The sequence below is a fragment of the Haloferax sp. Atlit-6N genome (assembly GCF_003383195.1).
Lineage (GTDB): Archaea > Halobacteriota > Halobacteria > Halobacteriales > Haloferacaceae > Haloferax > Haloferax gibbonsii.
In genome coordinates this window covers 937487-992370 of record NZ_QEQJ01000001.1, presented here as the reverse complement: position 1 = coordinate 992370, position 54884 = coordinate 937487, and the positions used below count along the sequence as shown (strand labels likewise).

57 protein-coding genes (2 of these 57 running past the window's edge) are annotated in these 54884 nt (G+C 69.8%); 36 read left to right on the top strand and 21 right to left on the bottom strand.

Features of this window, described 5'->3' with window-relative positions; translation table 11 throughout:
* Positions 1 to 965, bottom strand: the 5' portion of a protein-coding gene (gene polX, locus DEQ92_RS05075; RefSeq protein WP_115820492.1) for a DNA polymerase/3'-5' exonuclease PolX. The gene continues 784 nt to the left of window position 1, outside the view; only the first 965 of its 1749 coding nucleotides appear in the window; it begins with the start codon at positions 963 to 965; the stop codon falls past the left edge of the window.
* The gene (locus DEQ92_RS05070) at positions 962 to 1402 is read right to left on the bottom strand and encodes a DUF5788 family protein (RefSeq protein WP_004972771.1); all 441 of its coding nucleotides are present in this window, start codon (positions 1400 to 1402) and stop codon (positions 962 to 964) included. Before DEQ92_RS05070 ends, polX begins: the two co-directional genes overlap by 4 nt.
* Before the next feature lie 144 nt (positions 1403 to 1546).
* On the opposite strand from DEQ92_RS05070, the gene DEQ92_RS05065 reads away from it, so the two are divergent.
* Positions 1547 to 2398 carry a hypothetical protein gene (locus DEQ92_RS05065; RefSeq protein ID WP_115804611.1) on the top strand — a complete coding sequence of 284 codons (852 nt, stop codon included), beginning with the start codon at positions 1547 to 1549 and terminating at the stop codon, positions 2396 to 2398.
* A 207-nt stretch (positions 2399 to 2605) separates the two neighbouring features.
* A complete protein-coding gene (locus tag DEQ92_RS05060) occupies positions 2606 to 3955 on the top strand; it encodes an alkaline phosphatase family protein (RefSeq protein ID WP_050458731.1) in 1350 nt (449 codons plus the stop codon).
* A 57-nt stretch (positions 3956 to 4012) separates the two neighbouring features.
* Here the strand turns inward: DEQ92_RS05060 and DEQ92_RS05055 are convergent, their stop codons facing one another.
* The gene (locus DEQ92_RS05055) at positions 4013 to 5116 is read right to left on the bottom strand and encodes a glutamate-cysteine ligase family protein (RefSeq protein WP_115820491.1); all 1104 of its coding nucleotides are present in this window, start codon (positions 5114 to 5116) and stop codon (positions 4013 to 4015) included.
* Between the two features lie 207 nt (positions 5117 to 5323).
* Positions 5324 to 6406, bottom strand: a complete 1083-nt coding sequence (locus DEQ92_RS05050) for a tubulin/FtsZ family protein (RefSeq protein ID WP_004972763.1) — start codon at positions 6404 to 6406, stop codon at positions 5324 to 5326.
* Positions 6407 to 6520: 114 nt separating this feature from the next.
* Here DEQ92_RS05050 and DEQ92_RS05045 point away from each other — a divergent pair, with 114 nt between their 5' ends.
* From DEQ92_RS05045 to DEQ92_RS04990, 12 genes are all read left to right on the top strand, one after another.
* Entirely contained in the window at positions 6521 to 7087 is a 567-nt protein-coding gene (locus tag DEQ92_RS05045) for a hypothetical protein (RefSeq protein ID WP_004972761.1), read from the top strand.
* Positions 7084 to 7545, top strand: coding sequence for a hypothetical protein (locus DEQ92_RS05040; RefSeq protein ID WP_050458734.1), 462 nt, complete (start codon positions 7084 to 7086; stop codon positions 7543 to 7545). Before DEQ92_RS05045 ends, DEQ92_RS05040 begins: the two co-directional genes overlap by 4 nt.
* 32 nt (positions 7546 to 7577) lie before the next feature.
* Positions 7578 to 9560, top strand: coding sequence for a type II/IV secretion system ATPase subunit (locus DEQ92_RS05035; protein WP_115820490.1), 1983 nt, complete (start codon positions 7578 to 7580; stop codon positions 9558 to 9560).
* Positions 9554 to 11329 (top strand): pilus assembly protein, encoded by a 1776-nt coding sequence (locus DEQ92_RS05030; protein ID WP_115820489.1) that lies wholly within the window; start codon positions 9554 to 9556, stop codon positions 11327 to 11329. Before DEQ92_RS05035 ends, DEQ92_RS05030 begins: the two co-directional genes overlap by 7 nt.
* Positions 11330 to 11419: 90 nt before the next feature.
* Entirely contained in the window at positions 11420 to 11890 is a 471-nt protein-coding gene (locus tag DEQ92_RS05025) for a hypothetical protein (protein ID WP_115820488.1), read from the top strand.
* Positions 11868 to 12260: a hypothetical protein gene (locus DEQ92_RS05020; RefSeq protein WP_050458738.1), complete on the top strand. Its 393-nt coding sequence runs from the start codon at positions 11868 to 11870 to the stop codon at positions 12258 to 12260. Before DEQ92_RS05025 ends, DEQ92_RS05020 begins: the two co-directional genes overlap by 23 nt.
* Complete coding sequence (locus DEQ92_RS05015) at positions 12257 to 13144, top strand: hypothetical protein (protein WP_115820487.1); 888 nt, start codon at positions 12257 to 12259, stop codon at positions 13142 to 13144. Before DEQ92_RS05020 ends, DEQ92_RS05015 begins: the two co-directional genes overlap by 4 nt.
* Positions 13132 to 16197 carry a hypothetical protein gene (locus DEQ92_RS05010; protein WP_115820486.1) on the top strand — a complete coding sequence of 1022 codons (3066 nt, stop codon included), beginning with the start codon at positions 13132 to 13134 and terminating at the stop codon, positions 16195 to 16197. Before DEQ92_RS05015 ends, DEQ92_RS05010 begins: the two co-directional genes overlap by 13 nt.
* Positions 16198 to 16254: 57 nt before the next feature.
* Entirely contained in the window at positions 16255 to 16674 is a 420-nt protein-coding gene (locus tag DEQ92_RS05005; RefSeq protein ID WP_004972745.1) for a DUF5791 family protein, read from the top strand.
* Positions 16671 to 17567, top strand: coding sequence for an SDR family oxidoreductase (locus DEQ92_RS05000; RefSeq protein ID WP_115820485.1), 897 nt, complete (start codon positions 16671 to 16673; stop codon positions 17565 to 17567). The genes DEQ92_RS05005 and DEQ92_RS05000 overlap by 4 nt, the downstream gene beginning before the upstream one ends.
* A 101-nt stretch (positions 17568 to 17668) precedes the next feature.
* Entirely contained in the window at positions 17669 to 18853 is a 1185-nt protein-coding gene (locus DEQ92_RS04995; protein ID WP_004972741.1) for a bifunctional oligoribonuclease/PAP phosphatase NrnA, read from the top strand.
* Between the two features lie 66 nt (positions 18854 to 18919).
* Entirely contained in the window at positions 18920 to 20011 is a 1092-nt protein-coding gene (locus DEQ92_RS04990) for an aldo/keto reductase (protein WP_004972739.1), read from the top strand.
* A gap of 45 nt (positions 20012 to 20056) precedes the next feature.
* Here DEQ92_RS04990 and DEQ92_RS23760 read toward each other — a convergent pair whose 3' ends face one another.
* On the bottom strand, positions 20057 to 20227 hold the full coding sequence (locus tag DEQ92_RS23760; protein WP_004972738.1) for an HVO_0758 family zinc finger protein: 171 nt from the start codon (positions 20225 to 20227) through the stop codon (positions 20057 to 20059).
* 158 nt (positions 20228 to 20385) lie between these two features.
* On the opposite strand from DEQ92_RS23760, the gene DEQ92_RS04985 reads away from it, so the two are divergent.
* From DEQ92_RS04985 to DEQ92_RS04970, 4 genes are all read left to right on the top strand, one after another.
* On the top strand, positions 20386 to 21546 hold the full coding sequence (locus DEQ92_RS04985; RefSeq protein WP_004972735.1) for an MFS transporter: 1161 nt from the start codon (positions 20386 to 20388) through the stop codon (positions 21544 to 21546).
* 92 nt (positions 21547 to 21638) lie between these two features.
* Complete coding sequence (locus DEQ92_RS04980; RefSeq protein WP_004972730.1) at positions 21639 to 22745, top strand: hypothetical protein; 1107 nt, start codon at positions 21639 to 21641, stop codon at positions 22743 to 22745.
* Complete coding sequence (locus tag DEQ92_RS04975) at positions 22742 to 23230, top strand: hypothetical protein (protein ID WP_004972728.1); 489 nt, start codon at positions 22742 to 22744, stop codon at positions 23228 to 23230. The genes DEQ92_RS04980 and DEQ92_RS04975 overlap by 4 nt, the downstream gene beginning before the upstream one ends.
* A 29-nt stretch (positions 23231 to 23259) precedes the next feature.
* On the top strand, positions 23260 to 23856 hold the full coding sequence (locus DEQ92_RS04970) for a CoA pyrophosphatase (RefSeq protein WP_115820484.1): 597 nt from the start codon (positions 23260 to 23262) through the stop codon (positions 23854 to 23856).
* Positions 23857 to 23995: 139 nt separating this feature from the next.
* Here the strand turns inward: DEQ92_RS04970 and DEQ92_RS04965 are convergent, their stop codons facing one another.
* Positions 23996 to 24484 carry a DoxX family protein gene (locus DEQ92_RS04965; RefSeq protein ID WP_004972722.1) on the bottom strand — a complete coding sequence of 163 codons (489 nt, stop codon included), beginning with the start codon at positions 24482 to 24484 and terminating at the stop codon, positions 23996 to 23998.
* A 429-nt stretch (positions 24485 to 24913) separates the two neighbouring features.
* Here DEQ92_RS04965 and DEQ92_RS04960 point away from each other — a divergent pair, with 429 nt between their 5' ends.
* Complete coding sequence (locus DEQ92_RS04960; protein WP_115820483.1) at positions 24914 to 25696, top strand: luciferase; 783 nt, start codon at positions 24914 to 24916, stop codon at positions 25694 to 25696.
* 262 nt (positions 25697 to 25958) lie between these two features.
* A complete protein-coding gene (locus DEQ92_RS04955; protein WP_115820482.1) occupies positions 25959 to 27107 on the top strand; it encodes an FAD-binding oxidoreductase in 1149 nt (382 codons plus the stop codon).
* 48 nt (positions 27108 to 27155) lie between these two features.
* Here the strand turns inward: DEQ92_RS04955 and DEQ92_RS04950 are convergent, their stop codons facing one another.
* Together DEQ92_RS04950 and DEQ92_RS23755 are read right to left on the bottom strand one after the other, a co-directional pair.
* Positions 27156 to 27650 carry an Hsp20/alpha crystallin family protein gene (locus DEQ92_RS04950; RefSeq protein ID WP_004972716.1) on the bottom strand — a complete coding sequence of 165 codons (495 nt, stop codon included), beginning with the start codon at positions 27648 to 27650 and terminating at the stop codon, positions 27156 to 27158.
* A complete protein-coding gene (locus DEQ92_RS23755) occupies positions 27647 to 27805 on the bottom strand; it encodes a hypothetical protein (RefSeq protein WP_004972714.1) in 159 nt (52 codons plus the stop codon). The genes DEQ92_RS04950 and DEQ92_RS23755 overlap by 4 nt, the downstream gene beginning before the upstream one ends.
* A gap of 157 nt (positions 27806 to 27962) precedes the next feature.
* Here DEQ92_RS23755 and DEQ92_RS04945 point away from each other — a divergent pair, with 157 nt between their 5' ends.
* Positions 27963 to 29660, top strand: a complete 1698-nt coding sequence (locus DEQ92_RS04945; RefSeq protein ID WP_004972713.1) for a radical SAM protein — start codon at positions 27963 to 27965, stop codon at positions 29658 to 29660.
* 176 nt (positions 29661 to 29836) lie between these two features.
* Here the strand turns inward: DEQ92_RS04945 and DEQ92_RS04940 are convergent, their stop codons facing one another.
* From DEQ92_RS04940 to DEQ92_RS23750, 5 genes are all read right to left on the bottom strand, one after another.
* Positions 29837 to 30241 carry a TRAM domain-containing protein gene (locus tag DEQ92_RS04940; protein ID WP_004972711.1) on the bottom strand — a complete coding sequence of 135 codons (405 nt, stop codon included), beginning with the start codon at positions 30239 to 30241 and terminating at the stop codon, positions 29837 to 29839.
* Between the two features lie 65 nt (positions 30242 to 30306).
* Positions 30307 to 31035 carry a YkgJ family cysteine cluster protein gene (locus DEQ92_RS04935; protein ID WP_115804622.1) on the bottom strand — a complete coding sequence of 243 codons (729 nt, stop codon included), beginning with the start codon at positions 31033 to 31035 and terminating at the stop codon, positions 30307 to 30309.
* A gap of 96 nt (positions 31036 to 31131) precedes the next feature.
* Positions 31132 to 31914 (bottom strand): MBL fold metallo-hydrolase, encoded by a 783-nt coding sequence (locus DEQ92_RS04930; RefSeq protein WP_004972707.1) that lies wholly within the window; start codon positions 31912 to 31914, stop codon positions 31132 to 31134.
* Between the two features lie 193 nt (positions 31915 to 32107).
* On the bottom strand, positions 32108 to 32380 hold the full coding sequence (locus DEQ92_RS04925; RefSeq protein ID WP_004972706.1) for a winged helix-turn-helix domain-containing protein: 273 nt from the start codon (positions 32378 to 32380) through the stop codon (positions 32108 to 32110).
* A gap of 121 nt (positions 32381 to 32501) precedes the next feature.
* Positions 32502 to 32663 carry a hypothetical protein gene (locus DEQ92_RS23750; RefSeq protein WP_004972703.1) on the bottom strand — a complete coding sequence of 54 codons (162 nt, stop codon included), beginning with the start codon at positions 32661 to 32663 and terminating at the stop codon, positions 32502 to 32504.
* 114 nt (positions 32664 to 32777) lie between these two features.
* Between DEQ92_RS23750 and DEQ92_RS04920 the strand changes: the two genes are divergently transcribed.
* Positions 32778 to 33533, top strand: a complete 756-nt coding sequence (locus DEQ92_RS04920) for a class I SAM-dependent methyltransferase (protein ID WP_004972701.1) — start codon at positions 32778 to 32780, stop codon at positions 33531 to 33533.
* A gap of 70 nt (positions 33534 to 33603) precedes the next feature.
* A complete protein-coding gene (locus tag DEQ92_RS04915) occupies positions 33604 to 34506 on the top strand; it encodes a glycosyltransferase family 2 protein (protein WP_004972699.1) in 903 nt (300 codons plus the stop codon).
* A 6-nt stretch (positions 34507 to 34512) separates the two neighbouring features.
* On the opposite strand, the gene DEQ92_RS04910 is transcribed toward DEQ92_RS04915, so the two are convergent.
* The gene (locus DEQ92_RS04910) at positions 34513 to 35337 is read right to left on the bottom strand and encodes an amidohydrolase family protein (RefSeq protein ID WP_004972697.1); all 825 of its coding nucleotides are present in this window, start codon (positions 35335 to 35337) and stop codon (positions 34513 to 34515) included.
* Positions 35338 to 35511: 174 nt separating this feature from the next.
* Here DEQ92_RS04910 and DEQ92_RS04905 point away from each other — a divergent pair, with 174 nt between their 5' ends.
* From DEQ92_RS04905 to DEQ92_RS04890, 4 genes are all read left to right on the top strand, one after another.
* Positions 35512 to 36162 (top strand): helix-turn-helix domain-containing protein, encoded by a 651-nt coding sequence (locus DEQ92_RS04905; protein ID WP_115820481.1) that lies wholly within the window; start codon positions 35512 to 35514, stop codon positions 36160 to 36162.
* Between the two features lie 54 nt (positions 36163 to 36216).
* Positions 36217 to 36498 carry a HalOD1 output domain-containing protein gene (locus DEQ92_RS04900; RefSeq protein WP_004972693.1) on the top strand — a complete coding sequence of 94 codons (282 nt, stop codon included), beginning with the start codon at positions 36217 to 36219 and terminating at the stop codon, positions 36496 to 36498.
* A gap of 188 nt (positions 36499 to 36686) precedes the next feature.
* Positions 36687 to 38249 (top strand): thermosome subunit alpha, encoded by a 1563-nt coding sequence (gene thsA, locus DEQ92_RS04895; RefSeq protein WP_004972691.1) that lies wholly within the window; start codon positions 36687 to 36689, stop codon positions 38247 to 38249.
* A gap of 188 nt (positions 38250 to 38437) precedes the next feature.
* Positions 38438 to 39754 (top strand): APC family permease, encoded by a 1317-nt coding sequence (locus tag DEQ92_RS04890; protein WP_050458749.1) that lies wholly within the window; start codon positions 38438 to 38440, stop codon positions 39752 to 39754.
* A gap of 29 nt (positions 39755 to 39783) precedes the next feature.
* On the opposite strand, the gene DEQ92_RS04885 is transcribed toward DEQ92_RS04890, so the two are convergent.
* Genes DEQ92_RS04885 through DEQ92_RS04875 form a run of 3 tightly spaced genes read right to left on the bottom strand, consistent with a single transcriptional unit; the run spans position 39784 to position 41802 of the window.
* Positions 39784 to 40458 carry a trimeric intracellular cation channel family protein gene (locus DEQ92_RS04885; RefSeq protein ID WP_004972685.1) on the bottom strand — a complete coding sequence of 225 codons (675 nt, stop codon included), beginning with the start codon at positions 40456 to 40458 and terminating at the stop codon, positions 39784 to 39786.
* Positions 40458 to 41249: an S-adenosyl-l-methionine hydroxide adenosyltransferase family protein gene (locus DEQ92_RS04880; RefSeq protein WP_115804626.1), complete on the bottom strand. Its 792-nt coding sequence runs from the start codon at positions 41247 to 41249 to the stop codon at positions 40458 to 40460. Before DEQ92_RS04880 ends, DEQ92_RS04885 begins: the two co-directional genes overlap by 1 nt.
* A gap of 1 nt (position 41250) precedes the next feature.
* Positions 41251 to 41802, bottom strand: coding sequence for a nicotinamide-nucleotide adenylyltransferase (locus DEQ92_RS04875; RefSeq protein ID WP_004972681.1), 552 nt, complete (start codon positions 41800 to 41802; stop codon positions 41251 to 41253).
* 169 nt (positions 41803 to 41971) lie between these two features.
* Here DEQ92_RS04875 and lonB point away from each other — a divergent pair, with 169 nt between their 5' ends.
* The 3 genes from lonB (at position 41972) to DEQ92_RS04860 (ending at position 45538) form a co-directional block, all read left to right on the top strand.
* Positions 41972 to 44056, top strand: a complete 2085-nt coding sequence (gene lonB / locus DEQ92_RS04870) for an ATP-dependent protease LonB (RefSeq protein WP_004972677.1) — start codon at positions 41972 to 41974, stop codon at positions 44054 to 44056.
* A gap of 6 nt (positions 44057 to 44062) precedes the next feature.
* Entirely contained in the window at positions 44063 to 45103 is a 1041-nt protein-coding gene (locus DEQ92_RS04865) for a CPBP family intramembrane glutamic endopeptidase (protein ID WP_115804627.1), read from the top strand.
* Between the two features lie 96 nt (positions 45104 to 45199).
* Positions 45200 to 45538 (top strand): hypothetical protein, encoded by a 339-nt coding sequence (locus DEQ92_RS04860; protein ID WP_004972673.1) that lies wholly within the window; start codon positions 45200 to 45202, stop codon positions 45536 to 45538.
* 68 nt (positions 45539 to 45606) lie between these two features.
* On the opposite strand, the gene DEQ92_RS04855 is transcribed toward DEQ92_RS04860, so the two are convergent.
* Complete coding sequence (locus DEQ92_RS04855) at positions 45607 to 46062, bottom strand: MGMT family protein (protein ID WP_049905008.1); 456 nt, start codon at positions 46060 to 46062, stop codon at positions 45607 to 45609.
* A gap of 157 nt (positions 46063 to 46219) precedes the next feature.
* Between DEQ92_RS04855 and trpC the strand changes: the two genes are divergently transcribed.
* The 6 genes from trpC (at position 46220) to DEQ92_RS04825 (ending at position 52442) form a co-directional block, all read left to right on the top strand.
* On the top strand, positions 46220 to 47029 hold the full coding sequence (gene trpC / locus DEQ92_RS04850) for an indole-3-glycerol phosphate synthase (RefSeq protein WP_115804628.1): 810 nt from the start codon (positions 46220 to 46222) through the stop codon (positions 47027 to 47029).
* Positions 47026 to 48300, top strand: coding sequence for a tryptophan synthase subunit beta (gene trpB / locus DEQ92_RS04845; RefSeq protein WP_115820480.1), 1275 nt, complete (start codon positions 47026 to 47028; stop codon positions 48298 to 48300). Before trpC ends, trpB begins: the two co-directional genes overlap by 4 nt.
* Positions 48300 to 49133 (top strand): tryptophan synthase subunit alpha, encoded by an 834-nt coding sequence (gene trpA / locus DEQ92_RS04840; RefSeq protein ID WP_050458757.1) that lies wholly within the window; start codon positions 48300 to 48302, stop codon positions 49131 to 49133. Before trpB ends, trpA begins: the two co-directional genes overlap by 1 nt.
* Before the next feature lie 24 nt (positions 49134 to 49157).
* On the top strand, positions 49158 to 49958 hold the full coding sequence (locus DEQ92_RS04835; RefSeq protein ID WP_115820479.1) for a 2-amino-3,7-dideoxy-D-threo-hept-6-ulosonate synthase: 801 nt from the start codon (positions 49158 to 49160) through the stop codon (positions 49956 to 49958).
* 89 nt (positions 49959 to 50047) lie between these two features.
* Complete coding sequence (locus DEQ92_RS04830; RefSeq protein ID WP_004972659.1) at positions 50048 to 50458, top strand: methylated-DNA--[protein]-cysteine S-methyltransferase; 411 nt, start codon at positions 50048 to 50050, stop codon at positions 50456 to 50458.
* Between the two features lie 805 nt (positions 50459 to 51263).
* Positions 51264 to 52442: a 3-dehydroquinate synthase II gene (locus DEQ92_RS04825; RefSeq protein ID WP_004972657.1), complete on the top strand. Its 1179-nt coding sequence runs from the start codon at positions 51264 to 51266 to the stop codon at positions 52440 to 52442.
* Positions 52443 to 52487: 45 nt separating this feature from the next.
* Here DEQ92_RS04825 and DEQ92_RS04820 read toward each other — a convergent pair whose 3' ends face one another.
* From DEQ92_RS04820 to DEQ92_RS04810, 3 genes are all read right to left on the bottom strand, one after another.
* Positions 52488 to 52883, bottom strand: coding sequence for a hypothetical protein (locus tag DEQ92_RS04820; protein ID WP_004972655.1), 396 nt, complete (start codon positions 52881 to 52883; stop codon positions 52488 to 52490).
* A gap of 116 nt (positions 52884 to 52999) precedes the next feature.
* Entirely contained in the window at positions 53000 to 54094 is a 1095-nt protein-coding gene (locus DEQ92_RS04815; RefSeq protein ID WP_004972654.1) for a site-specific DNA-methyltransferase, read from the bottom strand.
* Positions 54095 to 54295: 201 nt separating this feature from the next.
* Positions 54296 to 54884, bottom strand: the 3' portion of a protein-coding gene (locus DEQ92_RS04810) for a transcription initiation factor IIB family protein (protein WP_004971221.1). The gene runs 419 nt beyond the window's last position; the window shows 589 of its 1008 coding nt (coding positions 420-1008); its start codon lies off the right edge, out of view; the stop codon is at positions 54296 to 54298.

Here is a 54884-nt window from a genome sequence, read left to right as displayed (position 1 = left end):
GGCGGGACGAGCGGGAGGTCGAGCGCGGCGTACATCGACTCCTCGGTGTCGCCGGCGACGCGGGTTCCGGCCCGCGGGCCGTCGTCGGGGTCGTCCACGTCGGAGACGTCGAACATCCCGTACTCGTTCATCTTGAGGCCGCGGTCGATGGCGATGTTGCGGAGGTGGACGTTGTGGTCCTTGCTCCCGGTGAAGTACTGGAGCGCCGCGCCGTACTCCGCGGGGGCGACGACCCGGAGGTCGACCCGCATCCCGTTCACCCGGACGCTCGCCTTCTGCTCGCCCGCCTCGATGGTGTCGCCGACGAGGTCCCACGCGAGGAAGCGGTCGATGACCGCCTCGGCGTCGGCGCTCTCGGCGAGCACGTCGATGTCGCCGACCGTCTCGCGCCACCGCCGCATCGACCCCGCGGGCTCGACCCTGCCGACGGCGTCGTGGTCGCCGAGGTACGAAAGCAGGTCGTCGGCGACGGGTCGCGCCTTCCCGAGCAGTTCGCGGCCGGTCGCCTCGCGGGCGAACTCGATGCCGTCGAGGATGTTCGCCTCCGTCTTCGCGCCGAACCCCTTGACCTCCTGTATCTCCCCGTCGCGGGCGGCCGCTTCGAGGTCGTCGAGGTCGGCGACGCCGAGCGCCTCGTACAGTTTGCCGACCGTCTTCGGGCCGACGCCCTCGACGCTCGTCAGCCCGGCCATGTCAACCGGGAGGTCCGCGCGGAGCTCCTCCAACTCCTCGATGCTGCCGGTCTCGACGTACTCGACGATTTTCGAGGCGATGGCGTCGCCGACGCGGTCTATCTCTTGGACCGCGTCTTCGCCCTCCGCGGCGAGTTCCTCGACGGGCTTCGGATGCTCGCGGACGTTCTCGGCGGCGCGGCGGTAGCTCGACGGCTTGTAGGCCACGTCCTTCGCCTCCAACAGGTCGGCGAACTCCTCCAGCAGGCTCGCTATCTCGTCGTTTCGGCTCATCGGCCGCCCCGTTTGCCCTTGCCGCCGTCGCGCCCCAGCGCCTTCTTCAGGAAGCTCATCCACCGCTTCTGGTCCGCGGCATTCTGGCGGTTTTCCTCCTGTTCGAGGTCGACCGCCCGAAGCTGTTCGAGGGCGTTCAGCGCCCGGTCGATGCCGACGATGTCCTCGGCCAGCCGCCGCCCCTCGTCGTAGCTCACCTCGTTGTCCTCGATTCGCTGGAGCCGTTCGAGGCGCTCGCGGCGGAGGTTCCGCTTCGCCTGGTCGACGCGCTCCCGCTCGCCCGAGGGGATGGTGTCGCGGCGCTTGATCTCGAAGACGAACTCCCTGAGGTCTATCTCCTCGCCTTGGACCTCGATGCGGTCGGGAATCTGCGTGCCGACGGTCGCACCCTCCCGATTGACGCGCTCCAAGAGCTGTTTACGCTCGAACTCCTTCACGTCCGGTCGTTGTCCCGCGCGGCACTTCGCTCCTTCGCCCGTTCCGACCCGACTCTCTCGACTCGCTGAGCGTCCGGCGGAGAAACAGGTCCGAAACCCCCGAATAACGGTTATTCTCTCGGCCGTCGTACTCTCTCCTGAACCATGTCCATTGATACCAATCAACATAGTAGTACCGACGCCCCGGACGCCGGCGACTCGTCGACCGCGTTCGGTCGGGCCCGGCTGTACGCGTTCTACCTGCTCGCGGTCGTGACGCTCGGGATGGCGGCGGTCTTCGTCAGCGAACTGCTCTCGTTCGCCGTCGTCGGCTGGGGCGCGGGCGGCGACGTGCTCGCCGAACACCGCCTGCACGTGATGGTCATCGCGGCGAACGTCTGGATAATCATCCTCGGCGTCGCGAGCCAACTGTACCGTCCGCTGAAGCGGGTCGCGCTCATGCAGGTGGCCTTCGCCGTGACGACGCTCGTCCTCGTCGGCACCGTCGTCGGCGGCGGGCCGGTCGAGGAGGTCGTCCCCTTCTTCGTGCTCACCGGACTGATGCTACTGTTCCATCCCGCGGGACGGGACGTCATCTCGGTCGGCGACGACTACAGCCCGGCGCTCCTCGGCCTCGTCGCGGTCGCGGCGCTCCCGGTGCTCGCGTTCGCGGTCAACCAGTTCGGTCTGCAGGCGACCGGCGACGTTCACGCCGTCGCCGGCCACTACATGGAGATGACGACGATGGCAATCGGACTGCTCTTGCTCGGTCTCGTCGCGGCCGCGGGCGCGCCCGGACACCGCTTCGTCGCGTGGCTGACCGGCGGCCTCGCCGTCTACTTCGGCGCGGTCTCGCTCGTCTTCCCGACCCAGGTGTCCAGCGTGGGGGCGATGTGGGCGGTCGCGCTCGTCGCGTGGGGGCTGGCGTTCGTCGTCGCGAGCGAACTTCGGGTCAGCGGTCGGACCGCCGTCGCTCAGGAGCGCCCGTTCTCGATGCCCGGGCAGCCGCGGGTCTAGGCTGCGCGGACGGTCCCGCACGCGGGCTGCCCGGCCGGTCGAGATAGCCTGATTCGCGTCTGACACGTCGTCGTCGGTGGTAGCGTCCCGCCCTCGTCCGGTGAGATTCGCCGCTTTCTCCGACAGCGGCCCCGTATCCGTCGTCTCTCGTCGCAAACTCCGGCGGAGAGACGAACCTTCTTATGGTTCTCTTGGATACCGTGAGGTATGGGTTTGTTCGACCGACTCCGCGGCAAAGACCACCCCCGCGTCGCCTTCATCGGCATCGACGGGGTTCCGTTCACTCTCCTCTCTGAGCATCCCGACGAGTTCCCCAACTTCGCGGCGCTGGCCGACGCGGGCTCGGCGGGCGACATCGACAGCATCGTCCCGCCCGAGTCCTCGGCGTGTTGGCCGGCGCTCACGACCGGCGTCAACCCCGGCGAGACCGGCGTCTACGGCTTCCAGGACCGTGAGGTCGGCTCCTACGACACCTACGTCCCGATGGGTCGGGACGTGCAGGCCACCCGCGTCTGGGACCGCGTCACCGACGCCGGCCGCAAGGCCACCGTGATGAACGTCCCCGTGACGTTCCCGCCCCAGCGCAACGTCCAGCGCATGGTCTCGGGCTTCCTCTCGCCCGGCGTCGACAAGGCCGCCTACCCCGACGACTTCCGCGACGCGCTCTCCGAGATGAACTACAAGATCGACGTGAACGCGAAGCTCGGTCACGACGAGGACAAGACCGCGTTCATGGAGGACGCCCGCAAGACGCTCGACCGGCGCTACGAGGCGTTCGAGCGCTACATCGACCAGGACGACTGGGACCTCTTTTTCGGCGTCTTCATGACGACCGACCGCGTCAACCACTTCCTGTTCAAGGACTACGAGCGCGACGGGAAGAACAAGGACGCCTTCATGGATTTCTACCGCACCGTCGACGACTACCTCGGCCGCATCCGCGACGCCCTCCCCGAGGACGTGACGCTCATCGTCGCGTCCGACCACGGCTTTACCTCCCTCGACTACGAGGTCCACTGCAACACGTGGCTCGAGGAGAACGGCTGGCTCTCCTACGAGGACGACGACCACGACTCGCTTTCGGACATCGACAAAGACTCGAAGGCGTACTCGCTCATCCCCGGCCGGTTCTTCATCAACCTCGAAGGGCGCGAGCCCCGCGGGTCGGTCCCGCAGTCGGAGTACGAGGACGTCCGCGACGAGCTCAAGGCCGAACTCGAAGCGCTCGAAGGCCCCGACGGCAACAAGGTCGCAGACCGCGTCGTCGTCAAGGAGGACGCCTTCCGCGGCGACCACGACGACATCGCCCCCGACCTCGTCGTCATCCCGAACCACGGCTTCGACCTGAAGTCCGGGTTCAAGGGCCACGACGACGTGTTCGGCGTCGGCCCCCGCAACGGCATGCACTCGTTCGACAACGCGACGCTCTACGTCGACGACCCCGGTGCGGTCATCGAGGACGCCGACCTCTACGACATCGCGCCGACCATCCTCGACCTCATGGACATCGAGTACAGTCGCACTGAACTCGACGGCGCGAGCCTCATCCAGCAGTAAGCGACCGCTTCGGCTTCCGGTTCCGTCTTTTCCCAGTCGCTCGCGGTGGTTTATCGCTTACTGCCGGACCGCGTTCCAGACGTCCCGTTCGAGACGGTCGGCGTGAGCCAGTCGCACCTCTCTCGCCTCGGCGGCCGTGACCGTCTCGCGGTCGGCTACCTCGTGCGACACAGGGCTGTACGCGTCCACGTCGAACCCCATCCGGTCGAGGTACGACCGCACCGCCTCGGAGTCGAGGCCGTCCTCGATGGCGGCGTCGACGTAGCCGAGAACCGCGTCGAACTCGGGGAGGACGACCCGGTCGTCCGTCACGCCGCCGGCCTCGCCCTCGATTGCGAGGGCCGCGTCGTCGAGGCGGTTCACCACGCCCGCGACGCTGTTCGCCAGCCTGAGCACGTCGCTCGGGAGCGCGCAGTCCGGCGAGCGCCACTCGACCGTGCCGAACTCGGCTCTGAGTTGCACCGGCGTCCAGACCGCGCTCTCGGGGTCGAAGTTCGCCTCGACGGTCGCCCGGTCGACGCCCGCCTCCTCGGCGCGCACGACGAACTCCTCGAACCGGCGTTCGAGGCGGCGCGACCACTCCCGCGTGTCGTCGGCGTAGCGCCACAGCCGGCCCTGGTGGGGCACGTCGTCGTAGGTCATCCGGCGGTACAGCTTCGACCGCGCGCCCGCCGCCAACCGCGTCCCGTCGTAGTACGGCGAGGAGTTCACCAGCGCCAGCGCGGGGTCCAGCGCCACGAGCGCGTTGTACTGGTCGATTTCGCGGCCGGGGCGCTGTTCGACGTGGACGTGCGTCCCCACGCAGTGCCGCGCGTACCGGAAGTCCGACCCGATGACGCGGTTCTGGATGCGGGTTCGGTCGCTCTGACGCTCCGTCACCGTCTCGGTACTAATCGGCGTGGCGAGCGGGACGAGCCGCTTTCCGACGTCCTCGGCCCGCGAGAGGACGTCGCCGAGCCGCTCGTACAGCTCCTCGCGCAACTCGGCCGCCGAGTCGCACGGCGTCGTCTTCACCTCCAACACCGGCTCGACGAACTCCCGCTCGGCCCCCGGCGAGGCGTCGACGAGTTCGCCCGGGTCGGTGAGCGACCCGTCGCCGTCGGTGACCCAGTACTCGACTTCGACGCTTCGCCGGAGCGGGTCGACCGCCGACTCAGACATGGTGACCCCGGCGTCGCGCCGAGACGGCTCCTACGCTCATCGTTTCGTTCCACCCACATCCAATCATTGGTAACACATAGCACGGATTGGGGGCATGACGGAAAAGTCATTCGCAGATTAGGGGAGAAGTCCGCCATTCGGTGGACGAACGTCTTGAAAAAGTGGAATTATGTGGTCGTTAGTCGCGCCAGTGTTGGCCGGTCGCCATCACAGCAGGTCGTCGAGGTCGTCGTTGTGCCACATCTCTTTGGGGTCCTCTCGCGTTTCGGTCTTCGCCTGGTCGATGGCCTCGCGGGCGCGTTCCATGAACGACTCGACCCGCTCGGAGCGCTCGACGCCGCCGAGGAGGACGAGCGACGCGAGACGGCCGCTCTCCAGCGGGAAGTCGCCGCCGCGGACCTGCAGGCTGCCGGTCTCCTCTTCGACCCAGCGGCGCGCTCGCTCGACGCCCTTCCGCGGGATGGTGTCGGGTTCGCCGGCGATGATGACGAGCGCAGAGTCCGCGTCGCTGGCGTCCGGCAGGCTCGTGCCCGTCAGCACGGCGCGACGGGTCGTGCTCATGACCGCGTTGATGTTGTCCTCGGCGTCGGGAGAGGCCTCGGCGCTCGCGTAACCGAGCGCGGCGATGCCCCCGGAACGGAGGGTGTTGATGACTTCGGAGGTGTCGACGACGCTCTCACCGACGCCCTCGGTCGCCTCGCCGGCCGCCAAGAGCAGACCGACCCGCCGGGCGATGGCGTCGTTGATGGCGTCGTAGCCCTCGCTCATCGACTCGCCGGACGAGCGGAAGGCGTCGTTGTCGACGAGGAGGACGGCGTCGGACTCGCGGGCGATGGTCTTGAGCGAGCGGCCGGCGTTCACCTGATACATCGCTCCTTCGTCTTGTCCGGGCAGGATTCCGAGGACGTACACCGGCACGTCGTAGACGCGGCGGAGCGCCTTCGCGAGGACGGGCGCGCCGCCGGACCCGGAGCCGCCGCCGAGCCCGGCGACGACGAAAATCGACTCCGCTTCGGCCGTGACGCGGCCGTCGAGGGCGGACATGACCTCGGTCTGGTCCGCCTCCATGACCTCGGCTCCGAGCTCGTTGTCGCCGCCGACGCCGTGACCGTTGACGCGGTCTTGGCCGATGAGCACGGTCTCGACCGGAAGCGGCTGGAGGTCCGCTTTCGCGGTGTTCACCGCGACGGCGTCGAGCACCGCGCCGAACCCCATCTGTCGGTCGAACGACTGGAGGGCGGTGGTGAGCTTCCCACCCGCTTGGCCCACACCAATCAGGACGGTTTTCATACCACAGTCCACTCCGTCGCTCGTCTTGAACGTTCCCCACGGGAGAACTGCTCGGCCGCTCGAGCCCCGTTCGGCCCCGGAGCTTTATCAGGGATAACGGGACCAGGCTGCCCCATGACAGCCGACCCAGTCCACTTCGACGCTGACGGTGACGCAGACGCCGGCACGCCCGCTTCCCGCGGACCGGTCGCGGCGGACCACACCGCCGACCGCACTGCCGACCTCGCCGCGCGGCTCGACGCGGTCGAGCGAACCATCACCGACGGCGACGCCGACTTCTCGTCGCTGGAGGACCTCGCGTCCGTCGAGCGTCGGGTCTCCGAGCTCGAATCGGCGGTCGAGTCGCTCACCGAGCGCCTCGACGAGGTGGACGCCGCGACGCAGGCGGTGCGCGGCTACCTCGGCGGCGTCCGCGCGGTCAACGAGGACGTCGAGCGCCGGGCGAACGCCGCGCTCGCCAAGGCCGAATCGCTCGAAGCCGACCTCGTCGACGAGACCGCGTCTCCCGCGCCGTCGCAGTCGGCCGACACGCTCGCCGCGGAGGCGGCGTCGCACGCCGAACGACCCGCCGACGGGCGCGGCGGTACTCCCAGGCGCGAACCTAGCACCCGAGCCACCGACTCCCGAGCCGCCGACTCCGCCGACCGCGGACTGGCCGCCCGCCTCCGCGACGCGCTGTGATTCGCGTCGTCCTCGCGTGCCTCCTCGCGGTCGCCATCGCCGGCGTCGTCTTCCCGGCGGCCGACGCGGCGAGAGCGGACGCGACGACCGTGAAAATCGGCTCGATGGCCGACGACGTCGCGCACGCCGCGACGGCGCTCGCGGCCGCGGAAGACCCGACACCCGCCGGTGTGGCGGGTGCGCGGCGTCACGTCGTCCTCGACGTTCCCGTCGGGTCGTGGCGGGCCGCCGGCGTCTCCGAACTCGCGGTTCGCGGCGGCGACGGCGTCGAACTCTCGGCGAGCGTCGCCGGCGGCCCGACCGTCGTCCGTCGCGTCGGCGGTCCTCGGATTCGCGTCGTCGGCGACCGACTCGTCCTCGGGCCGGGCGAACACCGACTCAGGCTGACGCTCGAAGCCGACGCGGGCGGTTCGGTCGTCGTCCTCGCCCCCGCGACGGCCGACCCGCCGGCGGCGTAGGTTCAAATACCCGGACGGGACCACGCCCCCGTATGCCCCTCGACTCCTCTTCCATCGGACCCCTCTCCGAAACCGTCGCCGCGGCGCTCCCGGACGCGCTCGGCGACCGCCTCGCCGACGCGACCGGCGTTCGGGTCGCACCCCGCGATTCTCCCGACGAGTGTGGCTGTGTGACCGCGTTCTCGACGCCCGCCGACCGCCCCGACGACGACAGCGTGACGCTCGCGGTCGACGCCGGGGACTGCCCGCACCGCGGGTCGCTCTCGACCGCGTCCGCCTGTCGAGCGACGGTCGTGGGCGCGCTCGAAACCCGCGACGCCGACCGGCTCGTCGTCCGCGCCGACGGACTGGAGCGCCGGTACGACGACGCCGCGACCGGCCTGCTCGTCGCCGCCGGCCGGTTCGCGGAGCGCGTCCGCTTCCGCGACGACCGCCTCGCCGACCGCGCCCGCGAAGACCCGCTCGGGGCCGCCCACGAGGCGACGGGTCGCGCGGGGCCGGTCCGCCGCGCGGCCATCGAGACCGGACTCGCAGCGGGTGCGTCTCGAAGCGCCGACTACGGCGACGCGCTCCGGGCGGTCGTCGGCCCGACGCTCGCGCGCTCCCGAGTCGACCCCCGTCCCCCGGCCGACGGGCGACTCGTCGGAGCGACCGACCTCGACACCGGCGCGGTCGCCCGCCGGTACGAGAGCGCTCGCGGCCCCGTTTACCACCTCACGCCGCCCGAATCGGCGCTCGACCAGCGCGCGGCGCGGACTCTCGAAGCCGCCCACGACAGACTCGCCAGCGGTGCCGTCGACGCCGGCCCGCGCGCACCGGGCCGCGCCGTCAGACTCGTCGCCGACCCGGACGACCCGGTCGAGACGCTCGCGGCGATACTGGCGAAGCACACCGCGGGCCACGGCGTCCTCGACGACCTGTTTTCCGACCCCGCGGTCACGGACGTGTACGTCTCGACGCCCGCCGACGAGAACCCGATTCGCGTCGTCGCCGACGGCGTCTCGATGCCGACGAACGTCCGCCTCGCCCCCGGCGGGGCGGAGTCGCTCGCCTCCCGCCTGCGTCGCGTGAGCGGCGCGTCGTTCTCCCGCGCCGACCCGACGCTCGACACCGTGGTCGAGGCCGGCGGCGCGACCGTTCGGGTCGCGGGCGTGACCGCGCCCGCTAGCGACGGCCTCGGCTTCGCGTTCCGCCGCCACGACGAGACGCCGCTGACGCTCCCCGCGCTCGTCGCCAACGGGACGCTCTCGGCCGAGGCCGCGGCGCTCTGCTCGCTCGCGGTCGAACGCGGTGCCTCGGTCCTCGTCGCCGGGTCGCGCGGGGCCGGCAAGACGACGTTCCTCGGCTCGCTCCTGTGGGAACTCCCGCGCGACGTTCGTACGGTGCTCATCGAGGACACGCCGGAGCTTCCGGCGTCGAACCTGCTGGACGCCGACCGCGACGTGCAGACGCTCCGAACCGACACGACCGGCGGCCCCGAACCGACGCCGCAGGAGGCGCTTCACGCGGCGCTCCGGTTGGGTGACGGCGCGCTCGCCCTCGGCGAAGTCCGGGGGGAGGAGGCCGCCGTCCTCTACGAGGCGATGCGCGTCGGGGCGAACGCCAACGCGGTCCTCGGAACGATTCACGGCGACGGGGCCGCCGACGTGCGCGAGCGCGTCGTCTCCGACCTCGGCGTCCCGGCGTCGTCGTTCGCCGCGACCGACCTCGTCGTCACCTGCGAGCGCGCGAACGCTCACCGGGTCGCACGCGTCGAGGAGGTCCGGCCCGTCGGCGACGACGCGACGTTCGAGACGCTGTTCGAACACGACGGACGCACCCTCGAACCGACGGGGTCGGTCGCGCGCGGCGACAGCCTCGCGGTCGAGTCCGTGGCCCGTCCCGACGAGTCGTACGCGGACGTACTCGACGCGCTCGACGCTCGCGCTGCGCGTCTCGAATCGCTGGCTGACACGGGACGAACGACGCCGGACGACATCGCCGCGGCCCGCGCGGAGCGTGGTTCGGGATGCTGAGTCCGGACACGGCCACGAGCACGGGAGCGGGAGCGGACTCCGCTTCGACTCGGATACTTCACTCGGCCGCGACGACGCTCGCGCGGCTCTCGCCCGACTCAATCGACGCCGAGCCGAGCGACGACCTTCGTCGGTCGCTCGCGTTTCTCGGCTCGAATCTCGCCCCCGAGACGGTCGTCGCCGCGGGCTACGGCTCGTCGCTTCCCGCCGGGCTACTCGGCGGACTGGTCGCCCATCTCGCTCGACTCCCGACCGTCACGGTCGTCTTCGTCGCGCTCGCGGCCGCGCTCGGTGCGGCCCACGCGATTCACACGCTCCCGGTCTGGCTGGCGACGCTCCGCCGGACGCGGGCGCTCGGGAACGCGCCGGAACTCGTCGGCCGTATCGCGCTCCGGATGCGCATCGAGCCTTCGGTCGAGCGGGCCAGCGCGTTCGCCGCGCACGGCGGCGACGACCCGCTTTCGGCCTCGCTCGCCGCACACGTCGACCGCGCCCGCGGGACGCCGACGGCGGGGCTCTCCGAGTTCGCCGACGCCTGGCGCACGTGGTTCCCGGCGCTCGACCGCTCGACCGCGCTCCTGCAGACCGCCGCCGACGTTCCCGCCGGCGAGCGCGACCGGGCGCTCGACCGGGCCCACGAGGTCGTCAGCGAGGGGACCCGCGACCGCCTCGCCGACTTCGTCGGCTCCGTCCGCGGGCCGGTGACGGCGGTCTACGCCTTCGGCGTCCTGCTCCCGCTCGCGCTGGTCGGCGCGCTCCCGGCCGCCCGCGTCGCCGGCGTCGGCGTCACCGCCGGGCACGTCGCCTTCGTCTACGACGTGGCGCTTCCCGCCTGTCTCCTCGCCGCGGTCGGATGGGTGCTCGTTCGGCGGCCGGTCGCGTTCGCGCCGCTCTCGGTCGACGCGTCTCACCCCGCGGTCGACGACCACCGCGCTCTCGGCGTCGCCGGTGGCGCAGTCGCCGGAATCACCGGCTTCGTCGCCGCCGACGCGCTCGTCGCGCCGTGGCTCGCGCCGCTCGCCGCCGTCGGCATCGGAACCGGAACCGCGCTGTTCGTCGCGGCCCGCCCGGTCGTGGCGCTCAGAGCCCGCGTCCGCGCGGTCGAAGACGGCCTCTCCGACGCGCTCTACCTCGTCGGTCGCGCCGTCGGCGAGGGCGAGGCCGTCGAATCCGCGCTCGCCCGCGCGGCCACCTCGGTCCCAGGCGAAACCGGCGACCTGCTCGAAGAGGCCGTCGGCGTCCAGCGTCGCCTCCGCGTGGGCGTCGTCGAGTCGTTCCGCGGCGAGTACGGCGTCCTCGAATCGACGCCGAGCCCCCGCGTCGCGGGCGTGGCGACGCTCCTCGGCCTCGCCGCCAGCGAGGGTCGACCCGCCGGTCGCGCAATCGTCTCGATGGCCGACCAACTCTCGGCGCTCTCCCGACTCGACGCCGAGGCCCGCCGCGAACTCGCCTCGGTCACGGAGACGCTGTCGAACACGGCCGCCGTCTTCGGGCCGCTCGTCGCCGGTGCGACCGTCGCGCTCGCCGACGGGATGGCCCCCGCGAAGACGCTCGACCAGACGGCCGTCGCGACGCCGCTTTCGACCGCCGACCTCGGGCTGGCCGTCGGCGCGTACGTCCTCCTCTCGGCGGTCATCCTGACGACGCTCTCGGTCGGCGTCGAACACGGTCTCGACCGTCACCTCGTGGCCTCCCGCGTCGGCCGCGCGCTCGTCTCGGCGACGACGACGTTCGCAGTCGCGTTCGCCGCCGCGGGGACGCTCGTCTGAGTCGCGGTCCTCGGGACGCTCGTCACCGGTTCCGTTTCCGTCGCCGTCCCGTGCTGAGGTTTATATACCCGGACGGGACCACCCCGGTCTATGCTCGACGCACCGCTCGATACGCTCTACACGTGGGCCGCACTCTCGGTGGCCGCGACCGTCCTCGTCGGGACGGTCGCCGGCCTCCCGACGGCGCCCGCGCCCGACGCCTCGGGAGTCGCCGACGCCGTCGACGCCGTGGCCGTCGCCGAGTACGACGCGACCGCCGAACACGAACTCGACGCCGACGCCGTCCGCATCGGCTCGCACCGAATCGGCCTCCGCAACGACGGCGGCGCGGCGCACGCCGCGTTCGCCTTCGGCCCGGTGACGCCGGCGACCCCCGACTCCCGGCTCGGGTCGGTCGCCGCCGGCGCGTCCCCGAGCGCCGTCTTCGACTCGCCCGCCGCGTTCGCCGCCGCGGCCGAGACCGCACGCGACCGGAACGCCTCGTGGCGGCCCGCCAGCGAACCGCTCGTCGTCCGCCACGTCACCTGGGAGGGAACCGATGTCACCGTCGTCTCGGCGTAGGGCGCAGACCTCGCCGGTCGCCGCGCTGACCGCGCTGTTCGTCGTCTGCGCGGCCATCTCGGGCTACGCGACGGTCCTCGACGACTCGCTACCGACGACCGACCGCGACCTCGCGCCGGCGACGCTGTCGAACGTCGAGTCCGCCCTCGCCGACGACTCCGGCGTGGTCGTCAGCTCCCGGCTCTCGGACGCGCTCGACGCCTGTCCGGACGGGTTTTCCTGCCGCGTCGTCGTCGCGGTCGACGGCGACCGCCGCGCCGTCGGCCCCGCCGCGCCTACCGACGCCGACGCCGATTCGACTCGGGTCAGCGTTCGCGTCGAACCCGGTCGCGTCGGCTTCGGGACGCTCCGCGTCGAGGTGTGGCGATGACCGACCTCGTCTTCGACGTGACCGTCTGCTTGCTGCTCGTGACCGCGAGCATCGGTCTCGTCGTCACCGCGGACGCCGGCGCAGACACCGGAGTCGGCCGTGACACCGCCGCTATCGACGCCGACGGGGTCGCCTCGTCGCTGGCGACGAGCACCGCGACGGTCACCTACTCGCTCGCCCCCGGCGTCGAGGCCGCGGACCCGTCGCTCCTCGATGCCGGCGGCGTCGACGCCCGCGAACTCGACCGAACCGCGCACGGCAGCCTCGCCGGCCTCCTCGCCCGCGCGACACTCGGGGCGGTGACCGTCGACGGCGTTCGCCTGACCAGCGCCCGCGACGACTTCCGGTCCCGGGCCGCCGCCCGCGTCGCGTCCGAACTCCCGACTCGCGGCGTCTCCGTCGCCGTCGCGTGGACGCCGTTCCCCGGTGCGCCGGTCCGCGCGACCGACGCCCTCGGACCCGAACCGCCGTCCTCGGAAACGGTTCACTCCGCGACGCTCGACGTGCCGAGCGGGTTCCCCGCGGCGCGCGAAGACGCTGTCGCCGCCAGCGACGACGGCTTCGACGCCGTCGCTCGCGTCACTGCGAACCGGACCGTCGCCGGGCTGTTCCCGCCCGCGCTCGCCCGCCTCGCGCTCCGCGGCGACGAGCCGGTTTCGACGCTGATGACCCACCGGTACGAACGAGCCGGCGCGCTGGTGAACGCCTCCGTCGCGCCCGAAGTCGCCCGCGAGGAGACCCGCGCCGCCAACGCCGACCTCGCGGCCGCGCTGGCTCCGCGCTTCGCCGACGCGATGCGCGCCCGGTACGACACCCCGCGCGCCGCCGCCGAAGCGGTCTCCGTCGGACGCGTCACTGTCGTCGTCAGGACGTGGTCGGCGTGAGGCTCGCCGACGACGACCGCGGTCGGGTGCCCTTCGCCCTGCTCGGCGTGTTACTCCTCGTCGGGAGCGCGACGTTCTCCGGCGCGCTCTCGGCTCACGACCCCGTTGCCGACCGCCGCGTCGACGACGCGATGGACCGCGCGACCGCACAGGCCGACGCCGCCGTCCGCGCGGCGGTCGGAGACGCGGCGCGCGAGGCCGCGGCGAACCCCGTCACCTCGCCCGCGAACACGACCGTCGGGCGACTGCTCTCCGAGGAGCGAACCTTCCGCGACTATCTCAGGCTCCGCATCGCGCTGGCCGCGACGGAGCGGCTTCGAGCCGTCTCCGTCGCCCGCGGCGACGTGAACGCGACCGCGACCCTGCCGCGACCGACGAACGAGTCGGCCCTCCGCGACGCGATGGACCGCGTCTCGATTTCGGGCCGCGAGAACGGGACCGTCCTCGTCGCGACCGTCGAGAACGTCTCGGTCGAGGTCGCTCGCGGCGGTCGCACGGTCGCCGCCGAGTCCGTCACCGCGACGGTCGGCGTCCGGACGCCCGTCCTCGCGCTCCACGACCGAACCGAGGCCTTCGAGCGCCGCCTCGACGCGAACGCGCTGGACGGCGGCACGCTCGACGCGACGGTGACGACCGCGCTGTGGGCCTCGGCGTGGTCCCGCGGCTGGAGCCAGTACGCCGGCGCGCCCGTGGACAACGTCGTCTCGAACGACCACGCGGCGCTGGCGACGAACGCCGGCGTCCTGCTCGCCGAACAGCAGGCGTTCGGAACCACCGACGCCGATGCTCGCGGGGCGACCGGGCGCGCCGCCGTCCACGCCGGTGCCCGGAGCCTGCTCTCGCAGACCGGCGTTCCGGCCGCGCCCGAACTGGCGAACGCGCTTCCCGCACCGAACCCATCCGCCGAGTCGGTCGCGAACGAGATTCCGACGAACCGGACCATCGACGCCTCCGTCGGCTCTGCGGCCGACCACGCGCTGGTCGGTCTCGTCGACGGCCACGGCGACGCGCCCGCCTCCGACGACGTGGTCGCGGACGCCCATCGCGCCACCGTCGCAATCGAATCCGACGCGACCGTCGTCGCCCACAGCGACGGCCCGCCGGTCGACCTCGGAACCGAGTGGGAACTCGTCGACACCGCGACCGAGACGGCGTCATCGGTCGAGACGGTGGCGACGCGAACGCCGGCGCTCGAAGCCGATACCGTCGTCGTCGACGCCGGCTCCCGCATCGTGACGACGAGCGAGACGACCACTCGGACGTGGCGTCGGGGCAACGAGACGTTCCACACCGAAGAAACGACGGAGACGAGGACGCGCGTCGACCTCGCGGCCGTCGTCGACCCGGCCGCCGTGTCCGCCCCGGAACGACCTCTCGACCCGGCGGTCGAACCCGGCGGCGCGCTCGACGGCGAGAACTTCGCCGCGGCCGCGGACGCGGCCGAAGACGCGGTTGCGACCCGCGGCGGCTTCGATGACCTCGCCCGCGACGTCGCCGACGGCGACGCGCCCGCCCGACAGCAGACGACCGCACCGATGGCTCCCGGCCTCGACCGCTGGATTCGCTCCGACCTCGTCGCGCTCGCCGACCGCGTCAAAAACCGCAGTGTGACGGTGTCGGCTCGGCGGGTCGCCGCGGGCGAGGTGAACCCCGCCGCGGAACTCGCCGCCGGACTCCGCGCCGACCGTCCCGAACTCGTCGGTGTCCCGGCCGCCTACGACGGCGTCTCCGACCGGGCGCGAGTCGCGGTTCGCGCCGCGTACCTCGACCGCGTGCTGGCGGCGCTCGACCGCCGGGCGAACCGGACCGCGGCGGCGACCGGCGCGGCCGACGACGCGAGTACGGACGCGAACCTCGGGTCGCTCTCGGAGGCGGTCCGCGCCGAGGAGGTCGCTCGCGCGACGCTCGGCGAGACGCGAGCGGACGGCGCGAACGGAACCGGCAACGAAACCGGCGTCCGATTCGTCCCCGACGCGGACCCGATGTACCTCTCGCTCGGCGGCCTCTCGGGGTCCGCGATGCCGACCGTCTCCCGCGGCGGCACCTACCACCCGCTCGTCGCCCGCAACACCAACCTGTTCACGCTCCCCTACGGCGACGCCGCCGACACCGTCCTCGAACCGGTGTTCGGCGCGAACCGCCGCGTCCCGCTCCGCGTCGCGGCCCGCGCTCTCCTCGCCGCCGACTCAACGCTCGCGGCGACGAACGGCACGAACGAGACGCTCGCCGACCGGCGCGACAGGCTCGAAATCGCGGTCGACCGGTCGACGGTTCCCGCCGAAGAGGCCGCCGAGGACGCGCTCCGCGCGCACACCGGCCGCTCGGTGACGGAGCGCCAGCGGATTCTGGAGCGCGCGCTCGGCGAGTGGGACGACCCGGCCCACCGGGCGCTGGCGGTGACGAACGGCTCCGCGGCCCGCGCAATCGCCGTCGAGGCCGCCGGCACGGGAACCGTCGAGGCCGACCTTCTCGAACGCCGCCTCGACGAGGCGTTCCGAACTGTCCGCCGGGACCGCTCGACGACGGTCCCACAGCGGCTCACGAACCGGACCGTCGAGACGACGCGGACCGCCCGTCAGCAGGCCGTCGCCGACACGGCGACCGACGCGGCGATGAGCGCCACCGAGAAGGCGGTCACCGACCGCGTGAACGACACGCTCGATTCCCGCTTCGACACGTCGTTCAAGCGCGTCCCCGCCGGGATGCCGGTCGCGCCCGTCCCGGGGTACTGGTACGCGACGGTCAACGTCTGGGACGTGGAAGTCGCCGGCGAGTTCGCGCAGTTCCGCGTCCACGCCCGCGGCGACGCCGAATCCCTCACGTACGCCCGCGACGGCTCGACCGTCGCTCTCGACTGGGACGGCGACGGCATCGCGGAGACGGTCGGCCACGGCGACCGCGTCACGTTCGACGTTGAGACGACAATCGTCGTCGCGGTGCCCCCGTCGGGCGTCGGCGTCGGCGACATCGACGGCGACGCGGACGAGCGCTCTGAGGGCTGGGCAGGCGGACCGGGATGCACCGTCGCGGGCGACTGCCATGCGGACGGGTAGCCGCCAATACGACCCGAGTGGCAACCGTTTTGCCGCCGGAACGCCGAATCGCGGTGTATGTTGCACGACGCCGCCGCGGAGCCCGGAACCCTCTCGGCAGACGAGTTGCGAGCCGCCTACGAGGACGAGATTCGCCGCGCAGTCGACGCCGCCGGGTCGGAGACGGCCGCCGAGGCCGCCGGCGTCTCGGAAGCCGCACTCTCGAACGGCGTGTTGGACCTCACGCTCGAACAGGCCGCCGCGGTCCTCGAACTCGCCGACGGCAACCCCGACGCCGACGCCATCGTCTGGGAGTTCCGCGACCACCTCCTCATGGGCATGACGAGCGGCATCCTCGACGTCGACACGCTCGCGGCCGAGGTCGACCTCGACCTCTCCGGACAGGAGATTCAACAGGCAATCGAGGGGCGCACGGCCGCCACGCTGAACGAACTGGCCGCCATCCACCACGTCATCGCCGTCCGAAACGAACGATGAGAGTCGCCATCCTCGGCTGCGGCTACGTCGGCCTCGAACTCGCACGCACGCTCGTCGCCGACGACCACGACGTGTGGGGCGTCCGCCGCTCCGACGACGGCCTCGCCGCCGTCGAAGCGACCGGCGCGGAAGCGGTCCGCGCCGACGTGACTGACGCCGACTCGCTGGCGTCGGTCCCCGACGTGGACCACGTCGTCTTCGCCGCGAGTTCCGGCGGCCGCGGGGCCGACGCCGCCCGGACCGTCTTCGTCGAGGGTCTCCGAACGGCAATCGACCAGTTCGCCGCCCGCGACTCGCCGCCAGAGCGCCTCGTCTACACGTCGAGCACGGGGGTCTACGGCGACCACGGCGGCGACTTCGTCGACGAGTCGACGCCGCTCGACCCGACGACCGACAAGACGCGCGTCCTCGCGGAGGCCGAGCGCGTCGCCCGCGAGCACGCCGCCGAGCGTGGAATCGAGGGAACGGTCACCCGGTTCGCCGGGCTCTACGGCCCCGACCGCTACCGGCTCGAACGCTACCTGAACGGCCCGGTCACCGCGGGCTACCTCAACATGGTCCACCGGGACGACGCCGCGGGCGTCGTCGCGTACCTCCTCGAAACCGACCGCGCCCGCGACGACACCGTCCTCGTCGTCGACGACGAACCCGTCTCGAAACACGAGTTCGCCGACTGGCTGGCCGACGAGTGCGGCGTGCCGCGTCCGGAGAAGCGCACGAAGGAAGAACGCCTCGACGTCGGCGACCTCTCGGAGGCCGCCCGTCGCCGCATCCTGACGAGCAAGCGCTGTTCGAACGACCGCCTCCGCGACCTCGGCTATTCGTTCGCGTATCCGACGTATCGCGAGGGTTACCGGGCGGCAATCGACGCCTACCGGGCCGGCGACGACTGAGCGTATTCGGGGGGCGACAGGTTCGAATCCCCGAAATTCTGTCACTCAGGACAACTCGATTAGGGGGAATATTCATACGGTAGGCCCCGGTCGTGTTGTGTATGTTCGGTCCGGTGGGGCAGTTCGACACGGGTGCTATCTTCGAGTCTATCGACTCGTTCGTGCGCGCGCACCCCGAAATCGCGGCGGCGCTCGTCGTCGCGCTCGGTGCCCTCTCGCTCGTCGTCTACGCCGCGATTCGCTTCAAGCGGCCGATGGGCACGCGCTTCGCCGAGGCGCTGGAGGACGTCGACGAGGTCGCCGTCCTCATGCACCCGAACCCGGACCCCGACGCCATGGCCGCGGCGATCGGCGTGGCCTGTCTCGCAGAACAGGTCGGTACCACACCGACCATCCAGTTCGCCGGCCAGATTCGACATCAGGAAAATCGCGCGTTTCGCACCGTTCTCGACCTCGACTTAGACCCTATCGACCACGTGAGCGACCTCGCCGCCGAGGCGGTCGTCCTCGTCGACCACAACGCGCCTCGCGGCTTCGCGGGGGCAGAGGGCGTTCTCCCCTACGCCGTCGTCGACCACCACCCCGGCGACGGGACCGGCGAGGTGTTCACCGACGTGCGCACCGACTACGGCGCGTGTTCGAGCATCATCGCCGAGTACTTCCGCGACGTGGGCGCGAAGCCCGTCCCGCCGGACATGCACGCCAGCGAGGTGAACGCCTCGTACACCGTCCCCTCGCAGGTCGCGACGGGCCTCGTCTACGGGATTCTCACGGACACCAAACACCTCACGGCGGGCTGTTCGGCCGCCGACTTCGACGCCGCCGGCTTCCTCTTTCCCGGCGTCAACGAGGACCACCTCGACCGCATCGCCAATCCCGAGGTCTCCCGCGAGGTGCTGGAGGCGAAGGCGCGGGCCATCGCCGGCCGCGACGTGCGCGGTCCCTTCGCCGTCGCCGACATCGGCACCATCTCGAACGTCGACGCCATCCCGCAGGCGGCCGACGAACTCATCCAACTCGAGGGCGTCACCGCGGCGGTCGTCTGCGGCGAGCGCGAGAGCAACGTCTACCTCTCGGGTCGCTCCCGCGACGACCGGGTTCACATGGGTCGGACGCTGGAGGCCGCCCTCGACCACTACCGCGGGGCGAGCGCCGGCGGCCACGCCCGGATGGGCGGCGGCCAGATAATCCGCCCCGACGCCGTCACCGACGGCGGCAACGGCGAGTCCATCGCCCGCGACGAACTCATCGAACACGTGTTCGAGGCGCTGTCGGGCGATATCTGACTCGCAGGCGGCCGCCTCCGAACCCGGACCGGTGGCCCTTAACCGTCGGCAGCCGTAGCCCCGCCCATGGCTACAGGACGGGCGACGTGGGCCTACCGCGACCGGTTCGGTGACAGTTTCGGCCGCACCTTCTACCGCCGGTTCGGCCCCGGCGTCGTCTCCAGTATCGGCATCGGGACCTACCTCGGCGAGCCGACCGACGCGGTCGACGACCGCTACCGCGAGTCGCTCGTCTCCGCGCTCGAACACGGCGTCAACCTCGTCGACACGGCGTCGAACTACCGTCACGGCCGCGCCGAGCGGGTCGTCGGCGACGCGGTCCGCGGGGCCGACGTCGACCGCGACGCCGTCGTCGTCGCCTCGAAGGCCGGGTTCGTCCCCTTCGACCGCGAGCGCCCCGACGACCCCGGCGCGTACGTCCGCGAGACGGTCCTCGACGCGGGCCTCGCCGACCCGGACGAACTCGCCCACGGCAGCCACACCATCGCACCCGCCTTCGTCGACGAGATGGTCGACCGGTCGCTCGACCTGACCGGACTGGACCACGTCGACTGCTACTACCTGCACAACCCCGAGACGCAACTGGCCGTCGCCGACCGCGAGACGGTGTACGACCGAATCGAGGCCGCCTTCGAGGTGCTCGAACGCCGGGTCGCCGCCGCCGACATCGGTCGCTACGGCGTCGCCACGTGGGAGGCGCTCCGGGTCGCGCCCGACCACGACGCGTACCTGTCGCTCCCCGAACTCGTCCGTCGGGCCGAGCGCGCGGCCGACACCGTCGGCAACGACGAGCACTCGCTCGAAGCGATTCAGCTCCCGTTCAACGTCGTGATGGCCGACGCGTTCACCGTCGAGGCCCACGACACCGACGCGGGCGAGGCGATGAGCGCGCTCTGGTACGCCCACGAGCACGGCCTGCACGCCTTCACGAGCGCCAGCCTCGCGCAGGGCGACCTCGCGACGGAGATTCCGGCGTCGGTGAACTCGGTGCTCGCCGGTGACACGGCGGCCCAGCGGGCGCTCAACTTCTCGCGGAGCGCGCCCGGCGTGACCGCGGCGCTCGTCGGCGCGTCGTCGGTAGCACACGTCGCGGAGAACATCGCGGCCGGCACGTTCGACCCCCTCGGGGCGCGGACGTTCGATTCGGTGTTCGAGTGAGCGGCCGCCGGTTCCCGTCGGGCGTCCGCTGTCGGTCGGTTCGTCTTATCTGAGTTCTTTCCACTCCCGCCCGCAGTCGGCGCAGATGCGGAGGGAAAACACCTCGTCCGGGTCGTTTTTCTTCTTCAGCGACTCGCCGCACTCGGAACAGGTCAGTCGTCCGTAGGTATCCTTCTCCAACTCCCCGTCTCGAAGCCCCTTCCGCGTTGTCTTCATAGGTGTCCGTTTGTGCAACGAACATAAAAACCCGACGACGAACCCCCGTTTTCGCCCGCACGACGCGCCGACGACCCCGCTCAGTCGAAAGTGTTGTGACCCCGCGGCGCGCGGTTCCGTCCGTGTCACGTGGCCGCCTCTTCGGAACGCTCTGCGGGATGGTGCTGCTCGTCAACCTCGCGCGGGTCGTCTTCGCACCCCTTCTCGGGGAGTTCATCACGTTCTTCGCGGTCGACCGCGCCACCGTCGGCATCGTCGCCACCCTCGTCTGGCTCGGGAGCGCCGTCCTCCGCGTGCCCACCGGCTGGCTGCTCACCCGCGTTCCGAGACACCGCGTGGTGCTCGGGACCGGCGTCGTCCTCGTCGTCGCCTCGGGCGTGACCGCCAGCGCGACCACCGTCGAGACGCTGATGGTCGGCGCGGTCTCGATGGGGCTCGCCTCGGGGGCGTACTTCGTCGCCGCCAACCCGCTCGTGAGCGAGCTGTTCCCCGACCGCGTCGGCCGCGCGATGGGCATCCACGGCACCGCCAGCCAGCTCGCGGCCGTCGGCGTCGCCCCCTTCGTCACGCTCGTCCTCGCGGTCGGTCCCGACCTCGTCCCCCGGCTCCCGTTCGTCTCCGCGGCGTGGCAACTCGTCTTCGTCTGCGTCGGCCTCGCGGCCGCCGTCGTGACCCTCGCGCTCTTTTTCACGGCCCGCTCGACCGACCTCCCCGACGCGGGCGCGGCCGACCGCGACCTCCTCGGCGCGGCCCGGAGCGAGTGGCGCGTCATCCTCACCGGCATCGTCATCCTCGGCTTCACCGGCTTCGTCTGGCAGGGCCTGTTCAACTTCTACGAGCTGTACATGGTGTCGAAGGGACTGCCGGCGACGACGGCGCGCAACATGCTGACGGTCATCTTCGGCGCGGGCGTGCCGGCGTTCTTCCTCTCGGGGCGGCTCGCCGACAAGCTGCCGCGCATCCCGTACATCCTCGGCGTGCTCGTCTCCTTCGTCGTCTCGGTGTTCGTCCTGACCGTGACGACGAGCCTCGTCGGCCTCCTCGTCGTCACCGCGGTCGTCGGCTACGTCATCCACAGCCTCTTTCCGGCGCTCGACGCCTACCTGCTCGACACGCTGCCCGACGAGAGCCGCGGGAGCGCCTACTCGGTGTACTCGTTCGGCATGATGATATTCCAGGCCAGCGGGTCGGGCGTGGTCGGCACCCTGACCGACTTCGGCTACGCGTTCGACGAGGTGTTCTTCTGGTTCTCGGTCGGGCTGGCGGTCGTCGTCACGGGCCTCATCGCCTTCCAACGCGCCGGACGCATCCCGAACTGACCCTCCGGACCGCCCGGCCGCTCCCGGAGCGAAGCCGGCAGCCGGCTCGGCTCTCGCCGCACTTTTGCTCGCCCGGTCCCTCGACCGACACGATGGAGTACGTACAAGAGCGGGTCACGACGCTCCACGACCTCTCCGGGTCGGTCCCCGACGCCCCGACCGACCGCGCCGCCGTGGTCGTGCCGATGACGGAGCGCGAGTACGCCGGCCTCGCCGCCGAGCGGGTGCTCTCGACGCTGGAGTCGCTCTCGCCGGCGCGGGTCGTCGTCCCCCTCCGCGCGCCCGCCGACCGGGTGGCCCCGTTCGCCGACTGGCTCGACGAGTACGACCTGCCGCTCGACGTGCTGTGGTGCGACGGCCCCCGGGTCGCCGACCTCCTCGACTCCCACGGCCTCGACGGCGAGCGGGGCAAGGGCCGCGACGTGTGGCTCGCGCTCGGCTGCGCCGCCCGCGAGGAGTACGTCGTCGTCCACGACGCGGACACGAAGACCTACGACGAGCGCTACGTCCCGCGGCTCCTGTTTCCGCTCGCTCACGGCCACGACTTCTCGAAGGGCTACTACGCCCGCGTCGAGGAGGGGCGGCTCTACGGCCGGCTGTTCAGGCTGTTTTACGCCCCGCTCGTCCGGGCGCTCGAGGACGAGACTGACGCGCCCATCGTCCGGTATCTCGACTCGTTCCGGTACGCCCTCGCGGGGGAGTTCGCTGCCACCTCGGACCTCGCGTTGCGGATGCGGTCGCCGCGGAAGTGGGGCCTCGAAGTCGGCACCCTCGGCGACGCCTTCGCCCGCGCCGGCTTCGACCGGAGCGCGCAGGTCGACCTCGGCGAGTACGAACACGACCACCGCTCCGTGAGCGGGCCGACCGGCCTCTCGGACATGAGCGAGTCGGTCGGGCGGACGCTCCTCCGGGCCGTCGTGGAACACGGCGGAAGCGTCGAGTTCGACACGCTCGCGGAGCGCTACCGCGAGGCCGGGAACAGACTGGTCGAGCAGTACGCGGCCGACGCCGCGTTCAACGGGTTCGACTACGACCGGGCGGACGAGCGCGAGCAGGTCGCCACCTACGCCGAGGCCATCTCGAAGCCCGGCGAGGACACGCGGCTCCCGGCGTGGCGGGACACGTCGCTGTCGCCCGACGCGGTGCTCGCGGCCGCGAGCGACGACCTCGACGACGTGCGGGAGGCTGCGGGCCGATGAGCGAGGCGACCTACGACGACCTCGCTGGCGTCGTCGACCTCTTCGGGGCGCTCACCCGCGAGGAACTGGAGACCGCGCTGGACGAACTCGCGTTCAAACAGGGCCGCGAGACCGACGGCGACGCCCTCTCGGACGCGATTTCCGACGCGGTCGACGCCTACTACCTCGTCCCCTACGAGGACGACGAGACGGACGCGGAACTCCTGACGGTCGGGCCGATGGCGTTTCCGACGCTCCCCGACCGGGCGGAGGACCTGCCGCACATCCTCGATTACCCCACTCGCGAGGTGCCGCGGGACGAACTGGCGACGCAGGTCGAAAGCCGTCTCCGCGCGGCGGCCGCGAGCGCGGTGCAGACGGGAGACGACGACGAAATCGCTCGCCTGCTGGACGTGACGTACGACCTCGAAGCGTGGGCCGACACCGACGTCGGGTCGATTCGCGAGCGCCTCGACGCCGCGCTGGACGCGGAGGGGCAGGCCTAAGTCTCGGCATCTCTTTACGAATCGTGACGATGGACCTCGCGGGCGTCACCCGACACGAACCGGTGACCGTCGACGCGGGCCGGCGGGCGGCCGTCATCGCTCCCGTCGTGTTCCGCGACGAGCGGCCGCACATCCTGTTTACCAAGCGCGCCGACCACCTCGGCGAGCATCCGGGCCAGATGAGTTTCCCCGGCGGCGGGCGCGAGCCGAGCGACGCCGACCTGCGGGCGACCGCGCTCCGCGAGTCCAACGAGGAAATCGGGCTCCGGCCCGAGGAGGCGGCCTTTCACGGCCGACTCGACGACATCCTCACCGTGACCGACTACGCCGTCTCCCCGTTCGTCGCCACGGTACCCGACCGCGAGTACGAACCCGACCAGCGCGAGGTGGCCGAAATCGCGGTGCTCGCGGTCGACGCCCTGACCGACCGCACGAACTACGAGTCGGAGCGCCGCGACCACCCGCAGTACGGCGAGATTCGACTCCACTTCTTCCACGTCGACGGCTACACCGTCTGGGGCGCGACCGGGCGGATGCTCGTGCAACTGCTCGAACTCACGACCGACTGGCGCGCCCCCGAGGAGGTCGACCGCGTGGTCGACCCCGACGCCGACTACCCGGTGTAGCGTCCCCGCTCGGCGTCTCGTTCTCCTCGGCGCACTGCCCCCGGCGCGCCCGCTCGCGGTGCCTGAGTCAGTTCCGAAAAACAGCGTCAGCGTGTCGTCGCCCCCGCGACAACTCCCTTTCCGCCCCCCGAGTACCTCCTCAGCCGAGGAGGTACTTGAGCGCGGGGCGCTGGCGGACGAACTCCATCTTCTCGATGATGGCGTCGAGGCCGAGGATACGGCCCGCCGCGAGGGTGCCGACGATGGCGAACATCATCAGCCCGAACAGGTCGCTGTTGACGAGACCGTGGCCCCAGTCGGCGTTCCCGAGGTAGAAGAACACCATCAGGACGCCGCCGAAGAAGGCGGCGAGCCGGACGAGTGCCCCCACGATGAGCCCGAGACCGATGAGGAACTCGCCCCACGGAACCATGATGTTCGTGAGGTCGAGGAGCCACGGAGTCGCGGCGGCCCACGCGAAGAAGCCCTGCAGCGGCGAGGCGGCGGGGGCGTTCGCGAGGTAGCCGCCGGCGTTGAACGCTTCACCGGTTATCTTCCCCCAGCCCGCGTGGAGGAACCAGTAACCGGTGATGAGGCGGGTCAACACGAGCACGTAGCCCGTGACGCCCCGCGAGTAGTCGAAGTCCATCCTGTTCCCCAGCATCTCGATTTGTGCGTTAGCGGCCATCTCGGTTCACCTTACATCTGAATCGTCGGCCGCGAACCCCATATAACGGCGACGCGATTTCCGAATCTATAGAACTGGGAATCACCGAAAACGGGCGTCTGAGACTGTCACGATTCATTTTCGACTACTACTTCGAGTTTAGAATTGCGTCCTGAATACAATCGTGGCAGTACGACGGACGAACCATCGGTATTCCGCCGTGAGACGAGTCGTCACGCGATTCGACGCCGCTCGCCGCCGCTTCGAAACGGGGTATATAAACGTCGTCGGGAGAGCTATCATCGCCGTCACCGACAGGGTTTTGCCCTCCTCCGCGCTATCCGTTCTCACATGGTCGCACAGACGATGGATCGCGTTCCGCGACGGTACTGAAAGTTCTGTGGTGATAGTATGTTGACCGCCGAGCGTGCGGTCTCGAAAGCCGGTCTGGACGCTGTCGCACTCAAGCCCGCCGGGTGCGACGTGCGCGAGGCGCTGTCGGTCCCGCTCGACATCGTGGCTATCGACTACGAGGGCCGCGAGCGACTCCCCGACGAGGACGTGCTTCGCGAACTCGCGGCCGAAAAAGAGATTCGACTGACCACGCCGGTCCGCGCCGACGGCTTCGACCCGCTCGGCGACGACTCGCTGTACGAGTGGCTCCCCGACGGGATTCGGCAGGTGCTCGTGGCCGGCCACGGCGCGTATCTGACCGACGACGAGGCGCGCCGTGCGGTCGCGCCCCGTCTCCGCGCCGCGAGAGAGCGCGCGCCCGACGCGTGGGTCGGCACCGAGGGCATCGAACGAATCGCCCTCGCCGCCGGCGGCACCCAGTACGAACTCCTCTCGCGGTCGACCCGTAGGGACGTTCGGGCGCTCCGGGCCGCCGGCTTCGACGGCGAAATCGCGGTCTACGCCCCGACCGCCCTCACCGACGACGACGACGAGATTCTCGACGCCGTCGGCGCGTACGTCTCTCGCCGTCGCCCCGTCGCTCGCGCGCTCCCCGACGACGCCGCGACCGACGCCTCGGCCGAGGGCCGCGCCCGCGAGGTGCTCCTGAAGGCCTCGCGCGACTACGCGCTCATCGGCTCCGTGGCCGACGTGCGCCGGCGAATCGACGACCTCCGCGACGCCGGCATCGACCTCGTGGTCGGCTACCCGGCCCGCGGCGTCGACGAGTTCGCCGAGTAGTCCGGCGCGCCGCCAGCCGGTCGCCCGCGCTCGTCCCGTCCCTGCACCGAGCACCGGAGGCCTTTTACGCGGCCGCCGGAGAGGACAGGTGACGGCACGGTCGGGTGGCTCCTTTCGGACCCACGTGGTTTCCACGCGGGCCACGGCCGGCCGACCTACCCCGTCTCTCTACACATCCTGAGCGACCGCGCCGCGCGGGTCTCGACCGACGTTACGACCGCGAGCGGCGGCCATTCAAGTCGCTCGCCGACGCAGACGGGGTATGAACGAATCGGCGCGCGTCGCCGTCGTCGGCGCGGGCGCGGTCGGCCTGACGACCGCCTTCGACCTCGCCGAGCGCGGCGCGCGAGTCACGCTGTTCGAACGCGACGCGCCCGGCGGCGGGTCGACGGGCCGCGCCGCCGGCATCTGCTACGACGCCTACGCGGAGGACATCGACGTGGCCGTCGCCGACCGCGCGATGGCCCGGTTTCGGAGCCTCTCGGGCGAGGGCGGGTTCACCTTCCACGAGACGCCCTACGTCTTTCTCGCGCGCGAGGGCGACGACGCGGCGGCCGCGGCCCTCGAAGAGTCGGTCGAGCGAATGCGGGTCCACGACCGCGCGGTGTCGCTCGTCGGAGCCGACGAACTGGCCGACCGGTTCCCGATTCGGACCGACGACGTGCTCCTCGCGGGCGTCGCCGAGAACGCCGGCTGGGCCGACCCGGCGGCCTACACGGACCTGTTCGTCGAGAAGTGCGAGTCCGCGGGCGTCGAGTTCCGCGTCGGCGACGCGGTGTCGCTCCGAACCGACCCGCCGGGCGTCGCCGTCGACGACGTGGTGACCGCCCGCTTCGACGCCGTCGTCGTCGCGGCCGGCGTCCACTCGCGCCGCCTGCTGGCCGACGCCGGCCACCCCATCGCGCTCAAGCCGTACCGGGCGCAGGCGCTCGTCGCCGACTGCGACTACCGCGGACCGACCGTCTACGACGCGACCGACGAGTCGTACCTTCGGCCGCACCCCGGCGGCGTCCTCGCCGGCGACGGCGTCGAACCGGTCGAACCCGACCCCGACGACTGGGACCCGACCGCGGACGACTGGTTCGTCGCCGACGCGCTCGACGCGGTTCGGCACCGGGCGACAGTCGGCGACACGGGGGGGTCAGAACTCGAACTCGACCGCGCGTGGGCCGGCCTCTGCGGGGCGACCCCCGACCGGAACCCGCTCGTCGGCGCGGTCGCCGACGGCGTCTACGTCGCCGCCGGCTGGCACGGCCACGGCTTCATGTGGTCGCCGGCAATCGGTGAGCGACTCGCTGAGGCGGTGCTCGGCGACGGTCGGGCGTCGATACCGGACGCGTTCGACCCTCGGCGCTTCGACGGCGACGAGGAGTTCGCGGTGGTCGAAGGGATGACGCTCGACGGGGAATGAACGAACGGGAAATGAGGGCGGTCGCCGCGTCGCGCCCGAAACGACACTTCAGGCGTCTTGGTCGTCCACGTCGCCGAAGTCGACTTCGTCGTCGGCCTCGGACTCGGTGTCGGTGTCGGCCTCGCCTTCGTCTTCCTCCTCGGTCACGGCGATGTCGCTCGCGCGCTCGTCCTTGGGAATCCGAATCTGGAGCGTGCCGTTCTTGCCGACCGTGGCGGTCCCCTCGGCGGCTTCGACCGACGCGTCGGAGGGGATGGTCGCCTTCCCCGAGAGCGTGAGGCCGCGGCCGGGGAAGCGCATCTCGTAGCCCTCGTGGAAGTCGCGGAAGCGGTCGATGCGAATCTCGACCTCGCCGTCGAGGAAGCGGACCTGCACGTCCTCGGCGCGGGCACCGGGCGCGTCGAAGACGACGAGGTAGGCGTCCTCGGATTCGAGCAGGTCGTGGGCGAGGGGCTTGCGCTCTTGCATCTGGCTGACGCCGCGGCCGACCCGTTCGAGGACGGCGTTCGCCGCCGACTCGCCGAACTTCCGCAGGTCGCTCATAGCTGAATCTCCTCCAGGAAGCGGGACTCGCCGCAGTACGGACAGGAGAAGTCCGCCACCGTCACGTCGTCGGGCATGTCGTAGGTGTAGTGCAGCTCGAACATGTCGAGTTCGCAGTCCTCGTTGGCGCACTTGACTTCGAGGGTCGCGGGCATGGCCGTCAGTTACGCTCCCACGCTCATAAACGCGCGGGAGGCGGAAGCGACTCACGGACCGCGCCATCGTCGACGCCTGCGGTCGCCCTCCCACGACTGCCCCCGTCTGCGACCGTCGACCGGTTGCGTTTTCCGCGTCGAACCCGAACCGCGAGCGATGACCGACCCCGCCGACCTCACCGTGACTATCGTCGACGGATACGTCGACGAGCCGGCGCACTTCGGCGTGCCGCCGTACATCTCGACGTATCCCAGGTTCACCGCGGGTGCGGTGGTCGACGCGGGCGTCCCCGAGTCCAACGTCGTCTACCACACCATCGACGAACTCCGCGAGGACAGACAGAAGTGGCGCGACGTGGCCGACGCCGACCTCATGATTTACATCGGCGGCATGACCGTCCCCGGCAAGTACGTCGGTGGGACGCCCGCCGAACCCGACGAGGTCCGCGAACTCGCGTGGGTCGCCGAGGGCACCGCGCTCATGGGCGGGCCGATTCGATTCGGCGTCGGCGACGAGAACGCCGGCGGCCAGGACATGGAGCGCAAGAACCTCGACTACGACTTCGTCGCCAAGGGCGACATCGAGGCGGCCGCCTACGACCTCGTCGACTCCGGCCTCGAAGGCTTCGGCAACCGCATGCGCGACAACGAGGAACTCGACCGCTGGGCCGCCACGGGCGCGTTCGTGGTCGAACAGCACCCCAACCACCCCGACCACCTCATCTGCGAGATGGAGACCTCGCGTGGCTGCGCCTACCGCTGTTCGTTCTGCACCGAACCGCTGTACGGCAACCCCGCGTTCCGAACCGCCGATTCCGTCGTCAAGGAGGTCGAGAACCTCTACAACCGCGGCGCGCGGCACTTCCGGCTCGGCCGACAGGCCGACATCCTCGCGTTCGGCGGCGACGGCGAGGCCCCGAACCCCGACGCGCTCCGCCGGCTCTACGGCGGCATCCGTGAGGTCGCCCCCGACCTCGGCACGCTCCACCTCGACAACGTCAACCCCATCACCATCGTCGGCTGGCCCGAGAAGTCCCGCGAGGCGCTCCGCATCATCGCCGAGCACAACACGGCCGGCGACACCGCGGCGTTCGGCCTCGAATCCGCCGACCCCGTGGTCCAAGAGGAGAACAACCTCAACGTCTCCGCCGACGAGTGCTTCGAGGCGGTCAAAATCGTCAACGAGGTCGCCGGCTGGCGGCCCGGCGACGACCCGGCGGACGCGCCGACCCACGGCCCGGACGCCGCGAACCGACTGCCGAAGCTCCTCCCCGGAATCAACCTCCTCCACGGTCTGAAAGGCGAGCGCGAGGAGACGTTCGAGCACAACAAGCGGTTCCTCCAGCGCGTCTACGACGAGGGGCTGATGGTCCGCCGCATCAACATCCGGCAGGTGATGGCGTTCGACGGCACCGACATGTCCGACACGGGTGCCGACATCGCCCGCGACCACAAACAGCTGTTCAAGACGTACAAAAAGGAGGTCCGCGAGGAAATCGACCGCCCGATGCTCCGCCGGGTCGCCCCCGCGGGCACGGTCCTCCCGAACGTCCACCTCGAATACCACCAGGACGGCCGGACGTTCGGCCGCCAGCTCGGGACCTACCCGCTTTTGGTCGGGATTCCGGGCGAGCGCGAGCTCGGGAAGACCATCGACGTGGCCGTCGTCGACCACGGCTACCGCTCCGTCACCGGCGTTCCCTACCCGCTTGACTTCAACGAGGCGTCGATGGACGAACTCACCGCCATCCCCGGCATCGGTCGCTCGACCGCCGGCGACATCGTGGTGAACCGACCCTACGCCGACGCGGCCGACGTGGGTGTCGACGCCGACGTGACGAAGTACGTTCAGTAGCCGACTCAGTTCCCAGAACCAGATTCTTCACGTGCAACCGCGCTCTCTCTGCGCGCCGACAACGGCCGTGCGTTCACTCGCAAGCGTGGTGCGTGATTCACTTGCAGCCGTGGTCTGTCGGTCGCGGGAGAGCGTCCCGTCGAGACGAACGGCGTCGAACCGCGAAAAGAGCGCCGTCAGAAGTCGTCTTCGACGACTTCGCCGACGGCGAAGTTAGACTTGACTTCGGTGATTTCGACCTTCACGCGCTCGCCGACTTCGGTGCCGGGGACGATGATGACGTAGCCGCGTTCGACGCGGGCGATGCCGTCGCCCTGCTTGCCGATGTCCTCGATTTCGACGTAGCGGAGTTCACCGGCTTCGACGGGCGGTTGCGGTTCGGCCGAGGGCGTCGGTCCGGCGTTCGATTCGGACTCGGCGGGCTCGTTCGACTCGCGGGAGATGAGCGCGACGCGGTAGGTCTCGCCGGGTTCGACGGTTCCGGTCTCGACTTCGCGGCGCGGAATTTCGACGACGTATCGGTCGTCCTCGGTGCGAACGTCAGCATTGAACAGACACAGGAGTTTATCTGAGATTTCCACCGTAAGACCTCCAATATGTGGTCAGGCCGGAGTGTTAAAGATGTACCGCAGTCATCGGGATTCGACTACTGAACCCGCGTCCCGTCGGGCCGTTTCGCGCCCTCCGAGTCGTGGACGACCACCTCGCCCGGCCCGGTCTCGACCGGCTCGTAGGCCTCGGTGACTCCCCGCGCCTCGCGTAGCTCTCGGACCGCCCGCTCTTTCAGCGCCCGCGCCAGTTCCTCTGCGTCCTCCCGAGAGATGTCTCGTCCGAGCCCCTCGCACTCGTGGGCGCGGACGACGCCCTCCTCGTCGACGGCCTCGCCCATCGGCTGGCTCGTCCCGCCGAGGGCGACGCTGAACGGGTAGGTCTCGCAGATGAGGGGGCGGTCCTCGTGGACCTGACAGGCCCCCTGCCCCTCGTCGTCTTCCTCGTAGAACCGGCAGTCGCCGCAGGCGCTCGTCTGGAGCGCCCACTCGAACGTCTCGCCCTCGGGGCCGTCGTCGCCCTCGACGAGGCCGTAGGGCATCGGGCGAGCAACGTCCCGCCACTCCATCGGGGTTCCCGACTCGTCGTTCGAGTCGTCTCCGCCGGTCCCATCGCCGTCGGGGTCGGTGGCTCCGCCGGCCTCCTGCAGGGCGCGCACCTCGTCGGGAAAGACGGTCGCGGTGTGCGGTTCGGGGCCGTCGTCGCCCTCGTAGCCCTTGCAGCAGGCCCCGCAGCGCGTGCACTCGAAGCCGATGGACTCGATGGCGTCGGCGAGTTCCGACACGTCGAGGTCGCGGGCGCGGTCCAGTTCGGCGTCGAGGTCCATACCCGCGATGCGGGCGCGAGCCCAAAGAGGGGCGCGGTTTTTCGCGGGAGCGCGAGCCTCGGCCACCCGCGGACCCGGACGCCGACGACGCGCGACCTACCGCGGTTCGACTCGCTTCGCCTCCGGGTCCCACCGGACCCGACGCTCGGCGGCGAGTTTCTCGATGTGCGCGACGACCGTCGCGCGGGCGAGGTCGCGCACGGCGGACACGTCCTTCTCGTAGGCGGCGTCGGTCACGGCGTCCGGCGTCGCGTTCCCGGCCAGCACCGCGTCGAGGACGGCCCGTTCGCGGTCGTTTCGGTGCGCGACGAGCCGTGCCAGCGTCGCCCGCGGGTCCGTGATCTCGGGGCCGTGACCCGGAAGCAGCCGCTCGGGACCGCGCGCGTGGAGTCGCCTGAGCGCGACGAGGTAGGCGCGCACGTCTCCCTCGGGCGCGCCCACGACGACGCTCCCCTCGGCCACCGCGAGGTCGCCGCAGAGCACGCCGTCGCCGGCGACGAAGCTCACGTGGTCGCGGGCGTGCCCCGGCGTGTCGAGCACTTCGACGCCCGCGCCGACGGGGAGAACCGACCCCTCTGCGAACGTTCGGTCCGGTTCGACGCCGGTCGCGTCCGAGAAGGCGCGCTCGCGGCCGCGACGACACCAGACCGTCGCGCCCGTCTCGCGGGCGTAGGCGGCGACCGCGCCGACGTGGTCCGCGTGGGTGTGGGTGACCGCGATGTGGTCGACGCCCTCGCGCGCGACGAGGGAGTCCAGTTCGTCGGTGCGGGCCGCGGGGTCCACGAGCAGCGTGTCGCCGCCGTCGGCGACGAGGTAGGCGTTCGTCGCGCCGGTCGGCGCGCGGGTGGCGACGGGGACGGAGACGCGCGTGACGTGCATGCCGGCGGCTACGCTCGCCGACGGGTTATAGTAGCGTTTGCAAGTCAATGTGCACTCAATCGCACGCTGTCGTGCGATTGGATGTGTAACCAGTGCAAACGCTACTATAGATGGTTCGAGAGAAGTGGTGGCTTGGTCTGCGGGAGTGCGCCCCCGCGGGCGTGTTCTGTCGCGCTATCGGTGGACCGCGTGCTTACGTGTTGAGGAAGTAGACCTGCTTTCGCGCGTCCTTGAAGGAGTAACGCGAGCCGACGAGGTCAGACTCTTCGAGACGGTTGAGCGCGTAGCGGACGGTGCGGTCCGGCAGCAGCGACTCCTCCGCGAGCTGGCCCTGCGAGAGGGGCGCGTCGCTTTCGAGGACTTTTGCGACGAGCTTCGCGCTCGGGGGAAGCTCGCGGAGGCGCTCTCGGAACTCGGATTCCGAGAGCAGGTCTTCAGTATCTGGCTCTGCAGTGGTGGTGCTCATACCCGACACAGTCGGTTGCTCCGTGTTAAGGGTTAGCTACAAGTGTGTGAAAAGAATCCAGACACATAATACACATATTAATATCGTGCGTTTGTTGGAAAATCGCCCGCGAGTAGGCGTCTCACTCCGCGTTTCGCATTCTATCGACCGAAGGAGTGCCGAGTCGATAGCTCCCGAGCGGCGCGTGACACGCCGGGCAGTGGACGACGAGCCACCCCTCGCTGACGTGGCGCGTCAGTTCAGCCGCATCACAGGTCTCACCGCAGTTTCTGCATGTTGGCATATGGCACGATACGCGCTCAGCGGGGGAAAACCTCTCTGTCGTCGCTCGCCGAACCCCGCTTCCGCACCGCGTATCCAGTACCGTTTTAGGCTCCCCCCCGCGAGTATGCGTAGCGTGAAAGGAAAGGAGTGGTACCAGGCCGACGAGGTCGCCCAGGAGTACGACTCGAAGCGGTTCTCCAAGGGCGGTCGCCTCATCGACCGGCGAGAGAAGGAGGCGGTCCTCGCGGCGCTCGGCCCCGTCGAGGACAAGAACGTCCTCGAAATCGCCTGCGGGACCGGCCGGTTCACCGTGATGCTCGCCCAGGAGGGGGCGAACGTCGTCGGACTGGACATCTCGCGGGCGATGATGGTACAGGGGCGGGAGAAGGCCCGCAGAGCGGGCGTCGCCGACCGCATCGAGTTCCTCCGCGGCGACGCCGCGCGGCTGCCCTTCCCGGACGACCACTTCGACGCGGTGTTCGCGATGCGGTTTTTCCACCTCGCGGACACCCCGGCGAAGTTCTTAGCCGAAATGGCTCGCGTCTCGAAACAGCAGGTGTTCTTCGACACGTTCAACGACGGGAGCCTCCGGGTGGCCTACAACTGGCTGCTCCCGATGGGGTCGCGGCTCTACTCGGAAGGCGACGTGCGGCGGCTGCTCGGCGACGCCGGGCTCGACCTCGCCGACGCGAAACACGACTTCGTCATCCCGTTCGGCTTCTACCGGAAGGTCCCCAACGGCATCGCACAGCCGTTCCGTTCGCTGGACCTCGCCGTCGGCGACTCGCCGGTCGGCGACGACCTCGCGTCCGTGTCGTACTGGAACGCGCGGGTCGAGTCGGCCGACGAGCAGTCCCGCGCGGCGACCCGGGCGAGCGACGCCGAGTGAGGCGTTCTCACGGCAGAATTTAACACGATTCTCGATTCACATTTAAGTACGTCCACCGCAACTGTCGGGTATGGATCTCTCGGTTGTGCTCCCGACGCTCAACGGTCGGGACCGGCTCGCCACCAGCCTCGACGCGCTGGCCGAGCACGCCCCCGACGCGGAAGTCGTCGTCGTCAACGGCCCCTCCGCCGACGGCACGACCGGGATGGTGAGAGAGCGCGACGACGTGGACGTGCTGGTCGAAATCTCCGACCGCAACCTCAACGTCGCCCGCAACGCCGGCCTCGAAGTCGCCGGCGGCGACGTGGTCGCGCTCCTCCGATACGACCTCTCCGTGGAGTCGTCGTGGCTGTCGGCGCTCGAAGACGGCATCGCCGACGCCGACGTGGTCACCGGGCCGATGCACCAGACGCTCCGCAACGGCATGACGACGGAATCCCTCGAACGGAACGCCATCGGCGGCCGCACGGTGACGTACTTCAACGGCGGCAACGTCGCGTTCCGCCGCGAGATAATCGACGCCCTCGACGGCTTCGACGAGTACCTCCAGACGGGCGGCGCGCGCGACGCGGCGCACCGACTCGCCGGCTTCGACCGCTCGGTCGCGTGGGCGCCCGAGATGTGCGTCCGCCGCGAGTTCGAGGCCGACGGCGGCATCTCCGAACGCGACTGGGGCTGGAAGTACCGCTCTCTGACCTATCGGCTCGTGAAGAACTACGGCGTCAGGCCGGGGACGGTCAAGCGGACGACGAAACACGCGATTTCGGACGGCGTCGACGCCGCGCTCGGCGTCGTGAAAGGCGACGTGACTCCCTCCGGGTGGGTCGGGACCGGCCGCGACGTGGTCGGCGGCATCGCCACGGGCGTCTCGGACGGGTTGGTCGCCCGCGCCCGCGACCGAACCCGCGCCCGAAACCCCCACGGCCGGTCGAAGCGCGCCGACCGCGCCGTCGCCCGGTACGACTGGCGCTGACTCGTTTTACCGCTCTCCGGGGCCGAGCGCCTCGATGACCCGCGCCGCGTTCTTCGAGAACGCCTTCGCCAGCGCGTCCTCCGACACGTCGAGCGTCAGAATCTCCATGACGCCCACGTTCGGGTGGGTCTCGGGCGCGCCGCTGCCGAACAGCACGCGGTCCGGGTGTTCGAGGAGCGCGCGTTCGAGGACGCTCCGGTAGCGGACGAAACTCGTGTCGAGGTAGAGGTCGTCGTGGTCGTCGAGGAGGTCGATGGCCTCGTCCATCAGTCCGCGGTCGAGCGGGAAGCCGCCGAAACTCGACAGGATGACGGGGAACCGACCGAGCAGCGACTCGGCGACGGCGCTCGGCTCGAACGCCTGTCCGCCCTCGACGAAGACGGGAAGCCCCACGTCCTCCAGCATCGCGAGCGTCTCGTCGTCGGGGAGCCCGTCGACAGCCGGCGCGAGCGAGAACCCGTGGAAACGGTCGTCGTAGGCGTACTGCTCGATGTCGCCGGGGTCGGCGTGGTGGTCCGCCCGCGACGACGTGAGGTTTCGGAGCCGCGCCGAGGCACGACCGCTCGGGTCGCGCGGCCCGTTGATGCGGGCGAACGCCAGAAACGGCCGGTCGACGCTCATCCGCGCGACCGCGTTGTTCGGACGGAGGTAGCTCTCTTCGACCCGCTGTGCGCCCGGCGAGACGACGGCGCGGACGACGCCCGCCTGATGCAGTTCGCGCTCCAGCCGCTCGGGGCTTATCTCCCGCCCGCGCGCCGCAATCGACTGCTCGTCGGGGTCGAGGCGGGCGTTCACGTCCACGACCCTGAACCCGTGTTCCAACTCCAGCATTGTCGAGTCACTCATCGGTGTCCGCCAAATAGGTTGCAGAATCCGCCGTAGTCGTTTCATCGAGTACACAGTACCGACGCGTTCGTTCAGCGTCGCGTGACGTTCATTCCTTCACGACGGTAGGGAGAGACGCTGAAACGCAGTTTTTTGCCCTACTCCACCTATCGTCCACGCGTGTGCCTCATCGTCGAGGTCGTCGCCCCGCTGTCCGCGCTCCCGTTCGGTCCCGCGGCCGAGGAACACGACGTCGAACTGGAGCTGGAACGGTCCGTCCCGACCGCCTCGCAGGCGGCGTCGTTCGTCTGGGTCCGCGGTCCCGACGCGGGGGCGTTCGGAGAGTCGGCGCGGTCGCTTCCGAGCGTCGACGACCTCACGCTCGTCGAATCCGTCTCGGACCGGGCGCTCTACGGCGTCTCGTGGGACGTCTCTCAGGCTCCGATTTTCGACGCGTTAGTGTCCAGAGACGCGGTTCTCTTAGAATGTCTCTCGACCGATGACTCGTGGTGGCTCAAGCTCCGCGTCTCCTCGCACCGCGTGCTGACCGACCTCAGACGCGAGTGGGCGGCCCACGGCATCGACGCCGAGTTCGATCGCATCACGTCCGTCGCGGCCGAGGAAGCGCCGGCGAGCGAGGGACTGACCGACACGCAAGTCGAAGCCCTGCTCCTCGCGCTTGACCGCGGCTACTTCGACGAGCGACGGGACACGTCGCTCGACAAGCTCGGTACGGAGCTCGGAATCTCGCGGCAGGCGGTCGCGGCCCGCCTCAAACGCGCCTATCGAACGCTCGCAGAGCGAATTCGCGACGAGCGACCCCCACAATAACGGGTTACATAATCAACGCACACCAATAGGTACCCGACTACCCATTCGGACTGTATGGACGACCCGCTCGAAGATGGAGCCGGGTCCGTGGTAACCACCTCCGTCGACCGCTACGACGAGGTGGCGGTCGCCATCGCTTCGGCGGTCGCGACTGCCACGGAACTCAGCCCACTCGAACTCCCGCCGCTCTCGGACATCGGTGTCGACCCCGAAGCGCTCGACGTTCTCTTTCGCCTCTCTCACGACCCGTCTCGAAGGTTCTCGTTTCAGTACGCGGGCTATCTCGTCTCGCTGTTCGGCGACGGAACGCTCACCGTCGACACGCTCGACGAGTAGCGAGGCGCGACCGGCCGCCGACCGCGACACGAACCCCATGGCGGCTCCCCGAACCCTGCGACGCCCGCCCCGCGCTCGAATTCGAAAACCGTCGCCCTGTCGTGCGATTTCGTAGCTCGGCCTCGCCGAAACGTATTTATAGAACTGCAATCGTTGATAGCGGTTGAGGTTTCAACATGGCTTCACGAATGCAGCAACCGTTATACATTCTCGCAGAGGGGACGAACCGAACGCACGGCCGCTCCGCGCAGGACTCCAACATCCGCGCCGGAAAGGCGGTCGCCGAAGCCGTACGGACCACACTCGGCCCGCGCGGCATGGACAAGATGCTCGTCGACTCCTCGGGCGAGGTCGTCATCACGAACGACGGCGCGACCATCCTCGAGAAGATGGACATCGAGCACCCCGCCGCGCAGATGATCGTCGAAGTCTCCCAGACCCAAGAGGAGGAAGTCGGCGACGGCACGACCACCGCGGCCGTCCTCACCGGCGAACTCCTCGCGCACGCCGAGGACCTCCTCGACGACGACCTCCACCCGACGGTCATCGTCGAGGGCTACACCGAGGCCGCCCGCATCGCCCAAGAGGCCATCGACGACATGGTCCTCGACGTGACGCTCGACGACGACCTGCTCCGCAAGGTCGCCGAGTCCTCCATGACCGGCAAGGGCACCGGCGACGTGACCGCCGACGTGCTCGCCAAACACGTCGTCAAGGCGGTCCAGATGGTCCACGGCGACGCCGACGGGGCCTTCCACCGCGACGACGTTCGCGTGCTCACCCGCACGGGCGCGTCCTCCTCGGCGACCGAACTCGTCGAGGGCGTCGTCCTCGACAAGGAACCCGTCAACGAGAACATGCCCCGCGCCGTCTCCGACGCGACCGTCGCGGTCCTCGACATGAAACTCGACGTGCGCAAGGGCGAGGTCGACACCGAGTACAACATCACCTCCGTCGAACAACTCACCGCCGCCATCGACGCCGAGGACAGCGAACTCCGCGGCTACGCGAAGGCCCTCAAGGACGCCGGCGTCGACGTGGTGTTCTGCACCAAGTCCATCGACGACCGCGTCGCGGGCTACCTCGCCGACGCGGGCATCCTCGCGTTCAAGAGCGTGAAGAAGTCCGACGCTCGCGCCCTCGCCCGCGCGACCGGCGCGAAGCGCCTCGGCTCGCTGTCCGACCTCGACGAGTCCGACCTCGGTCACGTCGACTCCGTGAGCATCCGCACCTTCGGCGACGACGACCTCGCGTTCGTCGAGGGCGGTTCGGCGGCGAAGGCCGTCACGCTGTTCCTCCGCGGCGGCACCGAACACGTCGTCGACGAACTCGAACGCGCCATCCAAGACGCGGTCGACGTGGTCGTCGCCGCCATCGACAAGGGCGGCGTCGTCCCCGGTGCGGGCGCGACCGAAATCGCCATCGCCGACCGCATCCGCTCGGAGGCCGCCGGCATCGAGGGTCGCAAGCAACTGGCCGTCGAGGCCTACGCCGACGCCATCGAGGCGCTCCCGCGCACCCTCGCCGAGAACACCGGCATGGACCCCATCGACGCGCTCGTCGACCTCCGCTCCCGATACGAAAACGAGGGTATCGCCGGCATCATCTCCACCGGTCGCTCCGGCGAAATCGGTGACCCCGTCGAACAGGGCGTCATCGACCCCGCCGCGGTCAAGCGCGAAGCCATCGAGTCCGCGACCGAGGCCGCGACGATGATCGTCCGCATCGACGACGTCATCGCGGCCAAGTAACCGAACCGCCCGCAGAACACACTCCCCCATCCAACCCATCCTCCGGCGGCGCGCTCCGCCGCCGGGCCACTTCGTGTCGCTTTTTCCGTCTGTCCGCTCTCACACGGCCGCTCCAGAGCCGTGCCGCGGCGCGAGCACATATCAACTGGCCGCTACGTTCTTCAGTCGCGAGCGTCGAACTGCACTCCATGTCCGACGAAGTCGGGCTTCCGGAAGCCGTGTCGATGGCGATCGGTGGAATGGTTGGCGGGGGTATCTTCGCCGTGCTCGGCGTCGTCGCCGGCGCGGCCGGGACCCTCGCGTGGGCGGCGTTCGTCGTCGCCGGCGTGCTCGCGGTCTGTGCCGGTTACTCGCTCCTCCGACTGAACGGCCTGTGCGAGTCGCCGCGGTCGCCCGTCGGCTACGTCGAGCGGTTCACCGACAGCACCACGCTCTCGGGCGTCGTGGGTTGGACCTTCGTCTTCGGCTACGTCGGGACGATGGCGATGTACGCCTACGCCTTCGGCGGCTATTTCGTCGAACTCACCGGCGTCTCGTCGGTCGCGTCGGTCTCGATACAGCCGTTCGTCTCCGCGCTCACCGTCGCCGCGTTCGTGGGCCTCAACGTCTTCGGCGCGCACGCCTCCGGGCGGGCCGAAGACCTCCTCGTCGGACTCAAGGTCGCCATCCTGCTCCTGTTCGGTCTCGGCGGCGTCGCCTACGGCGCGACCCACGGCGGCCTCGGGTTCGGCCTGTCGAACGTCGGTATCGGCCCGCTCGTCGCGGCCGCCGTCTCCTTCGTCGCCTTCGAGGGGTGGGAGCTCCTGCTGTTCGACCAGGAGAACATCGCCGACCCCCGGGAGACGGTCAGAAAGGCGGTTTACATCTCCATCGCGGGCGCGACCGCTCTGTACGTCCTCGTTGCGCTCGTCACGACCAATCTCGCCGGAATCGACGCCATCCAGCGGCACGCCGAGACCGCGCTCGCGGTCGCGGCCCAGCCGTTCCTCGGACAGGCCGGGTTCGTCCTCATCTCGGTCGCGGCGCTGTTCTCCACGGGCAGCGCCATCAACGCCACGCTGTTCAGCTCCGCGCGGCTCTCGAAGCGCCTCGTCGCCGACGACCTGCTCCCGAGTCGGCTCCGCGACGACTCCGCCGACGAGCCGATTCGCCCGCTCGTGACGCTCGGGGTGCTCGCCGCCGGGTTCGCCTTCCTCGGAAGTCTGGACGCCATCAGTTCGTTCGCGTCGCTCGCGTTCATCAGCATCTTCGGCGGCCTCTCGCTTCTCGCGTTCCGGGAGCGCGAGAACCTCCGGACGACCGTGATTCCCGCCGTCGGAACCGTCGGCGCGCTCGGCTCCGCGGTCGCGCTCCTGTGGCACCTGTTCGACGCCGAGCGCGGGACGTTCTGGACCGTCCTCGCGCTCGCGGTGGTCGTCGTCGGCGTCGAGGTGCTCTACTTCGAGCGCGAGGCCATCGCGGACGAGGTCCAGTCCGCGGAGCGGCGCGTGGAAAACGAACTGTAACGTCCGGCGCGCGGCCTCGGATTCGCCACTCAGACCCGCGGTAACCGCCAGTCGTAGCGGAGCGCGAGCAGCCGAACCGAGAAGACGAGCGCGGCGCACAGCCCCGAGGGGACGCCGGTCGGCGCGCCGGCCGCGCGGGCGGCGAGGAACCCGATGCCCCCGACGACCGCGGGCGTCGCGTAGAAGTCGTCGCGGAGGACGACCGGCACGCGCCCGATGAGGATGTCGGCGATTGAGCCGCCGCCGACGGCCGTGATGGTCGCGAGGATGACGACGCCGAACGACGTGACGCCGGCGTCGACGCCGACGAGCGCGCCGGTCGCCGCGAACGCCGACAGCCCGACCGCGTCGGTGGTCAGGAACGCCGGGTGGTCGCGCACGCGGCCCTCTATCGAGTGGATGAGGACGATTGCGAGGCCGACGCCGACGAGCGCGACGCTCATGTCCCACGTCGCCGCGAGCGAGGCCGGCAGCCGGTCGACCAGCACGTCGCGGGTCGTCCCGCCGCCGAGGGCGGTCACGATGCCGAGCACGGAGACGCCGAACACGTCGAGGCCGGCCTCGGCGGCCTTGAGCGCGCCGGCGACCGCGAACGCGAGGAGGCCGACGACGTTCATCACCGCGAAGGGGTCGACCTCGGGGACGACGACGGTGACGGGGACGGCGGCGGAACTGAGTGCGGGGACGGAGGCGAGAGCGCCCATCAGTCGACCCGGAGTTCGACGCGGTCGCCGGGCGCGAGGCCGAACGCCTCGTCGCCGCGGCCGTGGTTCACGTCGCACTCGACGTTGCCGTGGCTGCCGACGGTGAGCAGTCGCTCGCCGCGCGCGACGGCCTCGAAGGTGCGACCGACCGGGACCGACTCGCCGTTTACCGTCGCGCGGTCGCCCGCCGCGTCGCGGACGAACTCGCCCGGGACGTTGGTGATGCAGTTGCCGAAGTCGTCGACGACGAGCACCTCGCCCGTCGCCTCGCGGCCGTCGGCCGAGACGGTCGCCTCGGGGAGGCGGCACTGGGCGAGCGAGTCGACGGGAATCGGTTCGAAGCGGTCGACCGACCCGAGCGCCGACGCGCCCGCGACGTGGGCGTCGGCGGCCGCGGGCGCGAACACGTCCCGCCCGTGGAAGGTCGTCGAGTCGGGGTTCGGAACGTCGATTTCGTAGGCTTCGACCGGTGCGTCGGCGTCGCCGAGGGCGTCGACCACGCGTCTCGCTGGCGGGCGGAGAACGCCGTTGTCGGGGCCGACGAGAACGTGGTCGCCGACGCGGAGGACGACCGCGCGCCGGTCGGTCCCGACGCCGGGGTCGACCACGACGAGGTGGACCGCGGGCGGGAAGTACGGAAGCGTCTCGCGGAGCCAGAAGGCGGCCGCGCGAACGTCCTGCCGCGGGAGGTCGTGGGCCACGTCCACGAGTCGCGCGTCGGTCCGCGAGAGGACGACGCCCTTCATCGCGGCCGGGTACGCCAGCCCGAAGTCGGACGCGAGCGTAATCATCTCAACAGGGGTTCGGGTCGCGGCTCCCGTCGTCGCCGACGCGCTCCGACCCGTCGGTGGCCGTGACGCGCTGGAGGCGCTCGATACCGTCGATTTCGCGGACCACGTCGGCCACCTCGTCGGGGACGAGCGACTCCCAGTCGCGGTCTTCGATCATGCGCTGGCGAACCTCCGTGCCCTCCAGCACCTCGCGGTTGAACATGGGCGACTGGTGGACCTCGACGCCCGCCTCTTTGAACAGTTGGATGACGAGCGGGTTGTTGGAGTACGCCACCTCGAAGGCGGGGGACATCGACTGGACGTGGCTGACCCACACCGAGTTGCGGTCGAGGTCCTCGATGGGGACCGCGTAGGTCGCGATGTCGAAATCCGAGACGGCCTTGTTGACCATCATGATTCGTTCGCCCGCGGTGAACGGGTTCCGCGGCGAGTGCGAGTCGCCCGCGGACCCGATGCCGAGGACGAGCTCGTCGACCTCGGTGGCAATCTCTTCGACCATTCGGTGGTGGCCGTTGTGGTACGGCTGGAACCGGCCGATGTAGAACCCCCGCATGCATCGGGCGTTAGTCCGGATTACTTATAAATACGCCGAGTCACGAGAATTCCGGTATTCTGGTGGTAGGGCCGTCGAAACGCGAGGTTACGGCAAGGTACGCCGGATGCACCCGGGGAGAAAGTATATCAGTCGCAGGGCCTACGTTAGAAGTAGCGACGACAGTTCTATGAGTAACGATACGAACACCGACGACAGCCTCCACGAGCGGGAGGATTCACCCGACGACGCGCCCTCCGAAGAGGGCATCGACGACGGGGGGACGCTCCAGCACGACGAGGCCGAAGAGGTCGACAAGAAGACGATCGACGACCTCGGGAGCGATGTCGAAATCGACGCCGACGTGGCCGAGAACGTGGACGAAGACGACCTCCTCGGTGGTCTCCGGATAGAGACGACCGACGAGATTCCCGTTCCGGACCGCCTCGTCGACCAAGTCATCGGGCAGGAGCACGCCCGCGACGTCATCATGAAGGCGGCCAAGCAGCGCCGCCACGTCATGATGATCGGCTCCCCGGGGACGGGGAAGTCGATGCTCGCCAAGGCGATGTCCGAGCTTCTCCCCCGCGAGGAGCTTCAGGACGTGCTCGTCTACCACAACCCCGACGACGGCAATCGCCCCAAGGTCCGCACGGTCCCCGCGGGCAAGGGTGACCAAATCGTCGAGGCGCACAAAGAGGAAGCACGCAAGCGCAACCAGATGCGCTCGTTCCTCATGTGGATCATCATTGCGGTCGTGCTGGGCTACTCGCTCATCATCGCCCAGCAGGTCCTGCTCGGCATCCTCGCCGCGGGTATCATCTACCTCGCGTTCCGCTACGGCTCGCGCGGTAGCGACGCGATGATTCCGAACCTCATCGTGAACAACGCGGACCAGAAGTCCGCGCCCTTCCAGGACGCGACGGGTGCCCACGCGGGTGCCCTCCTCGGCGACGTCCGCCACGACCCGTTCCAGTCCGGCGGCATGGAGACGCCCAGCCACGACCGCGTCGAACCCGGCGCGATTCACAAGTCGAACAAGGGCGTCCTGTTCGTCGACGAGATAAACACCCTCGACGTGCGCAGCCAGCAGCACCTGATGACGGCCATCCAGGAGGGCGAGTTCTCCATCACGGGCCAGTCCGAGCGCTCCTCGGGCGCGATGGTCCAGACCGAACCCGTCCCGACGGACTTCATCATGATCGCCGCGGGTAACCTCGACGCGATGGAGAACATGCACCCCGCGCTCCGCTCCCGTATCAAGGGGTACGGGTACGAGGTGTACATGGACGACACCATCGAGGACACCCCCGAGATGCGCCGCAAGTACGCGCGCTTCGTGGCCCAGGAGGTCACCAACGACGGCCGGCTCCCGCACTTCACCGAGGAGGCGGTCGAGGAGCTCATCCTCGAAGCCCGCCGCCGCGCCGGCCGCAAGGGCCACCTCACCCTCGAATTCCGTAACCTCGGCGGCCTCGTCCGCGTCGCTGGCGACATCGCCCGCGGCGAGAACGCCGAGCTGACCACCCGCGACCACGTGCTGCAGGCCAAGCGCCGCGCGCGCTCCATCGAGCAGCAGATCGCGGACCAGTACATCGAGCGCCGCAAGGACTACGAGCTCTCGGTCAACGACGGCTTCGTCACCGGCCGCGTCAACGGCCTCGCCGTCATGGGCGAAGACTCCGGCATCATGCTCCCCGTGATGGCCGAAGTCACGCCCTCGCAGGGCCCCGGTCAGGTCATCGCGACCGGCCAGCTCAAGGAGATGGCCGAAGAGTCCGTCCAGAACGTCTCGGCCATCATCAAGAAGTTCTCCAACCAGGACCTCTCGGAGATGGACGTGCACGTGCAGTTCGTCCAGACCGGCCAGCAGGGCGTCGACGGCGACTCCGCGTCCATCACGGTCGCGACCGCCGTCATCTCCGCGCTGGAGGACATCCCCATCGACCAGTCTGTCGCCATGACCGGCTCGCTGTCGGTGCGCGGCGACGTCCTCCCGGTCGGCGGCGTCACCCACAAGATCGAAGCCGCCGCGAAGGCCGGCTGTTCGACGGTCATCATCCCCGCCGCCAACGAGCAGGACGTGATGATCGAAGACGAGTACAAGGAGATGGTCGACATCATCCCCGTCTCGCACATCAGCGAGGTCCTCGACGTCGCCCTCGAAGGCGAACCCGAGAAGGACTCGCTCGTGGACCGCCTCAAGAGCATCACCGGCTCCGCCCTCAACAAGGGCAAGGGCGTCAAGGGGCCGTCCAGCCCCAGCCCGCAGTAACGCCGGATGACCGACTGGGCGGCGTTCGCAGGCTTCACCGGCCTCGTCCTCGCCGTCTTACTCTCTCTCGCGCACCTTTCTCGCGGCGTCCCGCACGCGGAGGGGACCGGCTCCGACGCACTCGACGCGCCCGCCGCTCCGGGCGACGGCGCTTCCGATTCCGACTCCCGAGCGACTGCCGCGGGCGACTCCGTTTCGACCGCTGCCGAGTCGGACGAGACCGACCACTCGGCCGAACTCGACACCGTCTCCCTGGCTTCCTTTTCGGTCGATTCGACCGACGCGTCACCGCGTCCCGAGTCGTCGACGCTCGCGGAGGGCGACGTTGCGGACGACGACGCTGACGTTGACACCGCCCCTGAGTCCGAATCCGAACCCGAGTCCGACACCGACTCCGACCGAGCGACACCCCCCGGCGTCACCGCGGCCCCCGTTTCGGCCGTCTCGGAACGCTCCGGCTCCGCCGAGGACCTCCCGCCGCACCTCCTGCTGGCTAACGTCGCGCTCTCGCAGGCCTTTCTCGGCGGCTTTCTCGGCCTCGGCGCGTGGTACGCGGGCGTGCCGGCCGCGGCGCTCGGCCTCTCCGCCGCCGACCTCCCGACGCAACTCGTCGTCGGCGCCGGACTCGGACTCGCGCTCTACGGGGCCAACCGGGTCGGTTCGACGGTCAGCGAGCGGTTCGGCGTCGCGCCCGACGAGGCGGTCCGCGAGTCGCTGACGCCGCGAACGACCGCGGGCTGGGTGTTCCTGTTCGCGGTCGCGCTTCCGCTCATCGCCGGCTTCGAGGAGTTGCTGTTTCGGGGGGCGCTCGTGGGGGCGGTCGCCGCCGGCTTCGACGTGTCGCCGTGGCTCATGGCGGCGGTGTCGTCGGCCGCCTTCGGCGCGGGTCACGGTGCGCAGGGCCGACTCGGCATCATCGTCACCGGCCTCCTCGGGTTCGTCCTCGCGGCGGCGTTCGTCCTCACCGAGAGCCTGTTGGTCGTGGTCGTCGCCCACTACCTCGTGAACGCGCTGGAGTTCGCCGGCCACGAACTGTTCGGCTGGTAGCGGGCGTCGGACGCGCCGCCGAGTCCCGCCGAACCGCTCGCCGTCGCGGCGGCGGCGCGGGGATGCGTTCAAGTGCCCGCATCACGCGTAGCCAGTATGGATATCGATACGCGGCAGTTGACGCAGGCGGGGCTCATCGGCTATCTGGCGCTCGTCGTCGCGGCGTTCGCCACGGGGAACCCGACGCTCCGACTCGCGGCCGACGCCGCCTTCGGACTGACGGCGATTCTCCTCGGCGTCGTCACGCTCAGGATTCCGGTCGACAGCCGACTCAAGTACGTCGCCGGCGGCGGCTTCGTCCTCGCGGGCATCTCACAGTTCGCCGAACTCGCGACCGGCGTCGGCTCCGTCGGCCTCGCGAGCACGCTGTTCCTCCTCGGCGGTCTGCTCGGCTACCTCGCGCTCCGCCGGGAGACCGACGCGATGCCCTTCTGAATTCCGGCGACTGCGACGGTGACCGCGACGATGACGGCGGTGACCGCGGTTGCGACAACGACCGAAAACTAGATTCCTTCCGACTTCCGGAGCGCCTCGACCACGTCGTCGGGGGCGGCGCTCGGGCCGTCTTTCACGCGGTGGTCGGGGACGACGACCGGAACGGGATTGGCCGCGAGCGCCTCGCGGACGACGCGCTCGGAGTCGTCGTCCTCGGGGTCGAGGCCGGACATGCGGACGAGCAGGGCCACGTCGACGGTGTCTCCTCGCGGGACGTTGCGAAGCGACTCCAGCACGCTCCGCTGGTCGGTCGGGACGGTCAGACCGATGGGGACCGACGAGAGGTCCGTCTCGCCCCGGTCGATGGCGGCCAACACGGCGTCGAGGTGGTCGTGGTCCGACTCGGCGTCCGCCGGCAGCGAGTCCGGAAACGAGACGTTGATGACCTTTCCGCTGACCACGCCGACCTGCACGGGGCGACCGAGCGTGGACGATTCGCGCGCGTAGATTCCCGAGACGGGCATACGTTCGGCTCCCGTCGCCGGACGCTTGACCCTTCCGGCGACGGCGCGCGGTTTCGGGTCCGTCTCCGCGCGCCGCTCGCCCGCGTGCACGCGAGAGACGGTGAGTGTCCCCGACGACGCAAGCCTTATGTACAAATACGTGCGTTAGTGTACATCAATGAACGCTAGTGGAGACGAATTAGCTCCCGACGTGCGCGCCATCTTGGAGGCCGCGCGGGAGCGACCCGGCGGGGAGACGTGCGTGTCGGTCGACGCGCGGTCGTTCCCCGAGGCCGTGGCCGCGACGGAGGCCGCGGGCCGGGTCCCGGTCATCGCCGAGGTGAAGCCCACGAGTCCGACGACCGAGGGCGTCCGCGAGGACGACCCGGTCGAACTGGCCCGCGAGATGGTCGCCGGCGGCGCGACGGCGCTGTCGGTCCTCACAGAGCCCGAGCACTTCGGCGGCTCGGCCGAGTCGCTGCGGCAAATCCGGGAGGCCGTCGACGTGCCCGTCCTCCGCAAGGACTTCATCATGAACGAGGACCAACTTGACGTCGTGGAATCCGACCTCGTGCTCCTCATCGCGCGGTTCGTTGGCAGCGCGGAACAGAGTTCCGCGGGCGATTCGAGCGGGCGAGGCCCGCGAGAACACGATGACCTCTCCGACCTCGTCGAGGCGGCTCGCGACCGCGGCTTCCAGCCGCTCGTGGAGGTCCACACGCGCGAGGAACTCACCGCGGCGCTCGCGGCCGGAGCCGACATCGTCGGCATCAACAACCGCGACCTCGGGAAACTCGAAGTCGACCTCGGCACGTTCGAGGAACTCGCGCCGGAAGCGCCCGACGACGTGCTTCTCGTGGCCGAAAGCGGCGTGAAGACGGTCGAAGACGCGCGGCGGATGCGCGAGGCCGGTGCCGACGCCCTCCTCGTCGGGACCGCCATCATGGACGGCGACGTACGACGGAACACGGAGACACTCACACAATGAGCGCAGACGGCAAATTCGGCGACTACGGCGGACAGTACGTTCCCGAGGCCCTCATGCCGGCCATCGAGGAACTGACCGACGCGTACGAGCGGTACGTCCTCGACAACGAGGACGGCTTCATGGACGACTTCCGCGCGCGACTGCGGGACTTCGGCGGTCGGCCGACGCCGCTTCAGCGCGCGGACCGGCTCTCCGAGCGCTACGACCGCGAGGTCTACCTCAAGCGCGAGGACCTGCTTCACGGCGGCGCGCACAAGCTCAACAACGCGCTCGGGCAGGTCCTACTGGCGAAGTACATGGGCAAAGAGCGCATCATCGCCGAGACCGGCGCGGGCCAGCACGGCACCGCCACGGCGATGGCCTGCGCCCACCTCGATATGCCCTGCGAGATTTACATGGGCGAACGCGACATCAACCGCCAGCGCCCCAACGTCTTCCGGATGAAGCTCAACGGCTCCGAGGTGAACCCCGTCACGGTCGGCCGCGGCACGCTCAAGGAGGCCATCTCCGAGACGATGCGCGACTGGGCGACCAACGTCGAAGACACGCACTACGTCATCGGCTCCGTCGTCGGCCCGCACCCGTTCCCGAGCATGGTCCGCGACTTCCAGTCGGTCATCTCCGAGGAGGCCCGCACGCAGGCCAGAGAGAAACTTGGTCGACTCCCCGACGCCGTCGTCGCCTGCGCGGGCGGCGGCTCGAACACGATGGGCGCGTTCGCCGAGTTCGTCGACGACGAGGAGACCGCGCTCTACGCCGTCGAGGCCGGCGGCTCGACGCTCGAAGTCGACGAGGAAGCCGGCGTCGCGCCCAACTCGGCGTCGCTCACGACCGGGTCGGAGGGCATCCTCCACGGCGCTCGCACCCGGCTCCTCCAGGACCGCGACGGACAGATTATGGAGTCGCACTCGGTGTCGTCCGGGCTCGACTACGCCGGCGTCGGTCCCGAACTCGCGTACCTCGTGGACACCGGTCGCGTCACCGCCGTCAACGTCGACGACGACGAGGCGCTGACCGCGTTCCACCGGCTCTCGCAGATGGAGGGTATCATCCCCGCGCTGGAGTCGGCCCACGCGTTCGGCTACCTCGAATCGGTCGCCGGCCCCGACGCGCCCGACTCGGCGGAGGCGGACGCCCTCGGCGAGTACGTCGTCGTCAACGTCTCCGGCCGCGGCGACAAGGACCTCGAATCGGCCATCGAGGAGACCTACGAGCGCGACATCGACATCGACATCGCGCCGAACATGGACGAGTTCACGGGGGGCCTGTGATGTCGCTCGAAGACGCCTTCGCCGACGGCCCGGCGTTCATCCCGTACCTCGCCGCCGGCGACCCCGACTACGAGTCCTCGCTGAAATACGTCGAGGCGCTCGAACGCGGCGGCGCGGATATCATCGAACTCGGGCTTCCGTTCTCGGAGCCCATCGCCGAGGGGCCGACCATCCAGAACGCGGTGGTTCGGTCGCTCGAAGGTGGCATGACGCCGACGCGCTTCTTCGAGTTCGTCGAGGACCTCGACGTGTCGGTGCCGCTGGTCTGTATGACCTACTACAACCTCATCTACCGCTACGGAGACGACCCCGGCCCGCGGCCGTTCGTCGAGAAGGCGGCCGAGGTCGGAATCGAGGGCTTCGTCGTTCCCGACCTGCCGGCCGAGGAGGCCGGCCCGCTCCGCGAGGCCTGCGACGAGTTCGGCCTCGACCTCGTCTTCATCGTCGCGCCGACGACCCGCGGCGAGCGCCTCGACCGCATGATGGAACAGGTCTCGGGCTACGTCTACGTGCAGGCGCGTCTCGGCACGACGGGCGCGCAGTCGAGCGTCTCCGACCAGACCGGCTCGTCGCTCGAACGACTCGCCGACTACGACGTGCCCAAGGCGGTCGGCTTCGGTATCAGCAGCGGCGACCACGCGGAGCGCATCGTCGCGAGCGGCGCCGACGGCATCATCGTCGGCAGCGCGCTCGTGGACATAGTCGCCGACGGCCACGAGAACGGCGACGACGCCGAGACGGTCGCCGACCGCCTCGAAACGCTCGCCCGCGAACTGAAAGAAGGTGCAGTGGCCGGCGCCTCGCAACGCCCACCGCATCCGGAACGCACATAACCGCTCTGCCACCCTTTCTCATACATGAACACAGACATCGGACTCTCCGCACGACTCGAACGCATCTCCACAGACGGGCGATACCTCATCGTCCCGATGGACCACGGCATCACCCTCGGCCCGGTCACGGGCCTCGTCGACATCGAATCCACCATCGACGGCATCACCCGCGGCGGCGCGGACGCCGTCCTCACGCACAAGGGCACCGCCCCGCGCGTCCACCCGAACAAGAACGGTAAAGGCTACATCGTCCACGTAAACGGCTCGACCGTCATCGGCCCGGACGAAAACGACAAGCGACTCACCGGCACCGTCGAAGACGCCCTCCGCGTCGGTGCCGACGCCGTCTCCTTCCACATCAACGTCGGCTCGAACTACGAGCCCGACCAGATGACCCAGCTCGCCGACCTCTGTTCCCGCGCCGCCGACTTCGGCGTGCCCGTGCTCGCGATGTCCTACGCCCGCGGCCCCGGCATCGACGAACAGGACCCCGAGGCGCTCGCCCACGCCGTCCGCCTCGCCGAGGAAGTCGGTGCCGACGTGGTGAAGACGGCCTACAGCGGTGACGCCGACTCCTTCGGCCGCGTCGTCGAGGCCACGCGCCTGCCGGTCGTCATCGCCGGCGGGAGCCGCGGCACCGACCGCGAGACGGTCGAGATGGTCCGCGGCACGATGGACGCCGGCGCGGCCGGCGTCTCGATGGGCCGTTCCATCTTCCAACACGAGAACCCCGAAGCCATCACCCGCGCCGTGAGCGCCGTCATCCACGCCGACGCCGACGCCGATACGGCTCTCGAACGCGCCGGCCTCGGAATCGAAGCGTAACGCGGCCCTCTTCGGACGACGGTTCTGTTTTCGGCTCCCTTCGGTAGCCAGCCTACAGATAGATACCCGCCGAGCGCGAACCCCGGAACATGCGCGTCACGATGTGGGAGTTCGCGGTCGACGTGGACGAACGACTCCTCGGATGTCCGACCGACTCGCTCCGAACACAGCTCGCCGAGTACGAACGCGGGGAGCGACGCGAGTTCGACGTGGACGTGCGATTTCCCGACTCCTTTACCGGCGACGTGATGCGCGTGATGGCGTCGATTCCGTACGGCGAGACGCGCACCTACGGCGAGGTCGCGGCCGAACTCGACAGCCACGCGGTCGCCGTCGGCCAGGCCTGCGGGCGGAACCCGGTCCCGCTCGTCGTCCCGTGTCACCGCGTCGTCGGCGCGGACTCCCTCGGCGGCTTCTCCGCCGCCGCCGGCGTCGAACTGAAGCGCGCGCTCCTCGACCACGAGCGCGGCGCGGTCCAGACGGGGCTGGACGCGTTCTAACCGATTTCATATCGCCGTAACTGGTTTATCGAGCTTCGATTTGGTCGGGAAACGCCGCGCGGGCTAGTATTTCTCGACGACCCTCGGTCGAACCCAACACAGTTCGACTTCCCGTCCGGCGCTCGCCGAACGGTCCAACTCGGCCCGGATTCGATTGCTCCGTCTTTCTGTGTCGGCGACGGCGTACCGTTCCCGGAACGCGACCCGAGTCACCGGCCCGCTGTCGATGACGGTGACGGCCGTGCGTCTTTCCCACCGCAACCCCCGGAGTTTCGTGCGGAATGTCGGGTGGTGCGTGTACGGTTCCGACCGATTCTGTGCCTGGAGTCAGTACCGCGATAGCCCGGTCGAACTCGCCTCCCAACCCGTCGGAGGTTCGGGCATCACAATCGATTCCGGGCCGTGCAGTCGATTCGTCTCTCGACTGACCGCCGCGGTCGACCTGTCTGACCGCGAAATTTCGTTCCGAACTGCGTCTCAGTCACCGTCCTATCTGAACGACGTTTTGGACTCGACAGCCCCGGTCGAAGTCTTCGATTCGACCGCGGGTTACCCTCCGAACTCGGGCGTAACCACCGTGTGCTCTACGAACCCGTTTTCCGGACCCAACAGCCGGAGTCTCGGACTCGCGTCAGCGCGTTCGAATCGGTCGTGCGACTCCGAATTTCGACCCGGGTTCCCCAAAATAAATCGTATAGCGCGATATAGAATTGCGGGGGCGCGGCCGCACCGACCCCGAGGGACCCGTTCGCCGTCCGTTGATTCATTCGCCACGTTCAAGCCCACCCACCGAGTGAAGTCGATAATGACACGAAGCGTCTGGCTCAAAGCCGACGACGCGGTCGGCGACTGGGAGACGCGGAAGCGACGCATCACGGCCGGACTGGAAGCCGGCGTCGACTGGGTTCTCGTCGACGAGGCCGACGTCGAGAAGGTGCGCGAACTCGGTGACGTCAACATCGCCGCGTTCCGGACCGACGCCGACGTTCACGTGATGGAAGCGGAAGAAGACGACGCGGACCCCGAGGCGCTCGCCGACGCCTATATCGTCGGCAAGGACGGCGAGGGCGACGCGACCGTCGAACTCCCCTCCGATTTCTCCGGTTCTGCCGACCTGACGACGCTCCGCCGCGGCGACGACCTCGCAAACGGGTCGTACGTCCGCATTCTGAGCAAGGACTACGAGGCGTTCGCCGAGGAGGCCGCCCGCGACGGCGACTACACTATCGTCATCGGCGAGGACTGGACCATCATCCCGCTGGAGAACCTCATCGCCCGCATCGGCGACGAGACCGACCTCATCGCTGGCGTCACGACCGCCGAGGAGGCCAAGACCGCCTTCGAGACGCTCGAACTCGGCTCCGACGGCGTCCTCCTCGACAGCGACGACCCAGACGAGATTCGAAAGACCGTCGAGGTCCGCGACGAGGCCGAACGCGAGTCGCTCGACCTCGTCTGGGCCGAGGTCACGGAGGTCGAACGCACGGGCATGGCCGACCGCGTCTGCGTCGACACGGGCACCATCATGGACCACGACGAGGGGATGCTCGTCGGCTCGATGGCTCGCGGCCTTTTCTTTGTCCACGCCGAGACGGCGAAATCCCCGTACGTCGCGTCTCGGCCGTTCAGGGTCAACGCCGGCGCGGTCCACGCCTACGCGCGGACCCCCGACGGCGGCACCGTCTACCTCTCCGAACTCGAAAGCGGCGACGAGGTGCAGCTCATCGACACGAACGGGAACACCCGCGAGGCCATCGTCGGGCGCGTGAAGATAGAAAAGCGACCGATGTTCCGAATCTCCGCCGACTACGAAGGCGACCGCGTCACCACGCTCCTGCAGAACGCCGAGACCATCAAGGTCCACACCCGTGAGGGACGGACCGCGGTCACGGACCTCGAACCCGGCGACGAGATGCTCATCTACTACGAGGACACGGCTCGCCACTTCGGCGAGGCCGTCGAAGAGAGCATCATCGAGAAGTAATTCCGGAGAACCGTTTTTTCGGGGCGGACCGCCGACGCGAGCGCCTTATCCTTCGACCGTGTACCACTCGAGTTCCGTCGCACACCACGGACAGAAGTCGAGGTTTCGGTCGAGTTCGCCGCCGCAGACCGGACAGGTCGGCTCGCCGTTCGCGTTGCGGCCGCGGGGGCGAATCCCGACGCGGTAGGCGTCGAACGCGCTCAGGAACAGCAGTCCGAGGACGGGAATCAGCACCTCTCTCGGAACCGAGTCCACGGTCACGGTCGCCGGGTCGGCGAACGTCGAGAGCAACACCAGCCCCGCGCCGACGACGAAGGTGAACCACGCAATCGCGCGTCGCCACTCGCGGAGGTAGACGTGGCCCGCCCCGGCGATTCCGAGCGAGGCACCAACCACGCCGACGAGGGCTGCGACGAACGCGCGACGACGAGCATCGGGCATTGTTCGTTGGCGTCGTCGTCCGCACTCTTAAACGTCTGGATTATCCGATAGTCAGTTAACCGGAACCGAAGCCCGACGGGACGCGTTCGAACGCCCCGGATTCGAGCGTTTCGAGGTTAGTCGGTCGTCTGCGCGTCTTCCGAAGTCGGCGTCGTCCCCGCGGCGCTGGCGGCCCCGGCCCCGTCGTGCGGTTCGTGTTCGACGACGAACTCGCGGTCCGACCCGTCGGCCGACGCCTCGACCGACGTCACGCGGTACAGACGGATGCGACGCTCCTGTTTCGTCACGACCGGGAAGTCGTAGTGCTCGGCGTCGTGGCCGGGGCGCTCGTCGCGGTCGGCGACGAACTCCCGGTGGTCGTCGAGCCGGCGTTCGACCTCCGCGCGCGAGCGTTCCGGGAGGTCGTCGAGCCGCGTTTCGAACCCGGAGACGAGGTCGGCGTCGAGGTCGTAGCCGACCGAGTTCCGGCCCGCGAGCATGGCCGCGAGCGTCGTCGTCCCGGTCCCGGCGAAGGGGTCGAAGACGGTGTCGCCGTAGACGGAGTACATCCGAATCAGCCGGAGCGGAAGCTCGACGGGGAACGCCGCCGAGCGCTCTCTAGTGCCCGAATCGAGGCGCTGGTCGGTCCCGCCGAACTCCCAGAGGTCGGAGAACCAGCGGTTTCGCTCCTCCCAGAAGAAGGCGCTCTCGTAGCGCCGGTCGTCGCCCGGCGGGAACGACCGCGCTTCGCCCTTGCGGACCACGAGCACGTACTCGTGTTCGAGCGTGACGTAGGCGTTCGTCGGGAGCGTTCCCGACCCCATGAATTTCGTCAGGCTGTTGGTCGGCTTGCGCCAGACGGCGTCCGGAAGCGGCGTCAGCCCGCGCTCGCCGAGCGCGGTGAGCACGCGGGCGTGGTTGGGGTACTGGCGAAACGACCCGTCGAGGCTCCGGGTCGCGTCGCCGACGTTCACGCAAGCCAGCCCGCCGGGGGCGAGCACGCGGGCCACCTCGTCCCAGACGGCGTCGAGCTGCTCGTGCATCGCCTCGAACGCGGCGTCGCCGTCGCCCTCGTCGAGCGCCGCCGCGACGGCGTCGTCGCGCGCCGAAAAGAGGTCGTCCCACATCTCTATCATGGGGTACGGCGGCGACGTGACGACGAGGTTCACGCTCTCGTCGGCGAGTCCGGTGTCGGCGGCGTCGCCCACCGTGAGGGCGTGAGTCGTGCGCATCGTACGGACGTGTTCGCCCCGAAACAAAACCCTTCGCCTCGGTGCGGAGCCGGTCGCCCCCGCGCCGCCGGTCCCCGCGGTTCGAAGCCCCGGCCGGCCGCTCGCCGCGTCGAGCGCCGCCGCTGGCGAGCGAATAACCGAAAATCGAGTCGTCTCGTCCGATTCGAACCGCCGTCCGGCGCGGTCGTCCGGCGCGCGTGCTCAGACGAGGCCGAGGTTCTCCTCGGCTTCGAGGAGTTCGTGGTAGCGGTTGCGGATGGTGACCTCGGAGATGTCGGCCACGTCGCTGACGGCGGCCTGCGTGGTCTTCTCGTTGGTGAGGAGGGCGGCGGCGTAGACGGCGGCGGCGGCGAGGCCGACCGGCGACTTACCCGAGTGGACGCCCTTCTCCTTGGCGTTCTTCAGGAGTTGGCGCGCGCGCATCTTCGACTCGTCGGAGAGGCCGAGTTCGCTGGCGAACCGCGGGACGTACTGCTCGGGGTCGGCGGGCTTGACCTCCAGCGAGAGTTCGCGGGCGATGTAGCGGTAGGTGCGGGCGACCTCGCTCTTCTCGACGCGCGAGACCTCCGCGATTTCGTCGAGCGAGCGCGGGACGCCGGCCATGCGGGCGGCGGCGTAGGTACACGACGTGGCGACGCCCTCGATGGAGCGGCCGGGCAGCAGGTCGTCGTCGAGCGCGCGGCGATAGATGACCGACGCCGTCTCGCGGACGTTCTCGGGCAGGCCGAGCGCGGAGGCCATGCGGTCGATTTCGCCGAGCGCCTGCTTCAGGTTGCGCTCTTTGGAGTCG

What these genes read in the sequence shown, in the direction of transcription:
- DEQ92_RS04995 (WP_004972741.1), top strand. Translation starts at nt 17,669, where the DNA reads ATGTTCGGTCCGGTGGGGCAGTTCGACACGGGTGCTATCTTCGAGTCT.
- DEQ92_RS04975 (WP_004972728.1), top strand. Translation starts at nt 22,742, where the DNA reads ATGAGCGAGGCGACCTACGACGACCTCGCTGGCGTCGTCGACCTCTTC.
- DEQ92_RS05060 (WP_050458731.1), top strand. Translation starts at nt 2,606, where the DNA reads ATGGGTTTGTTCGACCGACTCCGCGGCAAAGACCACCCCCGCGTCGCC.
- DEQ92_RS04875 (WP_004972681.1), bottom strand. Translation starts at nt 41,802, where the DNA reads ATGCGGGGGTTCTACATCGGCCGGTTCCAGCCGTACCACAACGGCCAC.
- DEQ92_RS04815 (WP_004972654.1), bottom strand. Translation starts at nt 54,094, where the DNA reads ATGCGCACGACTCACGCCCTCACGGTGGGCGACGCCGCCGACACCGGA.
- trpA (WP_050458757.1), top strand. Translation starts at nt 48,300, where the DNA reads ATGTCGCTCGAAGACGCCTTCGCCGACGGCCCGGCGTTCATCCCGTAC.
- DEQ92_RS04825 (WP_004972657.1), top strand. Translation starts at nt 51,264, where the DNA reads ATGACACGAAGCGTCTGGCTCAAAGCCGACGACGCGGTCGGCGACTGG.
- DEQ92_RS23760 (WP_004972738.1), bottom strand. Translation starts at nt 20,227, where the DNA reads ATGAAGACAACGCGGAAGGGGCTTCGAGACGGGGAGTTGGAGAAGGAT.
- DEQ92_RS04965 (WP_004972722.1), bottom strand. Translation starts at nt 24,484, where the DNA reads ATGGACTTCGACTACTCGCGGGGCGTCACGGGCTACGTGCTCGTGTTG.
- DEQ92_RS04885 (WP_004972685.1), bottom strand. Translation starts at nt 40,458, where the DNA reads ATGGGCGCTCTCGCCTCCGTCCCCGCACTCAGTTCCGCCGCCGTCCCC.
- DEQ92_RS04955 (WP_115820482.1), top strand. Translation starts at nt 25,959, where the DNA reads ATGAACGAATCGGCGCGCGTCGCCGTCGTCGGCGCGGGCGCGGTCGGC.
- DEQ92_RS04835 (WP_115820479.1), top strand. Translation starts at nt 49,158, where the DNA reads ATGAACACAGACATCGGACTCTCCGCACGACTCGAACGCATCTCCACA.
- DEQ92_RS04855 (WP_049905008.1), bottom strand. Translation starts at nt 46,062, where the DNA reads ATGCCCGTCTCGGGAATCTACGCGCGCGAATCGTCCACGCTCGGTCGC.
- DEQ92_RS04820 (WP_004972655.1), bottom strand. Translation starts at nt 52,883, where the DNA reads ATGCCCGATGCTCGTCGTCGCGCGTTCGTCGCAGCCCTCGTCGGCGTG.
- DEQ92_RS04865 (WP_115804627.1), top strand. Translation starts at nt 44,063, where the DNA reads ATGACCGACTGGGCGGCGTTCGCAGGCTTCACCGGCCTCGTCCTCGCC.
- DEQ92_RS04985 (WP_004972735.1), top strand. Translation starts at nt 20,386, where the DNA reads ATGGTGCTGCTCGTCAACCTCGCGCGGGTCGTCTTCGCACCCCTTCTC.
- DEQ92_RS05000 (WP_115820485.1), top strand. Translation starts at nt 16,671, where the DNA reads ATGAGAGTCGCCATCCTCGGCTGCGGCTACGTCGGCCTCGAACTCGCA.
- DEQ92_RS05015 (WP_115820487.1), top strand. Translation starts at nt 12,257, where the DNA reads ATGACCGACCTCGTCTTCGACGTGACCGTCTGCTTGCTGCTCGTGACC.
- DEQ92_RS05030 (WP_115820489.1), top strand. Translation starts at nt 9,554, where the DNA reads ATGCTGAGTCCGGACACGGCCACGAGCACGGGAGCGGGAGCGGACTCC.
- DEQ92_RS04945 (WP_004972713.1), top strand. Translation starts at nt 27,963, where the DNA reads ATGACCGACCCCGCCGACCTCACCGTGACTATCGTCGACGGATACGTC.
- DEQ92_RS04950 (WP_004972716.1), bottom strand. Translation starts at nt 27,650, where the DNA reads ATGAGCGACCTGCGGAAGTTCGGCGAGTCGGCGGCGAACGCCGTCCTC.
- DEQ92_RS23755 (WP_004972714.1), bottom strand. Translation starts at nt 27,805, where the DNA reads ATGCCCGCGACCCTCGAAGTCAAGTGCGCCAACGAGGACTGCGAACTC.
- DEQ92_RS04830 (WP_004972659.1), top strand. Translation starts at nt 50,048, where the DNA reads ATGCGCGTCACGATGTGGGAGTTCGCGGTCGACGTGGACGAACGACTC.
- DEQ92_RS04880 (WP_115804626.1), bottom strand. Translation starts at nt 41,249, where the DNA reads ATGATTACGCTCGCGTCCGACTTCGGGCTGGCGTACCCGGCCGCGATG.
- DEQ92_RS04990 (WP_004972739.1), top strand. Translation starts at nt 18,920, where the DNA reads ATGGCTACAGGACGGGCGACGTGGGCCTACCGCGACCGGTTCGGTGAC.
- DEQ92_RS05050 (WP_004972763.1), bottom strand. Translation starts at nt 6,406, where the DNA reads ATGAAAACCGTCCTGATTGGTGTGGGCCAAGCGGGTGGGAAGCTCACC.
- DEQ92_RS04890 (WP_050458749.1), top strand. Translation starts at nt 38,438, where the DNA reads ATGTCCGACGAAGTCGGGCTTCCGGAAGCCGTGTCGATGGCGATCGGT.
- DEQ92_RS04860 (WP_004972673.1), top strand. Translation starts at nt 45,200, where the DNA reads ATGGATATCGATACGCGGCAGTTGACGCAGGCGGGGCTCATCGGCTAT.
- DEQ92_RS04935 (WP_115804622.1), bottom strand. Translation starts at nt 31,035, where the DNA reads ATGGACCTCGACGCCGAACTGGACCGCGCCCGCGACCTCGACGTGTCG.
- DEQ92_RS04910 (WP_004972697.1), bottom strand. Translation starts at nt 35,337, where the DNA reads ATGCTGGAGTTGGAACACGGGTTCAGGGTCGTGGACGTGAACGCCCGC.
- DEQ92_RS04900 (WP_004972693.1), top strand. Translation starts at nt 36,217, where the DNA reads ATGGACGACCCGCTCGAAGATGGAGCCGGGTCCGTGGTAACCACCTCC.
- DEQ92_RS05055 (WP_115820491.1), bottom strand. Translation starts at nt 5,116, where the DNA reads ATGTCTGAGTCGGCGGTCGACCCGCTCCGGCGAAGCGTCGAAGTCGAG.
- thsA (WP_004972691.1), top strand. Translation starts at nt 36,687, where the DNA reads ATGCAGCAACCGTTATACATTCTCGCAGAGGGGACGAACCGAACGCAC.
- DEQ92_RS05065 (WP_115804611.1), top strand. Translation starts at nt 1,547, where the DNA reads ATGTCCATTGATACCAATCAACATAGTAGTACCGACGCCCCGGACGCC.
- DEQ92_RS05005 (WP_004972745.1), top strand. Translation starts at nt 16,255, where the DNA reads ATGTTGCACGACGCCGCCGCGGAGCCCGGAACCCTCTCGGCAGACGAG.
- DEQ92_RS04915 (WP_004972699.1), top strand. Translation starts at nt 33,604, where the DNA reads ATGGATCTCTCGGTTGTGCTCCCGACGCTCAACGGTCGGGACCGGCTC.
- DEQ92_RS23750 (WP_004972703.1), bottom strand. Translation starts at nt 32,663, where the DNA reads ATGCCAACATGCAGAAACTGCGGTGAGACCTGTGATGCGGCTGAACTG.
- DEQ92_RS05035 (WP_115820490.1), top strand. Translation starts at nt 7,578, where the DNA reads ATGCCCCTCGACTCCTCTTCCATCGGACCCCTCTCCGAAACCGTCGCC.
- trpB (WP_115820480.1), top strand. Translation starts at nt 47,026, where the DNA reads ATGAGCGCAGACGGCAAATTCGGCGACTACGGCGGACAGTACGTTCCC.
- trpC (WP_115804628.1), top strand. Translation starts at nt 46,220, where the DNA reads ATGAACGCTAGTGGAGACGAATTAGCTCCCGACGTGCGCGCCATCTTG.
- DEQ92_RS04930 (WP_004972707.1), bottom strand. Translation starts at nt 31,914, where the DNA reads ATGCACGTCACGCGCGTCTCCGTCCCCGTCGCCACCCGCGCGCCGACC.
- DEQ92_RS04960 (WP_115820483.1), top strand. Translation starts at nt 24,914, where the DNA reads ATGTTGACCGCCGAGCGTGCGGTCTCGAAAGCCGGTCTGGACGCTGTC.
- DEQ92_RS05025 (WP_115820488.1), top strand. Translation starts at nt 11,420, where the DNA reads ATGCTCGACGCACCGCTCGATACGCTCTACACGTGGGCCGCACTCTCG.
- lonB (WP_004972677.1), top strand. Translation starts at nt 41,972, where the DNA reads ATGAGTAACGATACGAACACCGACGACAGCCTCCACGAGCGGGAGGAT.
- DEQ92_RS04970 (WP_115820484.1), top strand. Translation starts at nt 23,260, where the DNA reads ATGGACCTCGCGGGCGTCACCCGACACGAACCGGTGACCGTCGACGCG.
- DEQ92_RS05045 (WP_004972761.1), top strand. Translation starts at nt 6,521, where the DNA reads ATGACAGCCGACCCAGTCCACTTCGACGCTGACGGTGACGCAGACGCC.
- DEQ92_RS04980 (WP_004972730.1), top strand. Translation starts at nt 21,639, where the DNA reads ATGGAGTACGTACAAGAGCGGGTCACGACGCTCCACGACCTCTCCGGG.
- DEQ92_RS04925 (WP_004972706.1), bottom strand. Translation starts at nt 32,380, where the DNA reads ATGAGCACCACCACTGCAGAGCCAGATACTGAAGACCTGCTCTCGGAA.
- DEQ92_RS05020 (WP_050458738.1), top strand. Translation starts at nt 11,868, where the DNA reads ATGTCACCGTCGTCTCGGCGTAGGGCGCAGACCTCGCCGGTCGCCGCG.